Annotated in this window: 38 protein-coding genes (1 of these 38 running past the window's edge); 14 read left to right on the forward strand and 24 right to left on the reverse strand. The window is 67.6% G+C overall.

Features of this window, described 5'->3' with window-relative positions; genetic code table 11:
• The 9 genes from ACFWZ3_RS12670 to ACFWZ3_RS12710 form a co-directional block, all read right to left on the reverse strand.
• Nucleotides 1-479, reverse strand: the 5' portion of a protein-coding gene (locus ACFWZ3_RS12670; RefSeq protein WP_439708077.1) for a symmetrical bis(5'-nucleosyl)-tetraphosphatase. The gene continues 373 nt to the left of window position 1, outside the view; 479 of the gene's 852 nt are visible here — the first part of the coding sequence; its start codon is at nucleotides 477-479; the stop codon falls past the left edge of the window.
• Nucleotides 480-531: 52 nt separating this feature from the next.
• On the reverse strand, nucleotides 532-915 hold the full coding sequence (gene apaG, locus ACFWZ3_RS12675) for a Co2+/Mg2+ efflux protein ApaG (protein WP_439708078.1): 384 nt from the start codon (nucleotides 913-915) through the stop codon (nucleotides 532-534).
• 48 nt (nucleotides 916-963) lie between these two features.
• Nucleotides 964-1746 (reverse strand): 16S rRNA (adenine(1518)-N(6)/adenine(1519)-N(6))-dimethyltransferase RsmA, encoded by a 783-nt coding sequence (rsmA, locus tag ACFWZ3_RS12680; protein WP_439708079.1) that lies wholly within the window; start codon nucleotides 1744-1746, stop codon nucleotides 964-966.
• 24 nt (nucleotides 1747-1770) lie between these two features.
• Complete coding sequence (gene pdxA / locus ACFWZ3_RS12685; RefSeq protein ID WP_439708080.1) at nucleotides 1771-2763, reverse strand: 4-hydroxythreonine-4-phosphate dehydrogenase PdxA; 993 nt, start codon at nucleotides 2761-2763, stop codon at nucleotides 1771-1773.
• Between the two features lie 8 nt (nucleotides 2764-2771).
• Nucleotides 2772-4124 carry a peptidylprolyl isomerase gene (locus ACFWZ3_RS12690; protein ID WP_439708081.1) on the reverse strand — a complete coding sequence of 451 codons (1353 nt, stop codon included), beginning with the start codon at nucleotides 4122-4124 and terminating at the stop codon, nucleotides 2772-2774.
• A 120-nt stretch (nucleotides 4125-4244) separates the two neighbouring features.
• Nucleotides 4245-6641 (reverse strand): LPS-assembly protein LptD, encoded by a 2397-nt coding sequence (locus tag ACFWZ3_RS12695; protein ID WP_439708082.1) that lies wholly within the window; start codon nucleotides 6639-6641, stop codon nucleotides 4245-4247.
• A 175-nt stretch (nucleotides 6642-6816) separates the two neighbouring features.
• Nucleotides 6817-7734, reverse strand: a complete 918-nt coding sequence (locus tag ACFWZ3_RS12700; protein WP_439708114.1) for a histone deacetylase family protein — start codon at nucleotides 7732-7734, stop codon at nucleotides 6817-6819.
• A gap of 11 nt (nucleotides 7735-7745) precedes the next feature.
• Nucleotides 7746-8306 (reverse strand): cob(I)yrinic acid a,c-diamide adenosyltransferase, encoded by a 561-nt coding sequence (locus ACFWZ3_RS12705; RefSeq protein ID WP_439708083.1) that lies wholly within the window; start codon nucleotides 8304-8306, stop codon nucleotides 7746-7748.
• Entirely contained in the window at nucleotides 8306-8905 is a 600-nt protein-coding gene (locus ACFWZ3_RS12710) for a hypothetical protein (protein ID WP_439699902.1), read from the reverse strand. The genes ACFWZ3_RS12705 and ACFWZ3_RS12710 overlap by 1 nt, the downstream gene beginning before the upstream one ends.
• Before the next feature lie 109 nt (nucleotides 8906-9014).
• Between ACFWZ3_RS12710 and ubiH the strand changes: the two genes are divergently transcribed.
• From ubiH to ACFWZ3_RS12725, 3 genes are all read left to right on the forward strand, one after another.
• Nucleotides 9015-10235: a 2-octaprenyl-6-methoxyphenyl hydroxylase gene (gene ubiH / locus ACFWZ3_RS12715; protein ID WP_439708084.1), complete on the forward strand. Its 1221-nt coding sequence runs from the start codon at nucleotides 9015-9017 to the stop codon at nucleotides 10233-10235.
• Nucleotides 10232-11443, forward strand: a complete 1212-nt coding sequence (locus tag ACFWZ3_RS12720) for a UbiH/UbiF/VisC/COQ6 family ubiquinone biosynthesis hydroxylase (RefSeq protein WP_439708085.1) — start codon at nucleotides 10232-10234, stop codon at nucleotides 11441-11443. Before ubiH ends, ACFWZ3_RS12720 begins: the two co-directional genes overlap by 4 nt.
• A 71-nt stretch (nucleotides 11444-11514) precedes the next feature.
• Nucleotides 11515-12297 carry a dienelactone hydrolase family protein gene (locus tag ACFWZ3_RS12725; protein WP_439708086.1) on the forward strand — a complete coding sequence of 261 codons (783 nt, stop codon included), beginning with the start codon at nucleotides 11515-11517 and terminating at the stop codon, nucleotides 12295-12297.
• Nucleotides 12298-12385: 88 nt separating this feature from the next.
• Here the strand turns inward: ACFWZ3_RS12725 and ACFWZ3_RS12730 are convergent, their stop codons facing one another.
• Both ACFWZ3_RS12730 and ACFWZ3_RS12735 read right to left on the reverse strand, forming a co-directional pair.
• Nucleotides 12386-15424, reverse strand: a complete 3039-nt coding sequence (locus ACFWZ3_RS12730) for a diguanylate cyclase (RefSeq protein ID WP_439708087.1) — start codon at nucleotides 15422-15424, stop codon at nucleotides 12386-12388.
• A 93-nt stretch (nucleotides 15425-15517) separates the two neighbouring features.
• The gene (locus ACFWZ3_RS12735) at nucleotides 15518-16519 is read right to left on the reverse strand and encodes a polyprenyl synthetase family protein (RefSeq protein WP_439708088.1); all 1002 of its coding nucleotides are present in this window, start codon (nucleotides 16517-16519) and stop codon (nucleotides 15518-15520) included.
• Between the two features lie 134 nt (nucleotides 16520-16653).
• On the opposite strand from ACFWZ3_RS12735, the gene ACFWZ3_RS12740 reads away from it, so the two are divergent.
• Together ACFWZ3_RS12740 and ACFWZ3_RS12745 are read left to right on the forward strand one after the other, a co-directional pair.
• The gene (locus ACFWZ3_RS12740; protein ID WP_439708089.1) at nucleotides 16654-17874 is read left to right on the forward strand and encodes an MFS transporter; all 1221 of its coding nucleotides are present in this window, start codon (nucleotides 16654-16656) and stop codon (nucleotides 17872-17874) included.
• A 109-nt stretch (nucleotides 17875-17983) separates the two neighbouring features.
• Nucleotides 17984-18952 (forward strand): DedA family protein/thiosulfate sulfurtransferase GlpE, encoded by a 969-nt coding sequence (locus tag ACFWZ3_RS12745; protein ID WP_439708090.1) that lies wholly within the window; start codon nucleotides 17984-17986, stop codon nucleotides 18950-18952.
• Here ACFWZ3_RS12745 and ACFWZ3_RS12750 read toward each other — a convergent pair whose 3' ends face one another.
• A complete protein-coding gene (locus ACFWZ3_RS12750) occupies nucleotides 18953-19747 on the reverse strand; it encodes a hypothetical protein (RefSeq protein ID WP_439708091.1) in 795 nt (264 codons plus the stop codon). It abuts the gene before it with no gap.
• 198 nt (nucleotides 19748-19945) lie between these two features.
• Here ACFWZ3_RS12750 and ssb point away from each other — a divergent pair, with 198 nt between their 5' ends.
• The 7 genes from ssb to ACFWZ3_RS12785 all read left to right on the forward strand — a co-directional run bounded on the left by ssb (nucleotide 19946) and on the right by ACFWZ3_RS12785 (nucleotide 30792).
• Nucleotides 19946-20476, forward strand: coding sequence for a single-stranded DNA-binding protein (gene ssb, locus ACFWZ3_RS12755; RefSeq protein ID WP_439708092.1), 531 nt, complete (start codon nucleotides 19946-19948; stop codon nucleotides 20474-20476).
• A 371-nt stretch (nucleotides 20477-20847) separates the two neighbouring features.
• Nucleotides 20848-23271, forward strand: a complete 2424-nt coding sequence (hsdR, locus tag ACFWZ3_RS12760) for an EcoAI/FtnUII family type I restriction enzme subunit R (RefSeq protein ID WP_439708093.1) — start codon at nucleotides 20848-20850, stop codon at nucleotides 23269-23271.
• A gap of 35 nt (nucleotides 23272-23306) precedes the next feature.
• The gene (locus ACFWZ3_RS12765) at nucleotides 23307-25091 is read left to right on the forward strand and encodes an N-6 DNA methylase (RefSeq protein WP_439708094.1); all 1785 of its coding nucleotides are present in this window, start codon (nucleotides 23307-23309) and stop codon (nucleotides 25089-25091) included.
• Complete coding sequence (locus ACFWZ3_RS12770) at nucleotides 25088-26152, forward strand: PDDEXK nuclease domain-containing protein (RefSeq protein ID WP_439708095.1); 1065 nt, start codon at nucleotides 25088-25090, stop codon at nucleotides 26150-26152. Before ACFWZ3_RS12765 ends, ACFWZ3_RS12770 begins: the two co-directional genes overlap by 4 nt.
• Entirely contained in the window at nucleotides 26152-28149 is a 1998-nt protein-coding gene (locus ACFWZ3_RS12775; protein ID WP_439708096.1) for a restriction endonuclease subunit S, read from the forward strand. Before ACFWZ3_RS12770 ends, ACFWZ3_RS12775 begins: the two co-directional genes overlap by 1 nt.
• A 1-nt stretch (nucleotide 28150) precedes the next feature.
• Complete coding sequence (locus ACFWZ3_RS12780) at nucleotides 28151-29938, forward strand: AAA family ATPase (protein ID WP_439708097.1); 1788 nt, start codon at nucleotides 28151-28153, stop codon at nucleotides 29936-29938.
• Nucleotides 29935-30792, forward strand: a complete 858-nt coding sequence (locus ACFWZ3_RS12785) for a hypothetical protein (RefSeq protein ID WP_439708098.1) — start codon at nucleotides 29935-29937, stop codon at nucleotides 30790-30792. The genes ACFWZ3_RS12780 and ACFWZ3_RS12785 overlap by 4 nt, the downstream gene beginning before the upstream one ends.
• 239 nt (nucleotides 30793-31031) lie before the next feature.
• Here ACFWZ3_RS12785 and ptsP read toward each other — a convergent pair whose 3' ends face one another.
• The 12 genes from ptsP to ACFWZ3_RS12845 all read right to left on the reverse strand — a co-directional run bounded on the left by ptsP (nucleotide 31032) and on the right by ACFWZ3_RS12845 (nucleotide 41304).
• Nucleotides 31032-32780: a phosphoenolpyruvate--protein phosphotransferase gene (ptsP, locus tag ACFWZ3_RS12790; RefSeq protein ID WP_439708099.1), complete on the reverse strand. Its 1749-nt coding sequence runs from the start codon at nucleotides 32778-32780 to the stop codon at nucleotides 31032-31034.
• A complete protein-coding gene (locus tag ACFWZ3_RS12795; RefSeq protein WP_439708100.1) occupies nucleotides 32777-33046 on the reverse strand; it encodes an HPr family phosphocarrier protein in 270 nt (89 codons plus the stop codon). Before ACFWZ3_RS12795 ends, ptsP begins: the two co-directional genes overlap by 4 nt.
• Complete coding sequence (locus ACFWZ3_RS12800) at nucleotides 33039-33431, reverse strand: PTS sugar transporter subunit IIA (protein ID WP_231350690.1); 393 nt, start codon at nucleotides 33429-33431, stop codon at nucleotides 33039-33041. The genes ACFWZ3_RS12795 and ACFWZ3_RS12800 overlap by 8 nt, the downstream gene beginning before the upstream one ends.
• A gap of 166 nt (nucleotides 33432-33597) precedes the next feature.
• Complete coding sequence (rapZ, locus tag ACFWZ3_RS12805) at nucleotides 33598-34503, reverse strand: RNase adapter RapZ (protein WP_439708101.1); 906 nt, start codon at nucleotides 34501-34503, stop codon at nucleotides 33598-33600.
• Nucleotides 34504-34508: 5 nt separating this feature from the next.
• Nucleotides 34509-35459, reverse strand: coding sequence for an HPr(Ser) kinase/phosphatase (hprK, locus tag ACFWZ3_RS12810; RefSeq protein ID WP_439708102.1), 951 nt, complete (start codon nucleotides 35457-35459; stop codon nucleotides 34509-34511).
• Nucleotides 35460-35792: 333 nt separating this feature from the next.
• Nucleotides 35793-36116, reverse strand: a complete 324-nt coding sequence (gene hpf, locus ACFWZ3_RS12815) for a ribosome hibernation-promoting factor, HPF/YfiA family (RefSeq protein ID WP_439708103.1) — start codon at nucleotides 36114-36116, stop codon at nucleotides 35793-35795.
• A 132-nt stretch (nucleotides 36117-36248) separates the two neighbouring features.
• Nucleotides 36249-37688 carry an RNA polymerase factor sigma-54 gene (locus ACFWZ3_RS12820; protein WP_439708104.1) on the reverse strand — a complete coding sequence of 480 codons (1440 nt, stop codon included), beginning with the start codon at nucleotides 37686-37688 and terminating at the stop codon, nucleotides 36249-36251.
• A gap of 100 nt (nucleotides 37689-37788) precedes the next feature.
• Nucleotides 37789-38508, reverse strand: coding sequence for an LPS export ABC transporter ATP-binding protein (lptB, locus tag ACFWZ3_RS12825; protein WP_439708105.1), 720 nt, complete (start codon nucleotides 38506-38508; stop codon nucleotides 37789-37791).
• Nucleotides 38509-38511: 3 nt separating this feature from the next.
• A complete protein-coding gene (lptA, locus tag ACFWZ3_RS12830; RefSeq protein ID WP_439708106.1) occupies nucleotides 38512-39111 on the reverse strand; it encodes a lipopolysaccharide transport periplasmic protein LptA in 600 nt (199 codons plus the stop codon).
• Entirely contained in the window at nucleotides 39068-39670 is a 603-nt protein-coding gene (gene lptC / locus ACFWZ3_RS12835; RefSeq protein ID WP_439708115.1) for an LPS export ABC transporter periplasmic protein LptC, read from the reverse strand. The genes lptA and lptC overlap by 44 nt, the downstream gene beginning before the upstream one ends.
• Entirely contained in the window at nucleotides 39661-40203 is a 543-nt protein-coding gene (locus ACFWZ3_RS12840; protein ID WP_439708107.1) for a KdsC family phosphatase, read from the reverse strand. Before ACFWZ3_RS12840 ends, lptC begins: the two co-directional genes overlap by 10 nt.
• A 93-nt stretch (nucleotides 40204-40296) precedes the next feature.
• Entirely contained in the window at nucleotides 40297-41304 is a 1008-nt protein-coding gene (locus ACFWZ3_RS12845; protein ID WP_439708108.1) for a KpsF/GutQ family sugar-phosphate isomerase, read from the reverse strand.
• Nucleotides 41305-41456: 152 nt separating this feature from the next.
• On the opposite strand from ACFWZ3_RS12845, the gene ACFWZ3_RS12850 reads away from it, so the two are divergent.
• Nucleotides 41457-41696, forward strand: a complete 240-nt coding sequence (locus ACFWZ3_RS12850) for a BolA family protein (protein ID WP_231323610.1) — start codon at nucleotides 41457-41459, stop codon at nucleotides 41694-41696.
• 36 nt (nucleotides 41697-41732) lie between these two features.
• Nucleotides 41733-42992, forward strand: a complete 1260-nt coding sequence (gene murA / locus ACFWZ3_RS12855; protein ID WP_439708109.1) for a UDP-N-acetylglucosamine 1-carboxyvinyltransferase — start codon at nucleotides 41733-41735, stop codon at nucleotides 42990-42992.
• The last annotated feature ends 361 nt before the right edge of the window (nucleotides 42993-43353 follow it).

The raw sequence follows: 43353 nt of genomic DNA on the forward strand, positions 1-43353 counted from the left end.
TTCCCGAAGAGATTGCGCAACAGCCTCGGGTGGCGCGGGCTGGACAGCTCGCGCTCCACTTCCTGCGCCGCACGTAGCGCCTGGCGCAGCGTCCACGAGGGTGCCATGCCGGCGTGCACCATGCCCCAACCCAATGCCTCGTCGTGATGCAGCAGCTTCTGGTTGCGAAGCCACTCGAACAGCACCGGCGCGTCGTCCGCGAACAGCACCTCGCGCAGCTCCGGGTTGACCCGCGACTGCGCGTCGGGCTTGCGCTGGGCGATCGCCAGCAGGCTCAGGTCATGGTTGCCCAGCGTGACGACCACGTTCTCGCGCAGGCCGTGCAGCATGCGCAGTACCTGCAGCGACTCGCCGCCCCGGTTGACCAGGTCACCGCAGAACCACAGCTGGTCGCACGACGGGTCGAACCGCAATGTGTCGAGCAAACGCGAGAGCTCCGGATAGCAGCCCTGCACGTCGCCGATTGCATATGTCGCCATCAGAACTCGTCCGTCCGGTCCATCGCAGGCGAACCCTCGATAGTGCGTGCCATCAGTGCAGGGTGCGCGGTATGGACAGCGTGAACGGCGCGATCGGCGCCTCGAAGTGGGTGCCGTCGTCGGCGAGCATCTGGTAGCTGCCGCGCATCGTGCCCACGGCGGTGTCCAGCACCGCGCCTGAGCTGTACTGGTAACGGTCGCCCGGCCGCATCCACGGCTGGTCGCCGACCACGCCCTCGCCGCGCACCTCTTCCACCTTGCCGTTGGCGTCGGTGATCACCCAGTGGCGGGTGAGCAGCCGCGCGGGCACGTCGCCGGCGTTGTGCAGCGTCACGGTGTAGGCGAACACGTAGCGGTTGTCGTGCGGCTTGGATTGGTCGGGAACGAAACGGGTTTCGACCTGCACGTCGATCGTGTAGGAAGCTTTGGGATTCATGCGTCGATTGTACGGCCTGCGCGCGGGCGTGCGCGTGTAGGCGACGCGTCAGGCGGGGAGCTTGGCCAGCCGCACGAAATCGCCGGGCGCGAGGGTCTCGGCGCGCGTCTTCGGGTCGATGCCTGCGCTGGCGATGGCCGCGCTGTCGAGCAGGTTCTTCAGCCCGTTCGCGAGCGTCTTGCGCCGCTGCGCGAAGGCTGCCTTGACGATCGCGTGCAGGCGTTGCGGGTCGGCATCGTGGCGCTCGTGTTCAGCCAGCGGCACCAACCGTACGACCGCCGAATCGACCTTCGGCGGCGGACGGAACGCGCCGGGCGGCACGGTGAACAGCGGCTCGACCCGGCAGGCCAACTGCAGCATCACCGACAGGCGGCCATACACCTTGCTGCCCGGGTCCGCGGCCATGCGATCGACCACTTCCTTCTGCAGCATGAAGTGCATGTCTGCGATCGCGGCCGCATGGTCCACGCAGTGGAACAGGATCGGACTGGAGATGTAGTAGGGCAGGTTGCCGGCCAGGCGCACTCGCGGCACGCCGAGGCGTTGCGCCAGCGCGGTGAAGTCCACCTTGAGCACGTCGGCATGGACGATCTCCAGCGACCCGACGGTGCTCGCGCGCGCCTGCAGACCGGGAATCAGGTCGGTGTCCAGCTCGATCGCGGTGAGGCGGCCGGCGGCGGCCAGCAGCGGCAGCGTCAGCGCGCCTTCGCCCGGGCCGATTTCCACGACGCGGTCGTTGGCCTTGGGCGCGATCGCGCTGACGATGCGCTCGATGTAGCGCTTTTCGTGCAGGAAATGCTGGCCGAAGCTTTTCTTGGGGCGGGCGTTCATCGGATTTCTCGTAGACCTTTGGCTTCAACCGATCTTGTCGCGACGGCTTGCCATGTCCAGCGCCATCCGCGCCGCCGCGATCAGGCTGGATGGATCCGCGCGACCGGTTCCGGCCAGGTCCAGCGCGGTGCCGTGATCGACCGAGGTACGGATGAACGGCAGGCCGAGGGTCATGTTGACGGTGCGATCGAAAGCTTCGCTCTTGAGCACGGGCAGTGCCTGGTCGTGATACATCGCCAGCACGGCGTCGTAGCGTTCGCGCTGGGCGGGGACGAAGGCGGTGTCCGCTGGCAGGGGGCCGAGCAGGTACATGCCCTGCGCACGCAACCGCGCCAGCACGGGCTCGACCACGTCGATTTCCTCGCGGCCGAGGTGGCCACCTTCGCCGGCGTGAGGGTTGAGGCCGAGCACCGCGATGCGCGGCTCGGCCAGGCCGAACCGTGCCTTGAGCCCGGCATGCACGATGCGGAGCGTGCGTTCCAGCGATTCGGCGGTGATCGCCGCGGGCACCGCGTGCAGCGGCAGGTGCGTGGTGGCCAGGGCCACGCGCAACTCCGGGCTGGCCAGCATCATCACCACGTCGACGCCAGCGCGCTGGGCGAAAAACTCGGTATGGCCGCTGAAAGGAATGCCGGCGTCGTTGATCGAGGCCTTCTGCAAGGGCGCGGTAACCACGGCCGCGTAGCTGCCCGCGAGGCAGCCATCGGCCGCCTCAGCCAGCGTGGTCAGGACGTGGCGGGCATTGCGCGGGTCGGGCTGGCCAGGGTGCTCCTGTGCCACCAGCGGCACGTGCTGGACGCGCAGGCTACCCGGCACGTGCGCATGCGGCTGGCCGTCGTCTTCGAGCAGTTTCAGCGGCAGGCCGCAGCGGGCCGCTGCGCGCCGCAGCAAGTCGCGGTCGGTGATGGCGACGAGCCCGGCCGCAAATGGTGCCGATGCGAGCCGGACCAGCAGTTCGGGACCGACGCCGGCCGGCTCCCCGGCAGTCAGCGCCAGACGCGGCAGGCTGGCGTTCAAGGCACGGCTCAGCTCTTGTCCTGCGCGTCCGGGTCCTTCAGTTCCGGCACCAGGATGTTGACGTAGGCATCGGCGCGCAGCTGGCGCAGGAAGTCCTCGTACGCCTGCTCGGCCTTGCGGTTGCCGATCGCCTGGCGCGCCTGGTTGCGCTCGCTCTCGTCGGTCACGTCGCTCTTGCGAGTGCCTTCCAGCTGAACGATGTGCCAACCAGCCTCGCTCTGGAACGGCTGGGAGACCTCGCCGTCCTTCAGTTGCGAGAGTTGCTCGGCGATCGTGCTGCCCCACTGGTCGCGCTGGAACCAGCCCATGTCGCCGCCGGCATTGGCGGTGGTCGGGTCCTTGGAGTTTTCCTTCGCCAGCTTGGCGAAGTCCTCGTGCTTGTTGACGATGCGGTTGTACAGGTCCTGCGCCTTCTGCTGCGCCTGCTCGGGCGTCACCAGCTCGCTCGGCCGGATCAGGATCTGGCGGGCGTGGTACTCGGTGACGACCTGGCGGCTCGGCTCGCGCTGGTCGACCAGCTTGAGGATGTGAAAGCCGGTAGGCCCGCGCAGCGCGGCGCTGACCTGGCCAGGTTTCATGCCCGCGATGGTGTCGGCGAAGGCCGGCGGGATTTCGTCCATCTTGCGCCAGCCGAGGTCGCCGCCTTCCAGTGCGTCCTGCGCATCGGAATAGCGGATCGCCGCGGCGTTGAAGTCCATGCCGCCCTTGATCGCATCGAGCGCTTCCTGTGCCTTGGCCTGCGCCGCGTTGATGTCCTGCGCGGTACCGCCGGCCGGGATCGAGATCTGGATGTGCGCCAGATGCACTTCGCCGGCCTTGTAGGTCGGGCTGTTGAGCAGGTTGTTGATTTCGCTGTCGGTGATGTTGACCGAGTCGCGCACCACGCTCTCGTGCAGGCGCTGGACCATGATCTGGTCGACCAGTTGACCACGGAACGCGGCGAAACTCTGCCCGCTCTGTTCGACCGCCTGCTGCAGCTGCTCGGGGCTCATGCGGTTCTGTTGCGCAACCGTGGCCACCGCCTGGTCGACGTCCGAGTTGGAAACCCGGATGCCCTGCTCGCCGGCCTTGGCCACCTGCAGCTTCATCAGCACCAGGCGGTCGAGCACCTGACGCTTGAGCACGTCCTCCGGCGGCAGCCGGTCGGGCGTGCTGGCGTACTGCTGCCTGACCGAGCGTACGGCTTCGTCCAGTTCACTCTGCAGGATCACGTTGTCGTCGACCACCGCAATGATGCGGTCGAGCGGCTGCGTGCCCGAAGTCGTGGCGTCACCCTGCGCCTGGGGCAGCAACTGGGCCTGGACGGGCAGGACGGTGGCCGCGGCGAGCGCGAGGAGGAGCAACGCGGTGGGGTGCTTCATCGGTCGGAAACCTTCAATCGCCTGCGCGGCGATGGTTGGAGGGATCGGTGCCTTCAGGTCCGGTCGTGCCGGTCGACAACCGTGGATCGCAACGGCGGCGGAAAGTTCGCGGCCAAGCCGTTACTGATAGCCGAGAATACCACGCCGCAGCACGTCTTCCGCCTGGCCGTTGAAGGCGCCCAGGCCCTTGAAGACCAGCTCGAACATGACCGCGTTGTTGCTTTCACCTCGGTCGATGATCGGGCCGGAGGTGACCACGTAGTGACGTCCGACTAGCCGTACGGCGACACAGCAGCTGTCGTACTCCACACCGGCCAGGGCCTCGATTGTGCGCTGGTCGCGCACCGAATAGACCCAACGCGCGAGCAGCCGCCAGCGTTCGGAGATCGGGTAGATCGTCGAGGCGTCGTACTGCTCCACCAGATTGCGGCGAAAGCGGTAGGAGAAGTTGAAGATGCCATCCACACCGAGACGCCGCTGCAGCTCGAGCGTGCCCAGGTCGGTCTGGCGGGAGTTCGGGCTCCACTGGTAAGCGCTGTTGAGACGCCAGCGGTCATTCAACTGGACACCGAACTGGGCTACGTAATCCGAGCGCGTCCAGTCGGTCGGTGCCGCAGTGGTGACGGCACCGACGGGCAGTTGCACTCGCTGCGGTGCGAAGTAGTGGATCTGGCCGATGCTGGCAGACAACCTTTCCACGCCATCGTCATCGAGCAATCGGGTGGTCAGTGCCGCAGTAAGGTTGTTGGCGTCCATCTGGCGGTCGGCGCCGGAAAACTGGTTGGACGAGAACAGTTGCCAGTAGTCGAAGGACATGCGCCGCGTGTCGAACACGGGCAGATCGTCCTGGTTGCGGTAGGGCACGTACAGGTAGTAGAGCCTCGGCTCGAGCGTCTGCGTGTAAGAGGTGCCGAACAGCGATGCCTGGCGGTCGAAAATCAGGCCGGTGTCCAGACTGGCGATCGGCAGCGCCCGACTGGGCGTGCGGTCATCGAAGGGCGAAACCTGCCTTCCGCTCAGCTGGCCACGGTAGCCGAAGTCCTGGTAGTCGGCCTTGAGCTGGTAAGCGGTGTAGCGGTAGGCGAGTTTTGGGCGTACGAACCAGGCGGCGCCCCGAAAGTCCGCGGCCAGGTAGGGATACACATCTAGGCGATCGCCCTGGACCACCTCGTCCTTGCGGAAGGCCACCGCTTCGGTATCGGCGCCGAACTCGAGCCAGCGGTTGAGCGGGAGATCCAGCCCAAGTGTTGCCCGCGGCCAGCGCTTGTACTGGATGGTTCTATCGGGGAGATACGCGTCGACGTTCTGGTAACTGTCAGCGCCGAACGAGGCATCCCACCAATTGCCATGGCCGCGGACATAGCCGGTGGAGGTAAGAGTCCTCACGGCCGTGGCATATAGGTCGTTGCCGAAATCGCGCAGATACGCAGCGTCCGAGGCCCGGTTGATGGACGTGCTGAAGGACCATGGCCCCCAAAGCCGCGTCGCGTCGCTGTACTTGAGCAACCAGCGGTCGGCGCCCTTGGTGGGTACGCTTGCCGAGGTGTTCTCGCCATGGTCATTGGGCAGGTATTCGAAATTCAGCTGGCCACGCGTACGCGGCAGCAGGTAACGGAACTCGCCCGCCAGCATGGCGCCGCGCTGGGTGTAGATGCGCGGCTCGAGCGTAGCGTCGTAGTTCGGCGCCAGGTTGAGGTAGTAGGGAATCGAGAACATCGTTCCCGACCGGTTCGAACTGCCGAAGGTCGGGTACAGGAAGCCGCTCTTGCGCCGGTTGTCGACCGGGAAGGTGAAGTAGGGCAGGTACAGGAACGGCACGTCGGCAAAGCGCATGGTTGCGCTGTGGGCCTTGCCCACGCCCGTCGCCTTGTCGATCTCCAGGCTCCTGGCGCGCACTTCCCACAGGTGGTGGCCAACGTCGCAGGTAGAGTAGCTGACCAGGTTGTAGCGGCTGCGCTGGGCATCGAGCAGCTCGCCGCGCGCGGCGGTGCCGTTGCCGCGCGACTGCAGCAGCTGGTAACGCACGTTCTCGGCCACGCCACGGTTGGCCTGGGTGTTGCCGTGCAGGCGGTCGGCACTGAGCAGTTCGCCGGCCTCCTGGTAGCGCACGTTGCCCTGGGCGTCGTAGTCGGTGGTGGCGTCGTTGTAATCGATCTGGTCACCGCGCAGCAGCTGGTCGGCGCGCTCGATGCGCACATTGCCCGAGAGCCGGTAGACCGCCTGGTTGGAGCTGTCCACGTGGGCGGCGTCGACGACCGTGTCGGAGGTCTCGCGCCCCGAGGTGTCGCGCGGCAGCGTCGGGTCGTAGAACTCCAGCAGTGCGTTGGGCCGGCACAGCGCGAAGCTTTCCGGACGCGGCGGACAGTGGAACGCGCCGAGCGGGCAGCTCGATACGTCGGCGCCGGTGCTGGCTGGCGTGGCGGGTGCTGCGGCGTCGGATACCGCGGTCTGGGCCCCGGCCGGGCCACCGAACAGGGCGAGGGCGGCGGCGACCGCCAGCAGGCGGCGTGGGGGCAAGGCGCGCGGGATCGTGTGGCTCGGCGTCACGGTGGGCTGTCGGCGTTCGTCAGGACGCGTAAAACTAGCAGAAAGGGTGCATGGCCGGCAGGAAAGCCAGCGCCTGGCGCGCCGCAGGCTGGGCTTCAGCCCGCCGCCCCGCAGGCAGGCGGGGCTCGTCGCCGATACGTCCCGCTCAGGACATCAACGCCGCGACATGGGCGCTGGCGCTGGCAGCCAGGGCGTCGAGGTCGTAGCCGCCTTCGAGGGTCGAAACGACGCGTCCGGCCGCATGCACCCGGGCGATGTCCACTAGCCGCGCGGTCAGCCAGCCGTAGTCGTCGGCGTCCAGTCGCAGCTGTGCGAGCGGGTCCGCACGATGGCCATCGAAGCCGGCCGAGACCAGCAGCAGTTGCGGACGGAACGCGTCCAGCCGCGGCAGCAGCCGCTCCTCCCAGATCTGCCGGAAAGCACCCGAGCCGGTTTCCGGCGGCAGCGGGGCGTTGAGCAGGTTGCCCACGCCGGTTTCCTCCGCGCCACCGCTGCCGGGATAGAGCGGCGACTGGTGGCTGGAGACGAACAGCACGCGCGGCTCGCGCGCGAAGATGTCCTGCGTGCCGTTGCCGTGGTGCACGTCGAAGTCGGCGATCGCCACGCGCTCGATGCCATGCCCGGCCAGCGCGTGAGCCGCGCCGACCGCAACGTTGTTGAACAGGCAGAAGCCCATCGCCTGGTCGGCCGTCGCGTGGTGGCCGGGCGGGCGCACGGCGCAGAACGCGCGGCTGGCCCGTTCGTTGAGGACGGCATCGACCGCGGCGGCCACGGCGCCGGCAGCGCGCAGTGCCGCCTCGGCCGAGGCCGGCGACATCAGCGTGTCTTCGTCGAGGCGGATCAGCCCGTCCGCGGGGGCGCTGGCAAGGATGCGTGCGACGTAGGCAGGATGGTGCACGCGCTCGAGTGCCTCGATGCTCGCGCGCGGCGCCTCGATACGGTCGAGCGCGGCGAAACGGTCGCGGTCCAATGCCGCCAGCACCGTGCGCAGGCGTGCGGGGGACTCGGGATGGCCGGGGCCGGGGGCGTGCTGCAGGCAGACCGGATGGGTGTAGAGCCGCAGCATCGAAGGAATCAGCCGCGCGGGCGCCGCTCGTGCTGCCAGATCACCTCGCCGTGCCCGCCGGCACGGGCCAGCACGCGGCAGATCACGAACAGCAGGTCCGACAGCCGGTTGAGGTAGCGCTGCGCCTGCGGGCGCACGGCCTCCTCGCGGGCCAGTGCGATGACCTCGCGCTCGGCGCGGCGGCACACGGTGCGTGCCAGGTGGCCGCAGGCCGCGGCCATGCCGCCGCCAGGCAGGATGAAATCCTTCAGCGGCGGCAACGGCTCGTTGAAGCCGTCGAGTACTGATTCCAGTCGCGCAATGTCGGCGTCCTGGACCATGGCCATGCCGGGGATGCACAGCTCGCCGCCCAGGTCGAACAGTTCGTGCTGGACCTGGGTCAGCGCCTCGCGCACGTCCGGCGGGACGCCGTCACAGGCGAGCACCATGCCGATCGTGCTGTTGAGTTCGTCCACCGTGCCGTAGGCGGCCACGCGGGCCGAATCCTTCGGCACGCGCGAACCGTCGCCCAGGCCGGTGCTGCCGTCGTCGCCGGTGCGCGTGTAGATCTTCGACAGGCGGTTGCCCATCAGTGCGCCTGGCCTTCGTGGGCCAGTGCGCGGGTCAGCTGGGTTGCCAGCACGTGCACCACGGCGCCCAGTCCGACGTACAGCGCGGTCACCTGCAGGAACGGCAGGTACCAGTCCCCCATGTTCTCGAACCAGGCCGCCATGCTGCGCGGCGCCGGCACGCTGTCGCTCAGCCAGTAGAAGCTTCCGTTGGAGACCACGAAGCAGGCCGCCTCGCTGACCAGCAGCGCGGCCACGGCCAGACCCGCGGTGGAAAGCTTCAGGCCGGCCTGGCGGCGGGCCAGCCAGCTGCCGCCCAGCCACAGCGCGCCGTAGGCGGCCACGAGGAACCAGTACGCCGGCGAGACGCAGTAGTGGCTCCAGAAGTCGAGGCCCTGGCCGGTGATCACCAGGTAGTCGACCAGCACGGCCTCGGCCATCAGCAGCGGGAACGCCCAGCGCCCGGCGCCGCGCAGCCAGAAGCCAGCCAGGAAGAACACGCCCCAGGACGCATCCGGGAACGCCTCGAAGTGGTGGGTGTGCACCGCGCCGCGGGTAATGGCCATCACCAGGGCGAGTGCCAGAAAGATGCCGAGGCGCTGGGTTCGCGTCATAGCCATGAGGTGCTCCGTATGCAGGCGGCGTGGGAATGAAAGCAGGACGGGCTAGTTTAGCCGAAGCCCGTCCGGGCCATGCGACGCCTGCGTGTTCGGCCGTATCATCCGCGCCATGACAGTCCTCCCCTCCCCACGCGGGCCCGTGCTGATCGTCGGCGGCGGCCTGGTCGGCGCCAGCCTGGCGATCGCGCTGGATGCGGCCGGTGTCGATGCGATGCTGGTCGAAGCCGCCGCGCCGCGCGTCGATGCGCAGCCGAGCTACGACGAACGCAACCTGGCGCTGGCGCGCGCCACCGTCAATGGACTGGAGGCGATCGGTGTGTGGAAACACGCCCGGGAAGGCGCCACGGCCATCGAGCACATCCATGTCAGCCGCGCGGGTGAATTCGGCAGTGCGCGGCTTGAGGCGAGCGATGCCGGCGTCGATGCTCTGGGTTGGACCCTGCCGGCGCGCGAACTGGGCGCGGCGCTGCTGCGCCGGCTGGAGGAATGCACGCGTCTGCAACGGCTCGCTCCGGCCAAGCTGGAGGCGCTCGAACCGGTCGCCGATGGTTGGCGCGCACAGGTGCGCACCGCCGAGGGCGTGCGACAGATCGACACGCCGCTGCTGGTCGGCGCCGACGGCACCCATTCGTTTGTGCGCGAGCAACTGGGCATCGCCGCGGATGCCTACGATTACGGGCAGACGCTGTTCGTCTGCACCGTCACCCCCGAACGCGAGCACGGCCATCGCGCGTACGAGCGCTTTGGCGACGAAGGCCCGGTCGCCCTGTTGCCATTGGCCGGTCGCCGCTGTGGCCTGGTGCTTACCGTGCCGGGGTCGCAGGCGGAGGCGGTGGCGGCGATGGACGATGCAGACTACCTGGCGCTCGCGCAGCGCCGTTTCGGCTGGCGGCTGGGCCGCCTCGGCCGTCCGGGCCAGCGCTTTCCCTACGCGATCCAGCGCGTCGCCGCCAACCGTCTTACCGGACCACGCGCGGTGCTGGTCGGCAACGCGGCGCAGACCGTGCACCCGATCGGCGCGCAGGGCTTCAACCTGGGCCTGCGCGACGCGCTGACCCTGGCCGAGCTCGTGGCCGCCGCGGCCGACCCTGGCGACGAGCGCCTGCTCGCCACCTACGCGGCTCGCCGCGCTCCGGACCGCGACGGCACCATGGCGATGAGTCATGGGCTGGTGCAGCTGGCCTGCCTGCCCCAACCCTGGCTCGGTCCGCTGCGCTCGCTGGCGCTGCTGGCCTGCGACCGCCTGCCGCCATTGAAGGATGCGGTACTTCGGCGCGGCATGGGCTTCCGCGGCGAGCCGCCGCAGGCCGTGCTGGAGCGCTCACCGTGAACGCGCGGCTCACCGAAGCGCGCCGGCGGGCGCCGCTGCTCGACGTGGCGGTGGTCGGTGGCGGCATGGTCGGCGCCGCGACGGCGCTGGCGCTGGCCCGCGCCGGTTTCGCCACGGCGCTGCTGGAAGCACGCCCGCCGACGCCCTGGCACGCCCAGGACGAGGTCGACCTGCGCGTGGTCGGGCTGGCGTCTTCGTCGGTCGCGTTGCTCGATGAGCTGGACGTCTGGGCATCCATCCGCGATCGCCGTGCCGCCTCGTACGGACGGATGCACGTGTGGGATGCGTGCACCGGCGCCGCAGTCGACTTCGATGCCACTGCCGAGGGCCGCGCCTGGCTGGGCTGGATCGTCGAGAACAACCTGGTGCAGTGGACGTTGTGGCAGGCGCTTGAAGCAGCGGGCGTGCAGCGGCTGTGCCCGGCGCAGGTGACCGGCTACGAGGCGCGCGAGGATCGCGTGCTGCTGCAGCTGGAGGCCGCCGCGACCGCCAGCCTGTCCGCGCGCCTGCTGGTCGCCGCCGACGGCGCCGGCTCGCCGCTGCGCCGGTTGGCCGGGCTGGATACGCACGGCCGCGACTACGGCCAGCGGGGCGTCGTCGCGCATGTCACTACCGAACGCCCGCACCAGCACACCGCGTGGCAGCGCTTCCTGCCCGGCGGGCCGCTGGCGCTGCTGCCACTGGCCGACGGGCGCAGCTCGATCGTGTGGTCGCTGCCCGAGGCGGAGGCGCAACGCGTGCTGGCGCTGGACAATGCCGCCTTCTGCGCCGAGCTCGGCGTGGCCAGCGATTTCCGCCTCGGCCCGGTGCTCGCGACCACCCGCCGCGCCGCCTTCCCGCTCAGGCTGCAACTGGCCGACCGCTACCAGGCCGAGCGCCTGGTGCTGCTGGGCGATGCGGCGCACGCGGTGCATCCGCTGGCCGGGCAGGGCGTGAACCTGGGCCTGCGCGACGTGGCCGAGCTACGCGACACGCTGGTAGCCGCGCGCGAAGCCGGCCGCGACATTGCCGCGCCGCATGTGCTGCGCCGCTACGCGCGCCGCCGGCGCAGCGCCGACACGCTCGACGCGTGGAGCTTCGATGCGTTGGGCCGCATCTACGCCTGGCAGGCGCCGCCGCTGGTCGCGGCGCGTGCGCTGGGCGTACGGCTGGTCGACCGGCTGGCGCCGCTCAAGCGCCGCCTGGCCGCACACGCCGCCGGCCGATGATTCCACGCCGCGGCCGGACGCCGCGGAGGACCCGGCGCGGAGCGCCACGTCACCCCACCGGAGCCGTCGCCATGCGTCGCATCCTGTTCGCCCTGCTTTCGCTTCCCCTGGCCTTCGCCGCCCAGGCGAAGATGGTGCATCGGTCGGTCGAGTGGACCGATGGCGGCACCCGCTTCCACAGCGTGCTGGTCTACGACGACGCGGGTGCCGGCAAGCGCCCGGGCCTGGTGATGGTGCCCAACTGGTACGGGGTGAACGACCAGGCCATCAGGAAGGCCGAGATGATCGCCGGCAAGCAGTATGTGATCCTGCTCACCGACATGTACGGGCAGGACGTTCGCCCGACCAGCAACGACGAGGCGAAGGCCGCGGTACAACCGCTCTACGCCGACCGCGGGCTGATGCGCCACCGCGTGAACACGGCACTGGCGCAACTGAAGGCCCAGGCCGGCACCGCGCCGCTGGACACCGGCAAGCTCGCCGCGATCGGCTTCTGCTTCGGTGGCTCGGCGGTGCTGGACCTCGCCCGCAGCGGCGCCGACGTCGCCGCGGTGGTGTCCTTCCATGGCGCCCTGGCGGTCGGCAAGCCGGCGCTGCCGGACCACTTCAAGGCGCGCGTGCTCGCCATGAACGGGGCCGACGACAAGGGCACCATGCCCGATGCCGGCGCGTTCATGGACGAGATGCGCGCCAGCGCGGCCGACTGGCAGTTCGTGGTGCTCGGCAACGCGGTGCATTGCTTCACCGAAGTCGGCGAGAACGCACCCGGCTGCAAGTACGACGCCCGCGCCGCCGCGCGCAGCTATCGCATGATGCACGACTGGCTGGACGCGGCGTTTGCCGATCGGCCGTAGTCGGCCCACGTAGGGTGGGCTTCAGCCCACCAGCCCGTCTTTGGGAGCGAGCGGTGGGCTGAAGCCCACCCTACGGTGCTCGCGCAGCTTACGAGGCCGCGACGCGGTTGCGGCCATCCCGCTTGGCCCGGTACAGCCGCGCATCGGCGCGCGCGATCAGCTCGTGCGTGCGTTCGCCGGGCTTGAGTTGCGCGGCCCCGATGCTGGCGGTCAGGCGCAGGCAATGGTCGCCATGGTCGACCTCCAGGGTTGCGATTGCCGAACGCATCGCTTCGGCGCGCTGGGCGGCCGTGGCGAGGTCCGCACCCTGCATCACCACCATCAGTTCCTCGCCGCCGTAGCGGCCGAGTCGGTCGTCCTTGCGGCACAGCGCGGCGACACGCTGTGCCGCGCTTCGAAGCGCGGCATCGCCGGCCTGGTGGCCGTGGGTGTCGTTGAGCGCCTTGAACGCGTCCAGGTCGAGCATCAGGATCGACAGCGGCGCGCCCGTGCGCTGCGCGGTCTCGTGTGCGAGTTCGAGCTGGCGCATCAGCTCGCGCCGGTTGAGCAGGCCGGTCAGCTCGTCGACGCTGGCCAGCCGGTTGAGCCGCTCGTTGGCTTCCTGCAATTCGTGCGTGCGCTCCTGCACCAGTTGCGCAAGGCGGTCGGCACGGGCGAGCAGGTAGCGCGTGCGCAGGCGTACCAGCAGGTAGACCAGCGCCACGCCGAGCAGGCCCAGCACGATGCGCACCCAGCCCCGTTCGTACCAGCGGCCACGTACTTCCAGCGCGATCACGTCCTGCACGGTGCGTGCGTGCAGTCCGGGGATGTCCCCCTGCAGCCACAGGCGGTAGTTGCCGCCGGGCAGATTCGTGTACGCCGCCGATGGCGGCACGCCGGCCTCCAGTTCGGTCCATTGGGCGTCGAAGCCCTCCAGCCGGTAGCGGTAACGCACGTCGTCGGTGGCGGTGTAGTCGAGCAGGGCGAAGCCCAGCCGCAGGGCGTGCACGTTGTCCAGCGGCAGTGGACGCCGTGCGGTCGGCAGCGCGGCGTAAGGCAGCGGCTTGCCATCGCGCAGTGCCGCGGTCACGGCCAGTGGCGCATCCGACTGGCGTGGCCGCACCTGCGGCGTGGGTTCGATCACGGTGAGTCCGCTGAGCCCACCGAACAGCAGCTCGCCGGAGGGGCCCAGCGCGGCGGTGCGGTGGTTGTAGAAGCGCGCGCCGAGTCCGTCGCGTGCGCCCAGCAAGCGGATCCGGCCGGTCGCCGGTTCGTACACGGCCAGGCCGTTGGCAGTGGCGATCCACAGCCGGCCAAGGCGGTCGGCGAGCACGCTGGCGACGTTGTCGCTGCCCAGGCCGTCGCTGCCGCGCAGCACGGTGAAGCGGTAGCCGTGCGGGCCCGGCGGTGTCGCCGGCGTGGCGGCCAGCCCGCCGTACGTGCCGACCCAGATGCGCCCGCCCAGCTCGACCACGGAGCCGGCGTAGTTCTGCGGCAGGCTGCCCGGGTTGCCATCCTCGTGCACGAGGTTTTCGAACCCGCCTGCATCCGGTCGAAGGATGCTGATGCCGCCGCTGGTGGCGATCCACACACTGCCGTCGGACAGCACGGCGATGTTGCGCACCTGGTCGTCGACCAGACTGCGCGGGTCGCCCGGTTCGTGCTGGTAGTGCGTGACGTGTCCCGTGCGGTCGATTCGGTAGAGGCCGTCGTAGGTGCCCACCAGCAACTCGTCGCGCCAGGTGCGCAGGGCAAGGATCGGCCGCGTGTCGAGGCCGTCGAGCGGCCACGGGCGGATCGCCAGCGACACCGGGTCGATCGTGACCAGCCCGCGCGCTCCGGCCACGATGCGCCCGTCCGGCAGCGTGTCGATCGCGCGCACGTCCTGGTCCTGCTGCGCGCCGTCCAGGGTCAGCAGGCGGATCTGGCCGCTGGCCGGATCGACACGCGCGAGGCGGCCGCGGTTGAAGCCGAGCCAGATCGCGCCCTGGCGGTCGGTATGGACGCTGCGCACGTTCTCGTCGAGGGTGGCGTCCTGGCGACCGAACAGCGCCAGCCCGTCCAGCGTGTGCACGATGGTCGGACGCGTGTCGCAGCGCGAGGCGTCGATCTCGGTGGCCGCCCACAGGCCATTGGAGCGGTCCAGGAACAGCGCCCGCACGATGTTGCCGCCCAGCGAGCCCGGGCGCGCATTGTCGTGGCGCAGGCTGTCCAGCGTACCGTGGTGGGGGTCGTACACGGCCACGCCCACGCCATCGGTGGCGATCCACAACCGGCCGTCCGGCGCTGCCAGCAGGTCGCGGATGGTGCGGTGCTGGATCGCCGGCGCGTCGCCATCGAGCCCGGGCGGCACGCGCGCGTGGCCCTGGCGGTCGATCACCGCCACGCCGCGGGTGCCGCTGCCCACCCACAGGTTGCCGGCCGCATCCTCGCGAAGCGCCCAGATGTCCTCGTCCAGTACCGGCCTGGCCGCGGCATCGTCGCCGTGGAAGCGCACGAAATGCGTCGTGCTGGCGCGCCGCAGGTACAGGCCTTCGCCGCTGCCCACCCACAGGTTGCCGCGCCGGTCCTGGCGCACGGCGAACACCGCCACGTCCGCCGGCAGGCCGGCGTCGGGCGATGGCCGCTCGATCGTTCGTAGGTCGTTGCGCAGGTGGCTGAGCCCGTTCTGTCCGCCGACCCAGAAACCGCCCGCGCCGTCGGGGACCAGGGTGAGGACGTGCGGACCGGTGCCGTGGGCCGGCGAGGCGTCGTAGGTGGAGAAGCGGTTGTCGCGCGGGTCGAAGCGGGCCAGCCCGCCGGCCGAGGTGCCGACGATCAGGCTGCCGTCGGGCGCGGCCTGCAACGCGCGGATGTAGTTGTCCGGCAGGCCGCCGGGGCCGGACTGGCGGAACACCTGCATGCGGTAGCCGTCGTAGCGCACCAGCCCGCCGAAGGTGCCGATCCAGATCAGGCCGTCGCGGTCCTGCGCGAACGCGGTGGTGGTGGCGTGCGGCAGGCCCGCGCGCACGGTGAGGTGCTCGAAGGCCAGGCTGTCCCAGTGTGACCAGTCGGCGGCCGGGGCCGCGGCGATGGTCGTCGCGGGCAGCAGCAGCGCCAGCCCCAGCAGCGCGAGGGCGAGCCAACGGAGGGGGCGTGAGGAGAGCATCGGGGCCGTCATCGGCCGAAGCGCGGACGGCTTGAACACCGGCGCCGGGCGCGGCCCGCGAAAGCGGTCGGCCAGGCGCGCGGCACGGGCGGCTTAGGCGCTGCGCTCGACCGCGTAGGCGGCCAGTGCATCCAGCGCCTCGCGATAGGGCGTGGCGGGCAGCACCGCCAGCGCGGCGCGGGCGGCCTCGGCGTGCGCCACGGCGCGCTCGTGCGTGCGTTCCAGCGCACCACTGCGGCGGATGGTGGCGAGCACGCGGTCCAGCGCGGTGAGGTCGCCATGTTCGATGGCCTGGCGCATCGCCTGCGTTTCGTCGGCCGTGGCCTGCTTCAGGGCGTAGATCACCGGCAGCGTCGGCTTGCCTTCGGCCAGGTCGTCGCCGATGTTCTTGCCCAGGGTGTCGGCGTCGCTGGTGTAGTCGAGCAGGTCGTCGGCGATCTGGAAGGCGTAGCCCAGTTCCATGCCGTAGCGGCGCAGCGCGGCGACCTGGTCGGCCGGCAGGCCGCCGAGCAGGCCGCCCAGTTCGGTGGCGGCGGCGAACAGCACCGCGGTCTTGCGCTCGATCACCGCCAGGTACGCCGCTTCGTCGACGTCGGCATTGCCGATGTTGAGCAGCTGCAGCACCTCGCCCTCGGCGATGGTGTTGGTGGTATCGGCCAGGATGCGCATCACGCGCATGTCGTCCAGCTCGACCATCAGTTGGAACGAGCGCGAGTAGAGGAAGTCGCCGACCAGCACGCTGGCGGCGTTGCCCCACAGCGCGTTGGCGGTCTTGCGGCCACGACGCAGGTCGGACTCGTCGACCACGTCGTCGTGCAGCAGGGTAGAGGTATGGATGAATTCGATCACCGCGGCCAGCTTGATGTGCTGCGCGCCCGCGTAGCCGGCGGCGCCGGCGGCCAGCACGTGCAGCATCGGGCGCAGGCGCTTGCCGCCGCCAGCGATGATGTGGTCGGCGATCTGGTTGATCAGCACCACGTCGGAGGCCAGCCGCGCACGGATCAGCGCGTCCACGCGCTGCATGTCGGCGGCGGCCAGTTCGCGCACGGCGGCGAAGTCGGCGGTTCGGCTGGCGTCGGCGGGCATCGGTTGCATGGGTGTCCGGGTGGCAAGACGGGCGATTATAGGGCCAGCTCTGCCGTGTGCGGCGGCGCGACATGGCGCCGCAACCGGGCATTCCGAGGCGATCCTTATAATGGGCCGATGACTTCCCGCCCGTTCCCCTCCCGGTGAGCAAGCTCTCGCCCCTCGAGCGCCGCAGTGCGCTGACCCTGGCCTGTGTCATCAGCCTGCGCCTGTTCGGGCTGTTCCTGATCATGCCGGTGTTCTCGCTCTACGCGAAGCAGATGCCCGACGCCAGCGGCCTGCTGATCGGCCTGGCGCTGGGCGTGTACGGGCTGGGCCAGGTGCTGCTGCAGATCCCGCTGGGCCTTTTGTCGGACCGGATCGGGCGCAAGCCGGCGATCACGATCGGCCTGCTGATCTTTGCCGTCGGCGGGCTGGTCGCGGCGATGTCGCACACGCTGATGGGGATCGTGCTCGGCCGCGCGCTGCAGGGCATGGGCGCGGTGGCCGGCGCCGGCACCGCGCTGGCCGCCGACCTCACCCGCGAAGACCAGCGCGGCAAGGTGATGGGCATCATCGGCGTGTCGATCGGCGTGGCGTTCCTGCTGGCGCTGATCCTGGGACCGCCGCTGGAGGCGGTGGCCGGGTTGCCCGGGCTGTTCGGCGCCACCTCGATACTGGCACTGGCCTCGCTGGTGCTGCTGTGGCTGATCGTGCCCACGCCGCAGCGCGCGCAGGCGCCCGCCGCAGCGAGCCTCGGCGGCGTGCTGGCGATGCTGCGCGATGGCCGGTTGCTGGTGCTCAACGGCTCGGTGTTCTTCCTGCACCTGCTGCTGACGGCGAGCTTCGTCGGCCTGCCACTGCTGCTGGCCGAGCGGCTGCACCTGCCGGTGGAGCGGCACTGGGAGCTGTACCTGCCGGCGATGACGATCGCCGCGCTGGTGATGGGCTCGGCCATGCACCGCATGAAGGAGATCGGCCAGAGCCTGCGCATTGTGCTGGTGTGCGTGGCGGCCATCGGGCTGGCGTTGCTCGGCTTTGCGCAGTCAGGCGGGCATCTGGCCTGGCTCGGCGTGTCGGCGGCGGCGTTCTTCTCGGCGTTCAACCTGCTGGAAGCGGCACTGCCCAGCCTGGTGTCGCGGCTGGCGCCAGCGCACCTGCGCGGCGCGGCGATGGGTGCGTACTCGACCAGCCAGTTCGTCGGCGCCTTCGTCGGCGGCGCCATCGGCGGTATCGCGCTGGGCCGGCTGGGCGTGAGCGGCGTGTTCCTGTGCGCGGCGGCGACCACGCTGCTGTGGTTGCCGCTGGTGGCGTTCGGTGCCCGGCGCATCGCCGCGCGCAGCGCCGCCGAACAGGCGGCCGCCGCCGCAAGCCCGGGGCAGTAGGGCGCCGGCCGCAGCCCTTTCGGCCGCTTCCGGCCCGCCGGTTGCCCGGGATTGCGCCACACCGTGGCCGCCCCCATGTGGCGCGGCATCACTCCATGCGAGCCTGCCCGTGGCCCACCAGATCGTCGCGCTGATCGCCGAATACGGCCTGCTGCTGGTCTTCCTCAACGTGCTGGTCGAGCAGGCCGGGCTGCCGCTGCCGGCCGTGCCGACGCTGGTGGTGGCCGGCGCGCTGGCCGCGACCGGCAAGCTGCCGTTGTGGGGCGTACTGCTGGTAGCGCTGGCGGGGTGCCTGCTCAGCGACTTCGCCTGGTACGCCGCCGGCCGACGCTACGGCGCGGGGGTGATGCGCACGCTGTGCCGCATCTCGCTGTCGCCCGACTCCTGCGTGAAGCAATCGGAACTGCGCTTCCAGCGCTGGCGTGGAGCGGTGCTGCTGGTGGCCAAGTTCGTGCCGGGGCTGTCGACCGTGGCACCACCGCTGGTTGGCGCGTTGGGTCTGGCGCCGCGGCTGTTCCTGCTGTTCGACGCGCTCGGTTCGCTGTTCTGGGTCGGCGTGGCGGTGGCGCTGGGCTATGCGTTCTCCGGCGAGGTGGAGCGCGTGCTGGCGGCGTTCGAGGGTACCGGGGCGCTGGCCCTGCAACTGCTGGGCGCGATGCTCGCGCTCTACATCCTGTTCAAGTGGTGGCAGCGCCGGCGCCTGCTGGTGGCGTTGCGCATGGCCCGGATCGAGGTGGACGAGCTGGCGCAGGCACTGCGCTCGGCGCGGCCGCCGCTGGTGTTCGACGTGCGCGCGGCCGGCTCGCGCCAGCTCGACGACCGCGCGATTCCCGGCGCACTGGCCTTCGATCCGCCGGCGCTGGACGCCGTGCTGGCGGGCGTGCCGCACGAGCGCGAGCTGGTGCTCTACTGCAACTGCCCCAACGAAGTGTCGGCCGCCCGTGCGGCGCAGCTCCTGATGGCGCAGGGCTACCGGCGCGTGCGTCCGCTGCGCGGCGGGCTCGACGCCTGGGTGGCCGCTGGCCACCTCGTCGGTCGCCTTCCGGCCCTGCCGCGGGGCGCCACGCCGGCGCTCTGATCAGCGCAGAGGGCAGCGGCCCGTCAGGGGCTGGCGCGCGGCGTCCTGCACGGTGGCGCTGGCGTTGTCGATCGGCTCGGGCGGCGCGAAGTCGATGCGGACGCTCAGGTTGCGCCCCTCGACGTCGCGGATGTTGGCGATGCCGCGGAATCGCCAGAGTGCCCGGCTGCGCGCGTCGTAGGCCACGTCCAGATGCGGCAGTGCGAAGCCGATCAGGCTGTCGAGCCCCAGCCGGAAGCGCCGCACCGGACGGCCGTCGATCACCTGGTCCGGCAGGCGACGCACCTTGAAGTCGAGCGTGCCGAGCCGGCTGGGCAGCAGGAACGGCACGCTGAGGCTGGCGTCCGGGGCGAGATTCCAGTGCGCGCGCAGGAAGGCATCGAAGCCCGCGTCGATCACCGGTGCGGGTGCGTCGTCCAACAGTGCACTGCGCCCGGCGCTGCCGGTATCGCGCCGCACGAAGATCTCGCGGCGGCCATCCCCGCGCCGTCGCACGCCCTCGCGGTAGCCGCGGCGCGCATCCTCCAGCTCGAAATCGGGCGACACCGGCAGCCCATGGTCGCGCACCCACTTGCGCGCGAACGGCTCGCCGTCCGGGCAGCGATACAGCACCAGGCGGGTGCGTCCCTCCGGCGTGGCAAAGACCCAGTGCGACTCGCGGTAGAGCAGGCGGCCATCGTCCGCGTAGGCGCGGGCTTGGAGGTGGACGGCGGGCGTGGCGCCGAACGCGGCCGCCAGCGGCAGTGCCAGGCACAGGCCCAGGGCGAGGCGGGGCAGGATGCGAAGCGTTGGCAAGGCGGTCTCCGGCGGTCCAGGGTCGCCGGCGGACCGGCATGCAGGCAGATACGGTCAACACGCCGGGGTAGATGCGGACAACGGCCGGCGTGCGCAGCCGGGGCGGGAAGCTATGATAGGGACCGAGCCGCCGGCGACCCCGGCGGAACCCATGACGAGGCGGGCGTGCGCCGGCCGCCAGCAAAGCGAGGAATTTCCATGGCACGCGGCATCAACAAGGTCATCATCGTCGGCAACCTGGGCTCCGATCCGGAGGTGCGCTACACCGGCGGCGGCACCGCGGTGTGCAGCCTGAGCGTCGCCACCTCGGAGCAGTGGACCGACAAGCAGTCCGGCGAGCGCCAGGAGCGCACCGAGTGGCACCGCGTGAAGCTGTTCGGCAAGCTCGCCGAGATCGCCGGCGAGTACCTGAAGAAGGGCCGCCAGGTCTACATCGAAGGCTCGCTGCGCACCGACAAGTACACCGACAAGAGCGGTGTGGAGAAGTACTCCACCGACATCATTGCCAACGACATGCAGATGCTCGGCGGCATGGGTGGTGAAGGCGGCGGTGGCGGTGGTGGCGGCTTCCGCGAGCGCCCGCAGGGCGGCGGCCAGCGCCAGGGCGGCTACGGTGGCGGCCAGCCCCGCGGCGGCAACGACTACGGCAACAGCAACGCTCCACGCCAGAACGCCCCAGCGCCGGCCGAGAGCAGCGGCGGCTTCGACGACGACGACATTCCGTTCTAGGACAACCGTCTGGATGACGGGCAAAGCCTCCGATGCCCGACATCGGGGGCTTTTTTTTTATGAAGGCATGGGGCTCAGCGCGATCTCGACGGTGTCGATCCAAGGCCGCCTTTGCACGCCAATAGGCAGACGCCCGCGCGCCGCTCGACAACCCGTTACTGCAACACCGTCTTCTACGTACTACCGCATACGGCCGGACTGGTGCCGATGGCGCGTTTCTGGACAGGTCCATACATGCGCAACGTGGACGGGTGCCGGGGGCTCGACGTGGACGAGCGCATCGTGCCCGACCTGGTCGCGGCGTGCGAGAGGGTGCGGATAAACTGCTGCATGACGATGGGACTGCTGCACATCGAGCTTCAGGGGGATGAGTGGACAAGTACCTGCTCAGCGAGCGCGACATCTGTACCAAGTTCATCACGCCGGCCATCGTGCAGGCGGGCTGGCAGCAGCATCAGTTTCGCGAAGAAGTTAGCCTCACGGACGGGCGCGTCATGGTGCGCGGCAAGCTCGCTGCGCGGGTCAGGAACCCCGACGCCAAGGGTGGTCCCAAGCGGGCGGACTTCGTCCTCTACGCGCGCCCCGATGTTCCCATTGCCGTGGTCGAAGCCAAGCAAGCGCGGTTTTCGGTCGGCCAGGGCATGCAGCAAGCCCTGGCCTATGCCGAAATGCTCGATGCGCCCTTTGCCATCAGTAGCAATGGTGATGGCTTCCTGCTCCACGACCGCACCGGCATGACCCAGCCGGTCGAACGCACGCTCACGCTCGGCGAATTTCCTTCCCTGGATGATCTGTGGCCGCTGTACCAGCAATGGAAAGAGCTGGCTGCACCCGAGGCCATCAAACTCATCGAGCAACCGTTCCACACCGACGGCAGCGGCAAGGAGCCGCGCTATTACCAGCGGGTGGCCATCAACCGCGCTATCGAGGCCATAGCCAAAGGCCAGCAGCGCGTGTTGCTGGTCATGGCCACCGGCACCGGCAAAACCTACACCGCCTTCCAGATCATCTGGCGCTTGTGGAAGGCCAAGGCCAGGAAGCGCATCCTGTTCCTGGCCGACCGCAACATCCTGGTCGACCAGACCATGCAGCAGGACTTCGCTCCCTTTGGCGAGGTGATGCACAAGGTCACCAACCGCGAGATCAAGAAAAACTATGAGATCTACCTGGCGCTCTACCAGGCGGTCACCGGCAAGGAAGAGTGGAAGCAGATCTACAAGCAGTTTCCGGCCGACTTTTTCGATCTTGTCGTGGTCGACGAATGCCACCGGAGCAGTGCCGCGGATGACTCGGCCTGGCGCGACGTGCTCGACTACTTCCGCAGCGCCACCCATCTGGGCCTGACCGCCACGCCCAAGGAAACCAAAGACGTCAGCAACATCACCTACTTCGGCGACCCGGTCTACACCTATTCGCTCAAGCAGGGCATCGAAGACGGCTTCCTCGCGCCCTACAAGGTGATCCGCATCGCCACCGATGCCGATGCGGTGGGCTACATCCCCGAGACCGGCAAACTCGACAAGTTGGGCCAAGCCGTTGAACAACGCCAGTACAACACCAGGGATTTCGACCGCACCCTGGTGCTGGAAAAACGCACCCAGCTGGTGGCCAGCAAGGTTTGGGAATACCTCAAGGCCGTCGACCCCATGGCCAAGACCATCGTCTTCTGCGATGACCAGGACCACGCCGAACGGATGCGCCAGGAGCTGGTCAAGCTGATCCCGGCGGCGGCCAGCAACCGTCGCTATGTAATGCGCATCACCGGCGACGACAACGAAGGCAAGGCGCAGCTCTCGTACTTCATCGACAACGACGAGCCGTACCCGGTCATTGCCACCACCTCCAAGCTGCTCACCACCGGCGTCGACGCCAAGACCTGCAAGCTCATCGTGCTGGACCAGAACATCAACTCGATGACCGAGTTCAAGCAGATCATCGGTCGTGGCACCCGCCTGCGCGAGGACTACCAGAAGCTGTACTTCACCATCATGGATTTCAAAGGCGCCACGCGCCTGTTCGCCGACCCGGATTTCGATGGCGAGCCGGTGGTGATCTACGAACCCACGCCCGACGAGCCTGTCGTGCCGCCGGAGGACACGCACCCGCCGGGCACCAGCGAACCCGAGCCACCGCCTTACGGCTCCGACACCACGGGTGGCGATGACACGGGTGGCGATACGGACGGCGGCGAAGGCCGCACCCGCTACGTGATCGACGACGTCAACGTGCGTGTCGCCGTGGAGCGCGCGCAATACCTCGACGCCGACGGCAAACTCATCACCGAGGACTACCGCGTCCTGCTCAAGGACGACATCAGGAAGGCGCTGCAAGCCGAATTCGGTAGCATGAGCGACTTCCTGCGCCGCTGGAACAGTGCGCAGCGCAAACAGGCCGTGCTGGAAGAGCTGGCCGAACACGGCGTGCCGCTGGCCACCCTGCAGCAGGCCGTGGCCAACGGCGGCGAGCTGGATGCATTCGATCTGGTCGCCCACGTGGCCTTCGACCAGAAACCGCTGACCCGTCGCGAGCGCGCCAACAACGTCAACAAGCGCGACGTATTCGGCAAGTACGGCGAGCAGGCCCGCGCCGTGCTCGAAGCCCTGCTCGACAAATTCGCCGACCACGGCGTGCAGGACATCGAAGACGCCAAGGTGTTGGAGCTGCCGCCCTTCGACCGGTTTGGCAGCAAAACCCAGATCCGGCGCGGCATTTTCGGCAGCGTCGAGCAATACATCCAGGCCATCAGCGAGCTCGAACACGCGCTCTACGACACACCCGAACCGAAACAGGCGTGAGCCTCGCCTGGTCCGAGCGATACGAGAAGAATGCAATGAACCTCAGCAGCACCATCAAGTCCATCCAGGACATCATGCGCAAGGACGATGGCGTCGACGGCGACGCCCAGCGCCTTGGCCAGCTCACCTGGATGCTCTTCCTCAAGGTATTTGACCAGCGCGAGGAAGAATGGGAAGACGACGCCGCCGGCTACCGATCGCCGCTGCCCGAACGCTGCCGCTGGCGCAACTGGGCGGCCTACAAGGCCGACGCCGAAGGCAAGAAGCAGCCGCAGATCGCCGCCACCGAGCTGATCGGCTTCGTCAACAACGAACTGTTTCCGGCGCTGAAAGACCAGATCGACGCCAGCCAGAGTCCGCAGCACAAGGTCATCAAGCAGGTCTTTGAAGACGCCAACAACTACATGAAATCCGGCCCACAGATGTTGGCCGTGATCGAAAAGCTGGAAGACGCCATCCACTTCCACGACTTCAAGACCCGCGCCAGCCTGGGTGATGTCTACGAACAAATGCTCAACGACCTGCGCGGCGCCGGCAACGCGGGCGAGTTCTACACCCCGCGCGCCATCACCGCCTTCATGGTCGCTCAGGTCGACCCTCGCCTGGACAAGCGCGAAACCGTGATGGATCCGGCCTGCGGCACCGGTGGCTTTTTGACCGCCGCCATCGACCACTTCCGCCACCAGGTCACCACCAAGTCCAGCGCCGCAGACAAACGCGCCATCGAGGCGCTGATCCACGGCATCGAAAAGAAGCAGCTGCCGCACCTGCTGTGCACCACCAACATGCTGTTGCACGGCATCGACGTGCCCAGCCAGATCGAGCACGGCAACACCTTGGGGAAAGGCTGGAACGACTGGAGCGCCAACGACAAGGTCGATTGCGTCATCACCAATCCGCCCTTCGGCGGCTATGAGGATGACGGCGTGGGTAGCGACTACCCCGCCGACCTGCGCACCCGCGAAACCGCCGACATGTTCATGGCGCTCATCATCAAGAAGCTGCTCAAGGAAAATGGCCGCGCCGCCGTGGTGCTGCCCGACGGCTTTCTGTTTGGCGACGGCATCAAGGCCACGCTGAAACGGCTGCTGCTGCGTGACTGCAAGCTGCACACCATCATCCGGCTGCCCAAGGGCGTGTTCGCCCCATACACCACCATCAAGACCAACCTCTTGTTCTTCACCAAGGGCGCCAGGGTGGATGACGGCACCGAGCACTTCCACACCGACACCATCTGGTTCTACGAGCACCCTTACCCGGCCGGGTACAAGAGCTACTCCAAGACCAAACCCATCCGCCTGGAAGAGTTCAAGCCCGAGCAGGACTGGTGGGGCAACGAAGCCAACGACTTCGCCGACCGCGCGGAAAACGAGTTCGCCTGGAAAGTCGATTTCAAGGCCAAACGCGAGCAGGCCGAAGCCGCCGCGCAACCGCATTGGCAGCGCGCCGAAGACCTGAACAATCAGGCCGCCGCGCTGGAAGGCGAGGCCAGCGACCTGCGCAGGAGCCTGGTCGGCACCACCGACGCCGCCTACCGCGAAAAGATCGACGCGCAGATTGCCCAGCTGCGCGCCCGGGCCGAACCGCTGCGCCTGCAGGCGCGCGATGCGCAAACCGCGGGCGATCGGCTGTACTGGCCGATCTACAACCTCGACCTGAAAAATCCCAACGCGCCGGAAGAGGAAAATCTTGATCCGGACCTGCTGCTGGAGAAGTACAAGAAGCTGCTGGGCGAAATCGAGGAAACCGAAAACCAGCTCAAGAGCGAGCTGGCCGCCGCGCTGGGGCATCACTTCAGCCCGGAAGCGACGGACGCATGAGCAAGGGCAACACGCAGAACAGCCCCGCCACACCGGTCAATCCACAACTGCTGGGCGACATCCGCCGCCTCATCGAGCAGAGCCGGCAGCAGCTTGCCGTCACCGTCAACAGCGCCCTGACCCTGATGTACTGGCATATCGGCCAGCGCATCCGCACCGACGTGCTGGGCAGCGAACGCGCCGCCTACGGCGAGGAGATCGTTTCGGTACTGTCGAAGCAATTGGAAGCCGACTACGGGCGCGGCTTCTCCAGCAAAAACCTGCGTCACATGCTGCGTTTTGCCGAAGCCTTCCCCGATGCAGCGATTGTCTCCGCAGCGCGTAGACAATTGAGCTGGACCCATTTCCGCACCCTGATCTACATCGACGACCCGCTCAAGCGCGATTTCTACCTGCAGATGTGCCAGCAGGAAGGCTGGAGCACGCGCACTCTGCAGGAGCGGATGGACTCCCAGCTGTTCGAACGCACCGCACTGTCGCGCCAGCCCGACGAACTCATCGCCAGTGAACTGGCCAACTTGCGCGACACCCGCGAGCTCACCCCCGCGCTGCTTCTGAAAGATCCTTACGTGCTCGATTTCCTCGGGCTGAAGGACCGCTACCTGGAAAGGGATCTGGAGGACGCCATCCTGCGCGAGCTGGAAAACTTTCTGCTGGAGCTGGGCGCGGGTTTCACCTTCGTCGCCCGGCAAAAGCGCCTGCAGATCGACCACGATGATTTCTACATCGACCTGCTGCTCTACAACCGCCGCCTCAAGCGGCTGGTGGCGATCGAGCTGAAGCTGGGCGAGTTCAAGGCCGAGTACAAGGGCCAGATGGAGCTCTACCTGCGCTGGCTGGCTAGGCACGAGCAGGAGCCGGGCGAAGCCCCGCCGCTGGGCATCATCCTGTGCAGTGGCAAGAAGCAGGAACAGATCGAGCTGCTGGAGCTGGGCCACACCGGCATCCACGTCGCCGAATACCTCACCGTGCTGCCGCCCAAGGAGCTGCTGCAAGCCAAGCTGCACGAAGCCATCGCCCGCTCGCGCGCACGGCTGGAAAGCCGCGGGGAGGAAGGCTGATGGACGCGCAGCAGTTTCTGGGGGAGTTTGGGCATGTTGCCAATGCACCAAACGGAATTGCACGACTTCGCGAACTGGTGCTTGTGCTTGCCATGCAGGGGCGCTTACTCGCCCAAGTAGAAGGTGAAAGCGCTTCGCCACTGTTGGAGAAAATCGCAACTGAAAAGCGATTCCTCGTTGCCTCTCGCGCGATCCGTTCGCCCAAACCCCTGCCGGACGTCACGAACAAAGACGCGCCGCACGCTATTCCAGACAACTGGTCGTGGACGCGTTTTGGCGAAATAGCAATTCACAACTCCGGAAAGACTTTGGATTCGGTACGAAACAGTGGTCTTCCACGCGACTACATCACCACATCCAATCTCTATTGGGGCCGCTTTGAGCTGAGCGGTATCAAGCAGATGCTTATCCGCGACGACGAGATCGAGAAGTGTACAGCGCGTGAGGGCGATCTTTTGATTTGCGAGGGCGGCGAGGCTGGGCGAGCAGCCGTGTGGACTTCGCGCGAGAAAGTGTGCTTTCAGAACCATGTGCATCGCGCCCGATTCTTTGGCGGAATAGATCCATTTTTTGCTTATCGCTTTTTCGAGAAGCTGAACGCTACGGGAGAAATCAACGCACACCGCAAAGGGATTGGCATTTCGAACATGTCGAGCAAGGCGCTCGCGATGATCCCGTTTCCGCTTCCACCTCTAGAAGAACAATTCCGCATCGTCGCCAGAGTCGATGAGTTGATGGCGTTGTGCGACACGCTGGATGCGCAGCAACAAGCCCGCCGCACGCTGCAGAACAAACTGCGCCAGTCCACCCTGCAAGCCGTCGCCAGCAGCCAAAGCCCGCACGAACTGCAAACCGCCTGGACGCGCCTGGCCGACCACTTCGGGCAGCTGTTTCATGCGCCGGAGGATGTCGTTGCGTTCAAAGGCCTGATTCTTGATCTGGCAGTCTCCGGTGAACTGTTGAGCAGTGAGCATCGCCCCTTGAGTACGGGCGCCGATCTGCTCAGCGCAATAGAAGAAAAACGCATCGCATGGTCACGCGACTCAGAGGGACAGGAGCAGAAAGAAGCCCTGGCCATGCTGAAGAAGCTGCGCACACAGCAAGTAGCTACGCCCGAAGCAACATTGCCGGAACATTGGGCCTGGGCGTCACTGCTTGAAGTTTCTCAGGTGATTATTGACTGCGACCATAAAACGCCGACTTACGCCAATAGCGGAGTTCACCTGATCCGCACTACTGACGTTCGCAACGGTGGTATGCGGCTTGATGCCACCAAGAAGGTTTCCAAGGAGAGCTACCTTGCTCGTTCAAGACGGTTGCTTCCGCAACCTGGGGACATCTTCTTCACGCGAGAGGCGCCCATGGGTGAGGCTGCCATCGTTCCGGATGGACAGGTCGTATGCCTTGGGCAACGGCTGATGCTCATAAGACTATTCGATGATCTCTTCAGTAACAGGTTCGTCATTTACGCAATCCAAAGCCCGAGCTTTCAAAAGCGGCTGCAGGTATCGGCTATCGGCATGACGGTGAAGCATATAAATGTTAGTGATGTTGAAAGTCTGATGCTTCCGGTTCCACCCAAAGCCGAACAAGACCGAATTGTTGCCATCGTCGATGGGCTTTTCAGCATGTGCGACCACTACGCGGAACAACTTTCTCGAAAGCAGCGCATCGCAACCAATCTGGCCGCAAGCACGATCTCCACCCTCACCGGCATCGCCATCGAACAAGCCGAGGAACCCATGAAAGCCCCGCAAACCGAACTGATTGCGCCACTGCGGCTGGGCACCCCGCCCGGCATCAAAGCGCAGGCGCCGCTGGCCACGCTGCTGGCCCGCCACAACGGCCAGATGAGCGCCAAGGATGCGTGGCAGCGTTTTGGTGGCGGTATCGACGCTTTCTACGCGCAGCTGAAAACCGAGGTGGCCCACGGCTGGATTCTGGAACCGGCCCCGGCGGAGATGCGCGAAACGCCTGTCGACGCGGTGGGCGCCTGACATGCGGCTGCAGCGCATCTGCATCCCGGCGTTTCGCAATCTGCGCGAGCTCGACATCGCTTTCGATGCGCTCGGGCAGGACGCGGCAGGCGCATCGACGGATGCGCCGCCGCCACCCAGACCGTTCCGCAGCCACGCGCTGATCGGCCAGAACGGCACCGGCAAGTCCAACCTGATCGAGGCGCTGATCACTATCTTCCGCGATGTGGATCTGGACCGCGAAGCGGCCTTCGACTACACGCTGGAATACCGCATTCGCGGTCGCGACGTGCGCATCGAGGCCGACACCGCCAAGCAGAAGCGTCCCTGTGTATGGGTGGACGGCAAGGCCGAGCCGCAGGGATACCTGCTGAAGAACCGCGAGCTGCTGCCCGCGCACATCTTTGCCTACTACTCCGGGCGCAACGAGCGTATCGAGGCGCTGTTCCAGGAACACCAGCGGCGCTTCAACCAGCGCCAGGAAATCACCACTGACACGGTGTTGTCCGAGCAGCTGCTGGAGAACTTTACCGGCACGGACGCAGACATTCGCGCCGTCGACGAGGCCAAACGCCACCGCGACGCGCAGCTGAAGCAAGCGGGCGATGACCGCCTGCGCCGGCTGTTCTACTGCCGGGGCGGCCACAGCCAGCTGGTGCTGCTGGCCTGTCTGCTGTCCGACGACCCGGTGTTCCGCAAGGTGCTGAAGAACCTGCACATCGAGTCGCTGGAATCGGCCTTGTTTGTGCTGAAGGAGCCGCACCGCCTGCGCGAAAAGCGCCGTGGCGGCCGCTTTGACGAGCAGGAGTTGAACGAGGGCGATCCGCGCTTCTGGTATGCGCGTGGCAACGTGGTGAGCGAGTTCCTCGACAAGCTCTGGCAGGTGGCGTGGGCGCCGATCGAGCAGGAGGCGCCCCGGCAGATCGATTTCCGCGGCCGCACCGAAAAGCAGAGGCAGCTTTACCTGTTCGTGCCCAATCAGGACAAGCTCAAGCAACTGGGCGAACTGGTCGGCAGCATCGACAGCTTTTTCCGCTACGCCGAGGGCGCCTACATCGGTGACCTGATCGACGAGGTGCGCATCACCGTGAAGAAGCGCGTGGTGGGAGACGATGGACACGACGGCAAGGTGAGCTTTACCCAACTCTCCGAAGGCGAGCTGCAGATGCTCACCGTGCTCGGCCTGATGCGCATCACCCGCGAAGACCATTGCCTGTTTCTGCTGGATGAACCCGACACCCACTTGAACCCGATCTGGAAGCTGCGCTACTTCGATGACATCGAAGGCGTGCTGGCATCCGATGACAGCGCATTGATGCAGGGCGAGTCGCAGATCCTCATCACCACCCACGACCCGATGATGGTCGGCAGCCTGAAGCGCGAGCAGGTCCACATCCTGCGCCATGACGGCCATCGCACCGTGGCGGACACGCCTGACGTACACCCGCAAGGCATGGGCGTGACCGGCCTGCTCAAGAGCGAGCTTTTTGGCCTGTCGTCCACTCTGGACATCGAAACCGAACGCCGTTTGCGCCGCCGCAACGATCTTTACGCGCAAAAGACCTTGGAAGGCGACGACGCCCTCACCGCCGCCGAGCACGAGGAGCTGGGCCGCTTGTCGAGCGAACTGGCCGACCTGGGCTTTACCACCGCCGACTTCCGCGACCCGGACTACGCGCTGTTCGTGCGCAAGATGGCGCAACACCGCAGGTTCCGTAAGCCCGTGCTGACACCCGAGGAGCAAGCCGAGCAGGACGCAATTGCCGATTCCATCATCGACGAGATTCTGCGCAAGAGGAGTGGGGAGTGATCTGGATCGACCTGGAACACAAACGCCCCACCGACACCGACATTCCGGACTGGGTGCCGTGGACACAGGCGCAGTGGAATGCCTGGTTGGCAAAATCCGCCCGGCTGGTGGCCGACCTTGCCGCTTTGGATGCGGCGGGAAAGCGTGAAGAGCGCAACGCATTGATCGATGCCAACCGGGATCATTGGGGCGCCCTGAAGGCATGGCTGCTGGCCTTGTCCGCCGGCAAATGCTGGTTTTCGGAAGTGCGCGAGCTGTACTCGCACTACGACGTCGAACACTTCCGCCCCAAGAAGGAAGCCAGAGCACTGGATGCCAACCTGCGCGACGGCTACTGGTGGCTGGCCTTCGACTACATGAACTTTCGCGTCTGCGGCAATGTCGGCAACCGCAAGAAGGGCGGCTGGTTCCCGCTCAAGGATGGTTCACTGTGCTCCACGCACGCGCACCCCTGCGAAGAATCCGAGACACGCTATTTGCTTGACCCGATCAAGGACAACGATGTGGCGCTGATTGCCTTCGATGAGGAAGGCAAGGTGATTCCGATGCCCGGCTCATCTGTCTGGGAGCAAGCGCGCGTCGACGAGACCGTCAAACGGCTCAAGCTCAACGAGTACGCCCCGCTCGCTGAGGCGCGGCGCAAGGTGTGGCAGCAGATGGACAACCTGATCGCAGATTTCGCCAGGGTCAAATCCCGCTGCAGCGCAGGTAACAATCCTGCAGCCGAGGCCCAGCTGGCCGAGGTGCGCGCGCGCGTGCGCGCAATGACCAGCCCGACCGCCGAGCTGTCGGCGGTGGCGCGATGGTGCGTGCTGATGCGCAACGATCCGCAACTTTCAAGGTTGGTCGGATGAAACGCTGCCGGCCGGGCGGGTCAGCCGCTACCGCAACCGCCGGATCGATGAGCGTCTGGAAGATAACCAACGCTCACCGTGCGATCCGGGATCTATGTCAACAACGCGGGCCATGCCGAACTGGACAAACGCATCCGGGCATTCGGCCTCACTGGCATGAGCTTCCGGCGCGCGGGTGCCTGAGCTTTTGTCGTGAGCTGTCCCGGCCGATCGACTGCTAGCTGGTCCGCACTGTGGCGCTACCGGCTGGAGGTTTCCTGGCCGACGAGTTCCGCCAACAGGGCCTCTACATCTTCGTGAGTGTGTGCGCGAAGCAGCCGCGGTGCCTCGCGGCGCAAGCTCGCGTGGTCGAGGGTGGCCAGGCGGTCGCGTACGTGCAGGATCTGGCTGGGGTGCATGCTGTATTCGCACAGGCCCAGCGCCAGCAGCAGCGCGGTGAAACCGACGTCGCCGCCGATCTCGCCGCACAGGCTGACCGGCTTGCCGGCGCGGCGGCCGGCGGCGATGACGTAGGCGATCAGGCGCAGCAGCGCCGGTTGCAGCGGGTTGTAGATGTTTTCCAGGCCGTCGTTGCCGCGGTCGGCGGCGAGTACGTACTGCGCCAGGTCGTTGGTGCCGATGGCGAGGAAGTCGGCGTGTTCCAGCAGCGCGCGCACATTGAGTGCGGCGGCGGGGACTTCGACCATGGCGCCCAGTGGCAATTTTTCCGGCAGGTCGACGTTCTCGTGCTTGAGGTCCTGGCGCGCCAGCTTGAACAGCGTGCGCACGGCGATCAGCTCGTCCGGCTGGGTCACCATCGGCACCAGCACCCGCACCGGGCCGTAGCACGCGGCGCGCAGGATCGCGCGGATCTGCGTGGTGAACACGGCCGGATAGCGCAGCGACAGGCGCACGCCGCGCACGCCCAGCGCCGGGTTGTCCTCGCCGCGCAGCGCCAGGCCCGCGGCATCGGCCTTGTCGGCGCCCAGGTCCAGCGTGCGGATGGTGACCGGCAGGCCGCCCATGCCCAGCACCAGGTCGCGGTAGGCATTGAACTGCTCGTCTTCCGACGGCAGGCCCTTGTGCTTGAGGAACAGGAACTCGGTACGGTACAGACCCACGCCATCGGCGCCGCGGGCGCGCGCCATGGCGATGTCCGCGGCGGTTTCGGCGTTGGCGAACAGCTTCACCGGCACGCCGTCGCGGGTGCGCGTGGGCGCGTTGGCGAGCTTGGCCAGGCGCCGTCCTTCGGCCGCGGCCTCGCGCTGCCAGGCGCGGTAGCGGGCCAGGTCCTGCGCGGTGGGATGGACGATGGTCTCGCCGCGCTCGGCGTCGAGCAGGATCAGGTCGTCGTCGTGGATGGTGGCCAGCGCATCGCGCGTGCCGACCAGCATCGGCAGGTCCAGGCTGCGGGCCAGGATCGCACTGTGCGAATACGGGCTGCCCGAGCTCGCCACCACGCCCAGCAGCCCGTTGCCGACCAGATGCGCCATGTCGGCGGGCGCGATGGTGTCGGCGACCAGGATCTCGCCCACGCGCGCGGCGAGCTTGCGTTCCTCGCGACTGGTCTGGCGCTGCAGCGCGGAGATCACCCGGTTGATCACCTGGTCGACGTCCTCGCGGCGGCTGCGCAGGTAGGGGTCGTCCATGGCCTCGAACACCTTGGCCAGGCGGTCGCGCTGCTTCTTCAGCGCGACCCCGGCACGGTAGTGGCCGACGCGAACCAGGTCGTCCAGGCCCCGCAGCAGTTCCTTGTCGTCGAGCAGCAGGCTGTGCGCATCGATGAACTCGTTCACCTCCCGCGCCAGCGCACCATGCAGGCGGCCGCGCAGTTCGTGAAGTTCCTGCCGCGCCGTGTCGAGCGCGCGGTGCAGGTTTTGCAGCTCGCCCTCGATTTCATCATCGGCCAGCGGCCGGGTGTCGACCAGGTAGCGGCTTGGTTGCACCAGGCGCGCGCGGCCCAGGGCCATGCCCTTGGAGGCGGCGGTGCCGGGCAACAGCTGCCTCATGCGCCCTCGTCGAACTTGCGCTCGAACAGCGCCACGACACCGGCGAGCGCTTGCGCTTCGTCGGGCCCGTCGGCGCGCACGGTAAGCGGGGTACCCATGCCGGCCGAAAGCATCATCACGCCCATGATGCTCTGCGCGTTGACCTCGCGGCCCTTGCTGACCAGCCACACGGTGGATTTGAAGCCCTGCACCAGCTGCACCAGCTTGGCCGAGGCGCGGGCGTGCAGTCCGAGCTTGTTGGAGACGGTGATTTCCTGCTCAAGCATGGTCGATGAAAATTCCCCCGCGGCCACCATGGGCAGCCACCTGTGCCAGTTCGTCCAGCGGTTTCTCGGCGTAGTTGAGCACGCGCAGCAGCATCGGGAGGTTGAGCCCGGACACACAACGCAACCGTACCCCGAGCGCCGTGAGCGAAAGGCCGATGTTGCAGGGCGTGGCGCCATACAGGTCGGCCAGCACCAGTACGCCGTCGCCCTGGTCGAGCTCGCGGGCGTGATGGGCGGTGAGCGTGCGCATGACGTCGGGGTCGGCGTGCGCCGGGACCTCGACCGCATCGACCTTCAGCGGCAGCTTGGGCATGACGTGGTGCGCGGCGGAGATCAGCGCCTTGCCGACCGCCTCGTGGGTCATCAGGAGAACGCCGACGCTCATGGAAGGAACCCCACCGGGCTGTCGCCACCACGGCCCACAGGTCCGCCCTGCAGGAACGCACCTGTGCGCGACCGGGGTGCGATGGCGTATCCGGGTGCCGTCGCGAGGCCAGCATGACAGTCGCCCACGGATGCGCTCCTGCAGGCGTGCAAAAAAGGGGACATGATCATTCGAGCTCGCGGTGGAAGGTCAGTACGCCTTCGCGCTTGGCGCGGTAGTGCCGGGCCAGGCGCTCGACCAGGTACACCGAGCGATGCCGCCCGCCGGTGCAGCCGACCGAGATGGTGACGTAGCTGCGGTCGTCCTGCTCGAAGCGCGGCAGCCAGGCGTCGAGCCAGCGGGCGGTGTCGGCGAAGTATTCGCCGACCATCGGGTCGGCCTCGAGGAACTCGCGCACCGGTGCGTCCTTGCCCGAGAGCGGGCGCAGCTGCGGCTGCCAGTGCGGGTTGGGCAGGCAGCGGGCGTCGAACACGAAATCCGAGTCCAACGGCAGCCCGCGACGGAAGGCGAAGGACTGGAACATCAACGTGAGGCCTTCGGTGGCCGCCGCATAACCGGTGGCGATCAGCCGGCGCAGCTGGTGCACGTTGAGGTCGCTCGAATCGATCACCTTCTCGGCGATCCCGATCAGCGGGCGCAGCAGGCGACGTTCCTCCGCGATCGCATCGGCCAGCGAAACGCCACGGATCGCCAGCGGATGGCGACGGCGGGTTTCCGAGTAGCGCTTGATCAGCACCTCGTCGCGGCAATCGATGAAGACCAGGTGCACGTGCACACCCGCCGCGGCCAGCTCGGAGAGCACCAGCGGCATGTGCTCGAAATCCTCGCCACGGTTGCGCACGTCCACGCCCACGGCGATGCGCCGGCGCCGTCCGCCGCCGTCCTGCATCACCGACTGCACCAGTTGCGGCAGCAGGCCGCTGGGCAGGTTGTCGACGCAGTAGAACTCCAGGTCCTCCAGCGCGCGCAGCGCAACCGTCTTGCCACCGCCGGACATGCCGGTTAGCACCACCAGGTGCACGGTGTTGGGGTCGTTGAGGCCGGTCGAAGGCGCGGTGTCGTTGGTACTCATGAATCTCACCAGGGCGGTAGCCGACGCATCTGATGCGCCTGGCGGTCGATGAAAGTCTGTGCGGGATCGATGCCCTTGCTCTTGAGCATATGGTGGCGCACCGCCGCTTCCACCAGCACCGCCAGGTTGCGGCCGGGCGCCACCGGAATGGTGATCATCGGCACGGAGACTTCCAGGATCTCGCGGTGGCTGGTGTCGCCGGTCAGGCGTGTCGCGGCATCGATGTCCTCGCCCTCGCGCAAGGGCTTGAGGTGCACCACGAGGCGCAGGTACTTGGAATGCTTCACCGCGGTGTGGCCGAACATCTCGCGCACGTTAAGCACGCCCAGGCCGCGCACTTCGAGCAGGTCCTGCAGCAGTTCCGGACAGGTGCCGTCGATCACGTCGGGCGCGATCAGGGTGAATTCCGTGGCGTCATCGGCGACCAGGCGATGACCGCGGCTGATCAGTTCCAGCGCCAGTTCGCTCTTGCCCGAACCGGACTCGCCGGTGATCAGCACGCCGATCGAGAAGACTTCAAGAAAGACGCCGTGCAGGGTGATGCGCGGCGCCAGCAGGCGGGCCAGGTGGTACTGCATCCAGGTCAGCAGCTCGTGGCCGCGCTTGGCGCTGATCCACAAGGGCGTGTGGGTTTCCTCGGCGACCTCGCGCAGGTCCGAGGGGATCGTCTGGTCCTTGGTGACGATCAGGGCCACCGGCTGGTAGGCGGCGATCTTGTGCATCGCCTCCCAGCGCTGCCGGGAATCCAGGCTGTCGAGCCAGTTGAGCTCCTCGGTACCGATGATCTGCACCTTGTTGGGGTAGATCACGTTGAGGTAGCCGACCAGCGACGGGCGGCGCGTGGCCGTGGCGCCGGGTTCGAGCACGCGTCCCTCGCCACGCATGCCCGACACCCAGCGCAGGCCCATGCGCTCGTGGACACCGTCGAAGAGTTGTCGTGCGGTCAGGCGTTCCAAGGATGTTTCTTCCGGCGGGCAACGGGACGCATTGTGCCAGTTATGCGGGGGAGGGCGCGGGTGAACGAGTGTCGCAACGGCAGTCTGATCCGCCCGCCGTGCCTGGCGTTGCGCGTTGCATCCTTCCCCCGCTCACGGGGAAGGTGCCCGCAGGGCGGATGGGGAAACCTTGCGACGGGCTGACCAGATATCGCGCAAAAGGCGCCCCCATCCGCCTGTCGGCACCATCCCCCGCGGTCGCGGGGGATGGTTCGGGTACGTGGTATCGCGCTTCGCTTCGGGCAAAAAAAGACCCGCCACCAGGCGGGTCTCTTTTGCCGGTTGCGGGACCGCTTAGCCGATCTGGCGGGCGTCCCGCGCCTCCTGCTGGTGCTTGTCGGTGACCTTGTCGCGATGGCGGCGCAACTGCGCGGCGAGCTTGTCGAACACCATGTCGATGGAGGCGTACATGTCCGCACCGCACGCCGCCGCGTGGAGGGCGGCACCCGTGGTGCTCAAGGTGGCGTCGGCGCAATGTTGCAGCTTGTCGATCGACAGCACCATGGTCAGGCCCAGGCACCTTTCGTCGAGGCGGGTCAGGCGATCGAGCCGGGATTCGGCATGCGCACGCAGGGCAGGAGTGACTTCGATCTGCTGGCCGGTGAGTTGGAACTGCATGGGGCGCCTCCTCTGTTACGGGCCGCCGTGGGGCGGCGGGTTCGCATACCGTCAATGGTGACGACATGCCGGTCTATCACTCGTATGGGATCGTTCGGGCCGGTTCCAAGTGGCGGGTTTCAGGAGAGAGGGTCAGCTGGCGCGCTGGCGCTCGCTGGAACTGGGTATGCGCAGTGCCTCGCGGTATTTGGCCACGGTGCGGCGGGCGACCTGGATGCCCTTGCGGTTGAGCTCCTCGGCCAGGGCCTGGTCGGACAGCGGCTTGCGCGTGTCCTCCGCGTCGATGAGCTTCTTGATCATGGCCTGGATGGCCGTGGCCGAGGCGCCGCCACCATCCTCGGTGGAGACGCCACTGGAAAAGAAATACTTCAGCTCGAAGGTGCCGCGCGGCGTATGGATGTACTTGCGCGTGGTGACGCGCGAGATGGTCGATTCGTGCATGCCGACCTCCTCGGCGACTTCGCGCAGGACCAGCGGATGCATCGCTTCCGGACCGTAGTCCAGGAAAGCGCTCTGCCGGCGCACGATCGCATCGGCAACTTTCATTAGCGTCTCGGCGCGCGATTCAAGGCTCTTGATCAGCCAGCGCGCTTCCTGCAGCTGGCCGCGCATCCAGCTGGCGTCCTCGCCGCGCGCCTGCGCAATCAGGCTGCAGTAGTGCTGGTTCAGGCCCAGCCTCGGCTGGCAGTCCGGATTGAGGCTCACCTTCCAGCGGCTGCCTTCCTTGTAGGCGTAGACGTCCGGCGCCACGTACTCGACCGGCGTGGCGTCGAGCGCGGCGCCGGGGCGTGGATCGAGGCTGCGGATCAGCAATGCGGCGGCCGCGACTTCTTCTTCGGTTGCGCGCAGCTTGCGTGCGAGTTTGGCGACGTCGTTGCGCGCGAGCAGTTCAAGTTCGCCGGCGACGATCTGCAGCGCGAGCTCGCGCTGCGGGGTGTCGGCCTCGAACTGTTCCAGCTGCACGCGCAGGCAATCGCGCAGGTCGACGCTGGCGATGCCGGTGGGGTCGAAGCGCTGCAACTGGCGGCGTACTGTCTCGACTTCGTCGATGGTCGCATCGAGGTCCGCCGGCAAGGCCGCGAGCACGCCCTCGATGCCTTCGACGAGATAGCCGTCGGCGTTGAGCGCGTCGATGATCACGGTGGCGATCAGGCGCTGTCGCGTGTTGAACGGCGACAGGTTCAACTGCCACAGCAAGTGCTCCTGAAGTGTCTCGGGCGCAGCGTTCTGGGGTTCGAAATCGTCGTCGCCACGGCTGCCTGAGGGGGCATTGCTGCCGAGCGAGAAATCGATGGGTGCCTCGGCGGAGGTGCCCGATTCACCCCAGTCGGCGACATCGTCGGCGTTGTGGTCGACGGTGGGCGCTTCGTCCGGGGCGGGAGAGTAGCTCTCCTCCTCGGTTTCGCCGGGCGCCGATTCTTCCTCGAACTCCAGCAGCGGGTTGCCTTCGGCGATCTGGCGCAGTTCCGCTTCCAGCTCCAGCTGCGACAGCTGCAACAGCCGGATCGCCTGCTGCAATTGCGGCGTCAGGGTGAGCTGTTGGTTGAGTCGGAACTGGAGCCCGGGTTTCATGCCAGCCGTAGCAGAGAGACGTGGGATCATCCTACCCCGGCGGGTGTGACGCGACCATAGCGATGGCAGGTGCTGGCGGGCCCTGCGTCACATCACCGCTTCAGAGCTTGAACTCGCGCCCCAGATAGACCTCGCGCACCTTTTCGTCGGCCAGGATGTGCGCCGGCGTGCCGCGGGAGAGCACCTCGCCTTCGTTCAGGATGTAGGCACGGTCGCAGATGCCCAGCGTTTCACGCACGTTGTGGTCGGTGATCAGCACGCCAATACCGCGTTCCTTCAGGTGGCGCACGATGCGCTGGATCTCGCCCACCGAAATCGGGTCGACGCCGGCGAAGGGTTCGTCCAGCAGCATGTAGCGCGGCTGCGCGGCCAGCGCGCGGGCGATCTCCACGCGGCGGCGCTCGCCGCCGGAAAGGCTGATGCCTTTCTGGCCGGCGATGTGCGCGATCTTCAGCTCGTCCATCAGGCCTTCGAGCTGTTCGTTGCGCTGGCGGGCGGTGAGGCCTTCGCGCAGTTCGAGTACGGCCAGGATGTTGTCGGCCACCGAGAGCCGGCGGAACACGGAGGCCTCCTGCGGCAGGTAGCCGATGCCCAGCCGCGCGCGCGCGTGCATGGGCAGGCCCGTGATGTCCTGGCGGTCCAGCCGGATGCTGCCGCCGTCGGCTTCGACCAGGCCCACCACCATGTAGAAGCAGGTGGTCTTGCCGGCACCGTTGGGGCCGAGCAGGCCGACGACTTCCCCCTGGCGGATCGAAAAACCGAAATCGCGCACGACCTGGCGCGAGCGGTAGCGTTTCTGCAGGCCTTCGGCAGCGAGCATCGGTCAGGGCTGCCCGCTGCTGGTGGCGGGGGCGGGCGTGCTGGTAGCGGCTGCCGGAGCCGCGGCGGAACCCGCCTTGGGCTTGGGCTTGAAGATCATGTGCACCCGGCCGTCGCCACCGCTGTCGCCGGTCATCTCGCTGGTCTGCGTGTTGTAGGTGAGGCGGTCGCCATGGGCTTCGCCGCGCCCGTGCTGGTTGATCGAGGCGTGTCCCTGCAGCACGGCGAAATCCTTGGCCACCTGGTAGTCGATGGTGGCGGCCTCGCCCTGCATCAGGTTGCCGTTGTCGTCCAGCTGCTGGAGGTGCGCCGGGCTGCCGGTGAGCACCACGCTGTCGATCTCGGCGTTGGCGTCGAAGTGCACTTTGGCCAGATCGCCGGTGGCTTTCAGCGAGCCTTGGGTAATCACCACGTTGCCCTTGAGCGTGGTGGTGCTGTTGGGCTTGCGGAAGCCGTCGAAGTGCGAGGCCTGTACATCCATCGGCTGATCGCGGTCGCTGCGCTTGGCCTGGGCCGGCGCCAGCACCAGCAGGCCCAGCAGTACCAGCGCCCAGCGGGCGCTAGCGCGCGTGCTGGCGGGGCGGGAACGTGGCGTGGACGTCATCGAGCAGCTCCAGGTGTTTGTCATTGAGGTCGGCACGCATGCCGACGCCGTGAATTCTAGTGCCGCCCTGCACCAGCTGGGCTGGCGCGGCGGTCTGCAGGCGGTTCTGCTTGGGCCAGGCGGTGACGTCGGAGGTGTCGATCGTCGTCCGCGGCGTGTCGTCGAATGCGGCACGCTCCAGGTGCACCGGGCCTTGCAGCTTGAGCAGGCTGCCGTCTTGGTTGACCCAGCCGTACAGCGAGTGCCCGAGCCAGTCGGGCACTGCCGGCTGGTTGGAGGGCAGGCGAAAATCGGGTGTGTTGATGTACAGCGACTCGTCGCCTTCGCGCCGTTCCAGCTGCGGCGCCTGGATCAGGAAGCTGGGTAGGCCGTCGGTGCCGTACTGGGTCAGCTTGAAGTCGGTCAGCGTGTAGCCCGAGCGCGGCGGGCCGACGAATGCGTTGACCTTGGGCGGCGGCCCGATCCACCACAGCATCAATTGCGCCGCGCCGGCCAGCAGCGCGACCGCGACAATGGCCGCCACGAGGCGGCGATCGCGCAACCATTCCTTCACTGCCAGCGTTCCTTTTCATTGCCGGCCTTGCCCTGGGCATGCAGGATCAGGTCGCAAACCTCCCGCGCACCGCCCTGGCCGCCAGCGCGGGCGGTGGTCCAGTGCGCTTGTTCGATCACCCACGGATGGGCGTTGGCCACGGCCACCGCGAGCCCGGCGATGCGCATGGCCGGGAGGTCCGGGAGGTCGTCGCCGACGAAGGCGACCTGCTCGGGCGCCAGCTTCAGTGCGTCGAGCAGTTCCAGCAGGCACACACGCTTGTCGCCCTGACCCTGGTAGACGTGGGTGATGCCCAGTTCCTCGGCGCGCAGCGCGACCGGATGGCTGATCCGCGCACTGATGATCGCCACCTGCACGCCATGCACCTGCAGGCGCTTCAGGCCCAGGCCGTCCTGCACGAAAAACACCTTGGTCTCGCGACCGTCCTCGCCGTAGTACAGGCGTCCGTCGGTCAGCGTGCCGTCCACGTCGAACACCGCCAGGCGGATGCCGGCAGCACGGGCGATCAGGTCGGCAGGGAGGTTGGTGAGGTAGGGCATGGGGAAATAGGCAATCGGGAATGGGGAATCGTTACAAGCGGCTCGGCGGGAAGAGGCGGCGATTCTCCATTCCCTATCTACGATTCACGTCCGTCAGACCACCCGGGCGCGCAGCAGGTCGTGGATGTTCAGCGCACCGACCACGCGCTGCTGCTCGTCCACCACCAGCAACGCGTGGATCTGGTGCTTTTCCATCAACTGCGCCGCTTCGATGGCGAGCTTGTCGGAGGTGATGGTTTTCGGACCGCGGGTCATCAACGCCTCGACGCTCGCGCCGCGCAGGTTCACGTCTTCGTCGTCCAGTGCGCGGCGCAGGTCGCCGTCGGTGAACACGCCCAGCAAGCGATGCTCGGCATCGACCACGGCGGTCATCCCCAGATGCTTGCGGGTCATTTCCATCAGCGCTTCGGTCAGGTTCGCGTCCGGCGCAACCATGGGCACGCCTTCGCCGGTATGCATGATGTCGCTGATGTGCAACAACAGTCGGCGTCCGAGGCTGCCGGCCGGGTGGGAGCGGGCGAAATCCTCGGCGGTAAAGCCGCGCGCTTCCAGTAGCGCGATCGCCAGCGCGTCGCCCATCACCAGCGCCGCGGTGGTGCTGGCGGTCGGGGCCAGGCCCAGCGGGCAGGCTTCGCTGGAGATGCTGGCGTCCAGGTGCGCGTCCGCCTGATGCGCGAGCGACGACTTCGGGTTGCCGGTGATGGCGATCAGCGGGATGCCCTGGCGCTTGATCACCGGCAGGATGAAGAGAAGTTCATCCGTCTCGCCGGAATTGGAGAGGGCCAGCACCACGTCGTCCGGCTGGATCATCCCCAGGTCGCCATGGCTGGCCTCGCCCGGGTGTACGAAGAACGACGGCGTGCCGGTGGAGGCCAGGGTGGCGGCGATCTTGCGGCCGACGTGGCCGGACTTGCCCATGCCGGTGACGACCAGGCGCCCGCGGCAGGCCAGGATCAACCCGCAGGCATGGACGAAGCTCGCGTCCACCCGCGTTTCGAGCGCGCGGATCGCGGCCGCCTCGGTGGCGATCACCGTGCGGCCGCTGCGGGCGATGGCGTCCGGGTCCAGCTTGGCGACGGGCGGGGCGATGCGTGCGTTCATGGGGTCTCGGCTGGGGCGGCGGGCGGCCTTTGGCATTTCTGTGCCACGGGAATTCCATTACCATGGCATATCCGCATTTTAACGTCATATGGCCGTGCACTGGGTTCACAAGCGCTGAATCCTCGCTCCGCGCGCCGACGATGGACCCTCCGATGGACCCTGCCCGTATCCAGGCACTGATCGAAACCGGCCTGCCCGGCGCGAATGCGCAGGTCAGCGGGGACGATGGCGTGCATTTCGAAGCCACCGTGGTGGCCAGCCAGTTCGCCGGCAAGCTGCCGCTGGCGCGCCACCGCATGGTCTACGCCACGCTGGGCGAGCTGATGGGCGGGGCGATCCATGCGCTGGCGCTCAAGACGTTGACTCCCGAGGAAGCCGCGGCGCGCCGCTGAGGCCGCGCCGGTTTCCTGCCTCCACCAAGGACATTCATGGCCAAGATCCTGATCAGCGGCGGCGAGCCGCTCCATGGCGAAGTCGCCATTTCCGGCGCCAAGAACGCCGTATTGCCGATTCTCGCCGCCTGCCTCTTGGCCGATGGTCCGGTGACCATCTCCAACGTGCCGCACCTGCACGACGTGACCACCTTCATCGAGCTGCTCGGCCGCATGGGCGTCAACCTGGTGCTCGACGACCGCATGAAGATGCACGTCGACCCGCGCACCATCGAAAGCCACGTCGCTCCGTACGACCTGGTGCGCACGATGCGTGCCTCGATCCTGGTGCTCGGCCCGCTGGTGGCGCGTTTCGGCGAGGCGGAAGTCTCGTTGCCTGGCGGTTGCGCGATCGGTTCGCGCCCGGTCGACCAGCACATCCGCGGCCTGCAGGCGCTGGGCGCCGAGGTGATGGTGGAAAACGGCTACATCCGTGCCCGCGCCAGGCGCCTGAAGGGCGCGCGCATCGCGATGGACATGGTGACCGTCACCGGCACCGAGAACATCCTGATGGCCGCCACGCTGGCCGAAGGCACCACGATCATCGAGAACGCCGCGCAGGAGCCCGAGGTCGTCGATTTGGCCAACTGCCTTGTGGCGATGGGCGCACGCATCGAGGGCATCGGCACCGCCACGCTGGTGATCCACGGCGTCGAGCGCCTCGAGGGCGCCGAGTACGAAGTGCTGCCCGACCGCATCGAGACCGGCACCTTCCTTGTCGGTGCGGCGATGACCGGCGGCAAGGTACGCGCCCGAGGCGCACGCGCCAGCACGATGGATGCGGTGCTGGCCAAGCTGGAAGAGGCCGGCGCGCACATCTGCACCGGGCCGGACTGGATCGAGCTGGACATGGGTGGCCGCCGGCCGAAGGCGGTCAACATCGTCACCGCGCCGTACCCGGCGTTCCCGACCGACATGCAGGCGCAGTTCACCGCGCTCAACTGCGTGGCCGAGGGCGTGGGCGTGATCACCGAGACGGTGTTCGAGAACCGCTTCATGCACGCGCAGGAACTCAAGCGCCTGGGCGCCGACATCCGCCTGGAAGGCAACACCGCCATCATCCAGGGCGTGGATCACATGAGCGGCGCACCGATCATGGCCACCGACCTGCGCGCCTCCGCGTGCCTGGTGCTGGCCGGGCTGGTGGCGCATGGCGATACGACGGTCGATCGCGTGTACCACATCGACCGCGGCTACGAGAACATCGAGGAGAAGCTCGGCGTGCTCGGCGCGAAGATCCGCCGTTTGCCGAGCTGAGGCTGCGGCACACGCTTGTGCTCGTTGGAAATGGGGCACTCGTGGGAGATCCAGCGAGATCCCGTAGGGTCGGGCTTCAGCCCAGAGCCGTGCGTGCGGCACACGTGGGACTGAAATCTGCCCACGAAGGGATAGCCGAGTTTCTGGCAAGCCCCGTCCCCTCACCCCAACCCTCTCCCCGGAGGGGAGAGGGAGCCAAGTGCGGCGCTCCCGCACCCAAACGCGCAAATCCTCTTGCCTCAGCTCCCGAGCGCCCGCGGTAAAGCGGCGGCAGCTCCTCTAAGAGCAAGCGACTGACCAAGCAAAGCGAGGCGGCACCTAGCTCTTATCCCTCACCGGGCTTAGCCAGGCCGTTTCTTTG

The sequence above is a fragment of the Frateuria sp. GZRR35 genome (genome assembly GCF_051900415.1).
Lineage (GTDB): Bacteria > Pseudomonadota > Gammaproteobacteria > Xanthomonadales > Rhodanobacteraceae > Frateuria_A.

Bases quoted from the DNA above. Each gene is read 5' to 3' on its own strand.
- rsmA (WP_439708079.1), bottom strand. From the start codon at position 1,746: ATGAACGCCCGCCCCAAGAAAAGCTTCGGCCAGCATTTCCTGCACGAA.
- ACFWZ3_RS12775 (WP_439708096.1), top strand. From the start codon at position 26,152: ATGGACGCGCAGCAGTTTCTGGGGGAGTTTGGGCATGTTGCCAATGCA.
- lptB (WP_439708105.1), bottom strand. From the start codon at position 38,508: ATGCTCGCTGCCGAAGGCCTGCAGAAACGCTACCGCTCGCGCCAGGTC.
- ACFWZ3_RS12770 (WP_439708095.1), top strand. From the start codon at position 25,088: ATGAGCAAGGGCAACACGCAGAACAGCCCCGCCACACCGGTCAATCCA.
- ACFWZ3_RS12710 (WP_439699902.1), bottom strand. From the start codon at position 8,905: ATGGCTATGACGCGAACCCAGCGCCTCGGCATCTTTCTGGCACTCGCC.
- ACFWZ3_RS12690 (WP_439708081.1), bottom strand. From the start codon at position 4,124: ATGAAGCACCCCACCGCGTTGCTCCTCCTCGCGCTCGCCGCGGCCACC.
- ACFWZ3_RS12845 (WP_439708108.1), bottom strand. From the start codon at position 41,304: ATGAACGCACGCATCGCCCCGCCCGTCGCCAAGCTGGACCCGGACGCC.
- ACFWZ3_RS12820 (WP_439708104.1), bottom strand. From the start codon at position 37,688: ATGAAACCCGGGCTCCAGTTCCGACTCAACCAACAGCTCACCCTGACG.
- ACFWZ3_RS12850 (WP_231323610.1), top strand. From the start codon at position 41,457: ATGGACCCTGCCCGTATCCAGGCACTGATCGAAACCGGCCTGCCCGGC.
- ACFWZ3_RS12725 (WP_439708086.1), top strand. From the start codon at position 11,515: ATGCGTCGCATCCTGTTCGCCCTGCTTTCGCTTCCCCTGGCCTTCGCC.
- rapZ (WP_439708101.1), bottom strand. From the start codon at position 34,503: ATGAGTACCAACGACACCGCGCCTTCGACCGGCCTCAACGACCCCAAC.
- ACFWZ3_RS12765 (WP_439708094.1), top strand. From the start codon at position 23,307: ATGAACCTCAGCAGCACCATCAAGTCCATCCAGGACATCATGCGCAAG.
- ACFWZ3_RS12705 (WP_439708083.1), bottom strand. From the start codon at position 8,306: ATGGGCAACCGCCTGTCGAAGATCTACACGCGCACCGGCGACGACGGC.
- ssb (WP_439708092.1), top strand. From the start codon at position 19,946: ATGGCACGCGGCATCAACAAGGTCATCATCGTCGGCAACCTGGGCTCC.
- ACFWZ3_RS12735 (WP_439708088.1), bottom strand. From the start codon at position 16,519: ATGCAACCGATGCCCGCCGACGCCAGCCGAACCGCCGACTTCGCCGCC.
- hpf (WP_439708103.1), bottom strand. From the start codon at position 36,116: ATGCAGTTCCAACTCACCGGCCAGCAGATCGAAGTCACTCCTGCCCTG.
- murA (WP_439708109.1), top strand. From the start codon at position 41,733: ATGGCCAAGATCCTGATCAGCGGCGGCGAGCCGCTCCATGGCGAAGTC.
- ACFWZ3_RS12800 (WP_231350690.1), bottom strand. From the start codon at position 33,431: ATGAGCGTCGGCGTTCTCCTGATGACCCACGAGGCGGTCGGCAAGGCG.
- ACFWZ3_RS12780 (WP_439708097.1), top strand. From the start codon at position 28,151: ATGCGGCTGCAGCGCATCTGCATCCCGGCGTTTCGCAATCTGCGCGAG.
- apaG (WP_439708078.1), bottom strand. From the start codon at position 915: ATGAATCCCAAAGCTTCCTACACGATCGACGTGCAGGTCGAAACCCGT.
- ACFWZ3_RS12795 (WP_439708100.1), bottom strand. From the start codon at position 33,046: ATGCTTGAGCAGGAAATCACCGTCTCCAACAAGCTCGGACTGCACGCC.
- ACFWZ3_RS12730 (WP_439708087.1), bottom strand. From the start codon at position 15,424: ATGCTCTCCTCACGCCCCCTCCGTTGGCTCGCCCTCGCGCTGCTGGGG.
- ubiH (WP_439708084.1), top strand. From the start codon at position 9,015: ATGACAGTCCTCCCCTCCCCACGCGGGCCCGTGCTGATCGTCGGCGGC.
- lptA (WP_439708106.1), bottom strand. From the start codon at position 39,111: ATGACGTCCACGCCACGTTCCCGCCCCGCCAGCACGCGCGCTAGCGCC.
- ptsP (WP_439708099.1), bottom strand. From the start codon at position 32,780: ATGAGGCAGCTGTTGCCCGGCACCGCCGCCTCCAAGGGCATGGCCCTG.
- ACFWZ3_RS12840 (WP_439708107.1), bottom strand. From the start codon at position 40,203: ATGCCCTACCTCACCAACCTCCCTGCCGACCTGATCGCCCGTGCTGCC.